The 57,671-nt window shown below is 63.0% G+C and carries 48 protein-coding genes and 1 tRNA gene (2 of these 49 cut by a window edge); 31 read left to right on the top strand and 18 right to left on the bottom strand.

Annotated features, from left to right (window positions below; all coding sequences use genetic code 11):
- From F0185_RS25755 to F0185_RS25725, 7 genes are all read left to right on the top strand, one after another.
- On the top strand, window positions 1-1,038 hold the 3' portion of the coding sequence (locus F0185_RS25755) for a putative Na+/H+ antiporter (RefSeq protein ID WP_167229318.1). Its footprint begins 207 nt before the window's first position; the window shows 1,038 of its 1,245 coding nt (coding positions 208-1,245); its start codon lies beyond the left edge, outside the window; the stop codon is at window positions 1,036-1,038.
- A 255-nt stretch (window positions 1,039-1,293) separates the two neighbouring features.
- Window positions 1,294-1,617: a ferredoxin FdxA gene (gene fdxA, locus F0185_RS25750; protein ID WP_166879954.1), complete on the top strand. Its 324-nt coding sequence runs from the start codon at window positions 1,294-1,296 to the stop codon at window positions 1,615-1,617.
- Between the two features lie 159 nt (window positions 1,618-1,776).
- Window positions 1,777-2,874: an NAD(P)/FAD-dependent oxidoreductase gene (locus F0185_RS25745; protein ID WP_187362653.1), complete on the top strand. Its 1,098-nt coding sequence runs from the start codon at window positions 1,777-1,779 to the stop codon at window positions 2,872-2,874.
- A 356-nt stretch (window positions 2,875-3,230) separates the two neighbouring features.
- A complete protein-coding gene (locus F0185_RS25740) occupies window positions 3,231-4,466 on the top strand; it encodes a polyhydroxyalkanoate depolymerase (RefSeq protein WP_167229316.1) in 1,236 nt (411 codons plus the stop codon).
- A gap of 154 nt (window positions 4,467-4,620) precedes the next feature.
- A complete protein-coding gene (rsxB, locus tag F0185_RS25735) occupies window positions 4,621-5,295 on the top strand; it encodes an electron transport complex subunit RsxB (protein ID WP_167229315.1) in 675 nt (224 codons plus the stop codon).
- A gap of 1 nt (window position 5,296) precedes the next feature.
- Entirely contained in the window at window positions 5,297-5,944 is a 648-nt protein-coding gene (gene nth, locus F0185_RS25730) for an endonuclease III (protein WP_167229313.1), read from the top strand.
- 34 nt (window positions 5,945-5,978) lie between these two features.
- On the top strand, window positions 5,979-6,515 hold the full coding sequence (locus F0185_RS25725; RefSeq protein ID WP_167229311.1) for an O-acetyl-ADP-ribose deacetylase: 537 nt from the start codon (window positions 5,979-5,981) through the stop codon (window positions 6,513-6,515).
- An 8-nt stretch (window positions 6,516-6,523) separates the two neighbouring features.
- Here F0185_RS25725 and F0185_RS25720 read toward each other — a convergent pair whose 3' ends face one another.
- The 7 genes from F0185_RS25720 to rplU all read right to left on the bottom strand — a co-directional run bounded on the left by F0185_RS25720 (window position 6,524) and on the right by rplU (window position 12,050).
- Window positions 6,524-7,600 (bottom strand): DUF4272 domain-containing protein, encoded by a 1,077-nt coding sequence (locus F0185_RS25720; protein WP_167229309.1) that lies wholly within the window; start codon window positions 7,598-7,600, stop codon window positions 6,524-6,526.
- A 78-nt stretch (window positions 7,601-7,678) separates the two neighbouring features.
- Complete coding sequence (locus tag F0185_RS25715) at window positions 7,679-8,608, bottom strand: hypothetical protein (RefSeq protein WP_167229307.1); 930 nt, start codon at window positions 8,606-8,608, stop codon at window positions 7,679-7,681.
- A gap of 36 nt (window positions 8,609-8,644) precedes the next feature.
- A complete protein-coding gene (proB, locus tag F0185_RS25710) occupies window positions 8,645-9,763 on the bottom strand; it encodes a glutamate 5-kinase (protein ID WP_167229305.1) in 1,119 nt (372 codons plus the stop codon).
- 16 nt (window positions 9,764-9,779) lie between these two features.
- Window positions 9,780-10,157 (bottom strand): hypothetical protein, encoded by a 378-nt coding sequence (locus F0185_RS25705; protein ID WP_370664063.1) that lies wholly within the window; start codon window positions 10,155-10,157, stop codon window positions 9,780-9,782.
- A 13-nt stretch (window positions 10,158-10,170) separates the two neighbouring features.
- On the bottom strand, window positions 10,171-11,280 hold the full coding sequence (gene obgE, locus F0185_RS25700; protein ID WP_167229301.1) for a GTPase ObgE: 1,110 nt from the start codon (window positions 11,278-11,280) through the stop codon (window positions 10,171-10,173).
- Between the two features lie 102 nt (window positions 11,281-11,382).
- Window positions 11,383-11,667: a 50S ribosomal protein L27 gene (gene rpmA, locus F0185_RS25695; protein WP_166879937.1), complete on the bottom strand. Its 285-nt coding sequence runs from the start codon at window positions 11,665-11,667 to the stop codon at window positions 11,383-11,385.
- Between the two features lie 71 nt (window positions 11,668-11,738).
- On the bottom strand, window positions 11,739-12,050 hold the full coding sequence (rplU, locus tag F0185_RS25690) for a 50S ribosomal protein L21 (RefSeq protein ID WP_054268134.1): 312 nt from the start codon (window positions 12,048-12,050) through the stop codon (window positions 11,739-11,741).
- 251 nt (window positions 12,051-12,301) lie between these two features.
- Here rplU and ispB point away from each other — a divergent pair, with 251 nt between their 5' ends.
- From ispB to F0185_RS25675, 3 genes are all read left to right on the top strand, one after another.
- Window positions 12,302-13,291 (top strand): octaprenyl diphosphate synthase, encoded by a 990-nt coding sequence (ispB, locus tag F0185_RS25685; RefSeq protein ID WP_167229299.1) that lies wholly within the window; start codon window positions 12,302-12,304, stop codon window positions 13,289-13,291.
- A gap of 38 nt (window positions 13,292-13,329) precedes the next feature.
- Window positions 13,330-13,406, top strand: a tRNA-Pro gene (locus F0185_RS25680).
- A gap of 244 nt (window positions 13,407-13,650) precedes the next feature.
- On the top strand, window positions 13,651-14,220 hold the full coding sequence (locus F0185_RS25675; RefSeq protein WP_167229297.1) for a PEP-CTERM sorting domain-containing protein: 570 nt from the start codon (window positions 13,651-13,653) through the stop codon (window positions 14,218-14,220).
- 103 nt (window positions 14,221-14,323) lie between these two features.
- Here the strand turns inward: F0185_RS25675 and F0185_RS25670 are convergent, their stop codons facing one another.
- Together F0185_RS25670 and F0185_RS25665 are read right to left on the bottom strand one after the other, a co-directional pair.
- Window positions 14,324-16,951 carry a molybdopterin-containing oxidoreductase family protein gene (locus F0185_RS25670; RefSeq protein WP_167229295.1) on the bottom strand — a complete coding sequence of 876 codons (2,628 nt, stop codon included), beginning with the start codon at window positions 16,949-16,951 and terminating at the stop codon, window positions 14,324-14,326.
- Window positions 16,952-16,955: 4 nt separating this feature from the next.
- The gene (locus F0185_RS25665) at window positions 16,956-17,672 is read right to left on the bottom strand and encodes a 4Fe-4S dicluster domain-containing protein (RefSeq protein ID WP_167229293.1); all 717 of its coding nucleotides are present in this window, start codon (window positions 17,670-17,672) and stop codon (window positions 16,956-16,958) included.
- A 427-nt stretch (window positions 17,673-18,099) separates the two neighbouring features.
- Here F0185_RS25665 and F0185_RS25660 point away from each other — a divergent pair, with 427 nt between their 5' ends.
- Together F0185_RS25660 and F0185_RS25655 are read left to right on the top strand one after the other, a co-directional pair.
- The gene (locus tag F0185_RS25660; RefSeq protein ID WP_223164578.1) at window positions 18,100-19,047 is read left to right on the top strand and encodes an alpha/beta hydrolase family protein; all 948 of its coding nucleotides are present in this window, start codon (window positions 18,100-18,102) and stop codon (window positions 19,045-19,047) included.
- A 148-nt stretch (window positions 19,048-19,195) separates the two neighbouring features.
- On the top strand, window positions 19,196-20,764 hold the full coding sequence (locus tag F0185_RS25655; RefSeq protein ID WP_187362651.1) for a GH39 family glycosyl hydrolase: 1,569 nt from the start codon (window positions 19,196-19,198) through the stop codon (window positions 20,762-20,764).
- A 135-nt stretch (window positions 20,765-20,899) separates the two neighbouring features.
- Here the strand turns inward: F0185_RS25655 and F0185_RS25650 are convergent, their stop codons facing one another.
- A complete protein-coding gene (locus F0185_RS25650) occupies window positions 20,900-22,372 on the bottom strand; it encodes a hypothetical protein (RefSeq protein WP_167229291.1) in 1,473 nt (490 codons plus the stop codon).
- Between the two features lie 390 nt (window positions 22,373-22,762).
- On the opposite strand from F0185_RS25650, the gene F0185_RS25645 reads away from it, so the two are divergent.
- The 3 genes from F0185_RS25645 (at window position 22,763) to F0185_RS25635 (ending at window position 24,723) form a co-directional block, all read left to right on the top strand.
- Window positions 22,763-22,939, top strand: a complete 177-nt coding sequence (locus F0185_RS25645; protein WP_167229289.1) for a hypothetical protein — start codon at window positions 22,763-22,765, stop codon at window positions 22,937-22,939.
- Window positions 22,940-23,075: 136 nt separating this feature from the next.
- Window positions 23,076-24,362: a DUF445 domain-containing protein gene (locus tag F0185_RS25640; RefSeq protein WP_167229287.1), complete on the top strand. Its 1,287-nt coding sequence runs from the start codon at window positions 23,076-23,078 to the stop codon at window positions 24,360-24,362.
- A gap of 55 nt (window positions 24,363-24,417) precedes the next feature.
- A complete protein-coding gene (locus F0185_RS25635; RefSeq protein WP_167229285.1) occupies window positions 24,418-24,723 on the top strand; it encodes a hypothetical protein in 306 nt (101 codons plus the stop codon).
- 62 nt (window positions 24,724-24,785) lie between these two features.
- On the opposite strand, the gene F0185_RS25630 is transcribed toward F0185_RS25635, so the two are convergent.
- A complete protein-coding gene (locus F0185_RS25630) occupies window positions 24,786-26,528 on the bottom strand; it encodes a DnaJ-like cysteine-rich domain-containing protein (protein WP_167229283.1) in 1,743 nt (580 codons plus the stop codon).
- Between the two features lie 335 nt (window positions 26,529-26,863).
- Here F0185_RS25630 and F0185_RS25625 point away from each other — a divergent pair, with 335 nt between their 5' ends.
- From F0185_RS25625 to F0185_RS25565, 13 genes are all read left to right on the top strand, one after another.
- On the top strand, window positions 26,864-27,700 hold the full coding sequence (locus F0185_RS25625) for an ankyrin repeat domain-containing protein (protein ID WP_167229281.1): 837 nt from the start codon (window positions 26,864-26,866) through the stop codon (window positions 27,698-27,700).
- A 70-nt stretch (window positions 27,701-27,770) separates the two neighbouring features.
- Entirely contained in the window at window positions 27,771-28,286 is a 516-nt protein-coding gene (locus tag F0185_RS25620; protein WP_167229279.1) for a DUF1795 domain-containing protein, read from the top strand.
- Window positions 28,287-28,316: 30 nt separating this feature from the next.
- Window positions 28,317-32,564, top strand: coding sequence for an RHS repeat-associated core domain-containing protein (locus F0185_RS25615; RefSeq protein WP_167229277.1), 4,248 nt, complete (start codon window positions 28,317-28,319; stop codon window positions 32,562-32,564).
- Complete coding sequence (locus F0185_RS25610) at window positions 32,548-33,273, top strand: Imm26 family immunity protein (RefSeq protein ID WP_223164577.1); 726 nt, start codon at window positions 32,548-32,550, stop codon at window positions 33,271-33,273. The genes F0185_RS25615 and F0185_RS25610 overlap by 17 nt, the downstream gene beginning before the upstream one ends.
- An 18-nt stretch (window positions 33,274-33,291) precedes the next feature.
- Entirely contained in the window at window positions 33,292-33,981 is a 690-nt protein-coding gene (locus F0185_RS25605; protein WP_167229273.1) for an immunity 26/phosphotriesterase HocA family protein, read from the top strand.
- Window positions 33,982-34,022: 41 nt separating this feature from the next.
- Window positions 34,023-34,724 (top strand): Imm26 family immunity protein, encoded by a 702-nt coding sequence (locus F0185_RS25600; protein WP_167229271.1) that lies wholly within the window; start codon window positions 34,023-34,025, stop codon window positions 34,722-34,724.
- 43 nt (window positions 34,725-34,767) lie between these two features.
- Window positions 34,768-35,469 carry an Imm26 family immunity protein gene (locus tag F0185_RS25595; protein ID WP_167229269.1) on the top strand — a complete coding sequence of 234 codons (702 nt, stop codon included), beginning with the start codon at window positions 34,768-34,770 and terminating at the stop codon, window positions 35,467-35,469.
- A gap of 68 nt (window positions 35,470-35,537) precedes the next feature.
- Window positions 35,538-36,236, top strand: a complete 699-nt coding sequence (locus tag F0185_RS25590) for an Imm26 family immunity protein (protein ID WP_167229267.1) — start codon at window positions 35,538-35,540, stop codon at window positions 36,234-36,236.
- Window positions 36,236-36,940: an Imm26 family immunity protein gene (locus F0185_RS25585; protein ID WP_167229265.1), complete on the top strand. Its 705-nt coding sequence runs from the start codon at window positions 36,236-36,238 to the stop codon at window positions 36,938-36,940. Before F0185_RS25590 ends, F0185_RS25585 begins: the two co-directional genes overlap by 1 nt.
- Before the next feature lie 260 nt (window positions 36,941-37,200).
- On the top strand, window positions 37,201-37,467 hold the full coding sequence (locus F0185_RS25580) for a hypothetical protein (RefSeq protein WP_166893013.1): 267 nt from the start codon (window positions 37,201-37,203) through the stop codon (window positions 37,465-37,467).
- A gap of 353 nt (window positions 37,468-37,820) precedes the next feature.
- Window positions 37,821-38,168: an ArsR/SmtB family transcription factor gene (locus F0185_RS25575; protein ID WP_167229263.1), complete on the top strand. Its 348-nt coding sequence runs from the start codon at window positions 37,821-37,823 to the stop codon at window positions 38,166-38,168.
- Window positions 38,146-38,586, top strand: a complete 441-nt coding sequence (locus F0185_RS25570) for a YeeE/YedE family protein (protein ID WP_167229261.1) — start codon at window positions 38,146-38,148, stop codon at window positions 38,584-38,586. Before F0185_RS25575 ends, F0185_RS25570 begins: the two co-directional genes overlap by 23 nt.
- Window positions 38,583-39,002 (top strand): DUF6691 family protein, encoded by a 420-nt coding sequence (locus tag F0185_RS25565; RefSeq protein ID WP_167229260.1) that lies wholly within the window; start codon window positions 38,583-38,585, stop codon window positions 39,000-39,002. The genes F0185_RS25570 and F0185_RS25565 overlap by 4 nt, the downstream gene beginning before the upstream one ends.
- Before the next feature lie 30 nt (window positions 39,003-39,032).
- Here F0185_RS25565 and F0185_RS25560 read toward each other — a convergent pair whose 3' ends face one another.
- The gene (locus F0185_RS25560) at window positions 39,033-44,252 is read right to left on the bottom strand and encodes an Ig-like domain-containing protein (protein WP_167229258.1); all 5,220 of its coding nucleotides are present in this window, start codon (window positions 44,250-44,252) and stop codon (window positions 39,033-39,035) included.
- 589 nt (window positions 44,253-44,841) lie between these two features.
- Between F0185_RS25560 and F0185_RS25555 the strand changes: the two genes are divergently transcribed.
- Window positions 44,842-47,193 (top strand): prolyl oligopeptidase family serine peptidase, encoded by a 2,352-nt coding sequence (locus tag F0185_RS25555; RefSeq protein WP_167229256.1) that lies wholly within the window; start codon window positions 44,842-44,844, stop codon window positions 47,191-47,193.
- 123 nt (window positions 47,194-47,316) lie between these two features.
- Here F0185_RS25555 and F0185_RS25550 read toward each other — a convergent pair whose 3' ends face one another.
- Window positions 47,317-48,546, bottom strand: coding sequence for a M20/M25/M40 family metallo-hydrolase (locus F0185_RS25550; RefSeq protein WP_187362650.1), 1,230 nt, complete (start codon window positions 48,544-48,546; stop codon window positions 47,317-47,319).
- A gap of 18 nt (window positions 48,547-48,564) precedes the next feature.
- Window positions 48,565-49,782: a urate hydroxylase PuuD gene (locus F0185_RS25545; RefSeq protein WP_167229254.1), complete on the bottom strand. Its 1,218-nt coding sequence runs from the start codon at window positions 49,780-49,782 to the stop codon at window positions 48,565-48,567.
- A gap of 122 nt (window positions 49,783-49,904) precedes the next feature.
- On the opposite strand from F0185_RS25545, the gene F0185_RS25540 reads away from it, so the two are divergent.
- Window positions 49,905-50,843: a LysR substrate-binding domain-containing protein gene (locus tag F0185_RS25540; protein ID WP_166892993.1), complete on the top strand. Its 939-nt coding sequence runs from the start codon at window positions 49,905-49,907 to the stop codon at window positions 50,841-50,843.
- A gap of 77 nt (window positions 50,844-50,920) precedes the next feature.
- A complete protein-coding gene (locus tag F0185_RS25535) occupies window positions 50,921-52,678 on the top strand; it encodes an allantoate amidohydrolase (RefSeq protein ID WP_167229252.1) in 1,758 nt (585 codons plus the stop codon).
- Between the two features lie 134 nt (window positions 52,679-52,812).
- On the opposite strand, the gene F0185_RS25530 is transcribed toward F0185_RS25535, so the two are convergent.
- The 4 genes from F0185_RS25530 to F0185_RS25515 form a co-directional block, all read right to left on the bottom strand.
- Window positions 52,813-53,973 carry a zinc-dependent alcohol dehydrogenase gene (locus tag F0185_RS25530; protein WP_167229250.1) on the bottom strand — a complete coding sequence of 387 codons (1,161 nt, stop codon included), beginning with the start codon at window positions 53,971-53,973 and terminating at the stop codon, window positions 52,813-52,815.
- Between the two features lie 121 nt (window positions 53,974-54,094).
- On the bottom strand, window positions 54,095-55,333 hold the full coding sequence (locus F0185_RS25525; RefSeq protein WP_167229248.1) for a Zn-dependent hydrolase: 1,239 nt from the start codon (window positions 55,331-55,333) through the stop codon (window positions 54,095-54,097).
- A 35-nt stretch (window positions 55,334-55,368) separates the two neighbouring features.
- On the bottom strand, window positions 55,369-56,760 hold the full coding sequence (hydA, locus tag F0185_RS25520; RefSeq protein WP_167229246.1) for a dihydropyrimidinase: 1,392 nt from the start codon (window positions 56,758-56,760) through the stop codon (window positions 55,369-55,371).
- A 28-nt stretch (window positions 56,761-56,788) separates the two neighbouring features.
- Window positions 56,789-57,671, bottom strand: the 3' portion of a protein-coding gene (locus F0185_RS25515; protein WP_167229244.1) for an NCS1 family nucleobase:cation symporter-1. 599 nt of this gene lie beyond the right edge of the window; 883 of the gene's 1,482 nt are visible here — the last part of the coding sequence; its start codon lies beyond the right edge, outside the window — the gene reads right to left on this strand; it ends in the stop codon at window positions 56,789-56,791.

Below are 57,671 nucleotides of genomic sequence, written 5' to 3'. Positions count from 1 at the left end.
ATCGCCTATGCCGAATCGCGCACCTACACCGAACCGCTGTTCGTGTTCGTGATCATGGTGGTGGCGGCGTCCAGGCCGGTGCTCGAAGCGATCCGCGCCGTCATCGCCACCCTGGCGCGCCTGGCGCCGCTGCGCACCCCGATGGTCAATGTGTGGCTGTGCCTGTCCCTGGTGCCCCTGCTCGGCTCGCTCATCACGGAACCGGCCGCCATGACCCTGGCCGCGCTGATGCTCGCGCCCCAGATTTTTCGCAAGGACATGCCCGAGTGGCTCAAGTACGCCGCCCTGGGCGTGCTGTTCGTCAATGTGTCGATCGGCGGCACGCTCACCTCCTTCGCCGCGCCGCCGGTGCTGATGGTGGCCTCCACCTGGCACTGGGACAGCGCCTTCATGGCCTCGACCTTCGGCTGGCGCGCCGCCATCGCCGTGCTGATCAACGCGACCGTGGTGACCGTCATGCTGCGCCGCCACATCGTCGAGGCGCCCGCGCCGGCGCCGGATGAAGTCAAGGTGCCGCTGCTGGTGAGCGCGATCCACCTGGCCTTCCTGGCGGCCGTGGTCGGCTTTGCGCACCATCCGGTCATCTTCATGGGCCTGTTCATGTTCTTCATCGGCTTCACCCATGCCTATGAAAAATACCAGAATCCCCTGATCCTGAAGGAAGGCTTGCTGGTCGGCTTCTTCCTGGCCGGGCTGGTGGTGCTGGGCGGCATGCAGCAGTGGTGGCTGCAACCGATCGTGTCAAGCATGGGGCCGACCGCCCTGTTTTTCGGCGCCACCGCGCTGACCGCGATCACCGACAACGCCGCCCTCACCTACCTCGGCTCGCTGATCGGCGGCTTGTCCGACCAGGCCAAGTACATGCTGGTGGCCGGGGCGGTGGCCGGCGGCGGGCTGACCATCATCGCCAACGCCCCCAATCCGGCCGGCGCGGCGCTGGTGCGCGATGGCTTCGAGGACGAATCGATTGGCGTGGCCGGGCTGCTGGCGGGCGCGCTGCCGCCAACCATCGTGGCGATGATCATGTTCCTGCTGTAGCCCGATTTGGCGGCTCGCTTGCGCTGCGTCAAACCCGCGCAGCGTTATCAGGGCGACCATTTCTGTTCAGTTCGCTTGAATTGGCAGGAAAACAAGTCTTGGTTTTTGAGCAAGCAAGAGCGCATTTGCTTATGTGGATTGTGTATAAGCCTCAATTGTGGGAACAAGCGAATTGCCTTAAAATACAGTGCTTTGCTATGGTTGGCGTTAGCCCTGCCACCGGCCCGCAGCACCCTTTTCACTGATAGGACTGTTATGACCCACGTTGTCACCGAATCGTGCATCAGCTGTCGTTACACCGATTGCGTCGATGTATGCCCGGTAGATTGTTTCCGGGAAGGCCCGAATTTTCTGACGATCGATCCGGACGAGTGCATCGATTGCGCTGTGTGCGTGGCCGAATGTCCCGTCAACGCCATCTTTGCGGAAGAAGATGTGCCGGCCGACCAGCAGCAGTTCATCAAGATCAACGTTGAACTGGCGCGCGCCTGGCCGTCCATCACCAAGACCAAGCCGGCCCTGCCCGACGCGGAACAGTGGAAAGACGTCCAGAACAAGATCGATCAGCTGATCCGTTAAGCCAGCCAGCAGCCCCGCCGGACCGCCCTCGCGGCCCGGCGCCAGGGTTCGCGCCAGCAAGATCGTCTCCATCGTGGCACACTGTCGGCCATTCGCAGCAACGCCCGATGCAGCGCTGCAAGCTGCAACCCCACCCCAAAATCAACAGGAAGTAAGCGCATGACTATCATCGCCAACCACGAAGCAGGCAGCGTCGCTGCCAATAGTTCCTTTGCCGGCGCCATCGAGTCCGATGCCGTGATCATCGGCGCAGGCCCGGTCGGATTGTTCCAGGTGTTCGAGCTCGGCTTGCTGGAAATTAAGGCCCATGTGATCGATTCGCTGCCGGCCGTGGGCGGGCAGTGCGTGGAACTGTATCCCGACAAGCCGATCTACGATATTCCCGCCGTGCCAGTGTGCACCGGCCAGGAACTGACCGACAACCTGCTCAAGCAGATCGAGCCGTTCGAGCCAACCTTCCACCTGAACCAGGAAGTGACCGTGGTGCAGCGCCGTGAAGACGGCCGCTTCAACGTTGAAACCTCGACCGGCACCCAGTTCATCACCAAGACCATCTTCATCGCGGCCGGCGTCGGTTCGTTCCAGGCGCGCACGATCAAGGTCGACGGCATCGAAGCGTTCGACGGCACCCAGGTGCACTACCGGGTCAAGGATCCAAGCCAGTTCGAAGGCAAGAACCTGATCATCTGCGGCGGCGGCGACTCGGCGCTGGACTGGGCCCTCAATTTCGTGGGCAAGGCCGAATCGGTCGTGCTGCTGCACCGCCGCGAAGACTTCCGCGCCGCGCCGGCGTCGGTGGCGAAGATGAAGGCGCTGTGCGAAGCGTACGAAATGCAGTTGATCATCGGCCAGGTGACCGGTTTCGATGAAAAGGACGGCAAGCTGAGCGAAGTCAAAGTGACCGGCGCCGACGGCGTGACCCGCCGCGTACCGCTCGACATGCTGCTGGTGTTCTTCGGCCTGTCGCCGAAACTCGGCCCGATCGCCGAATGGGGCCTGGACATCGAGCGCCGCCAGCTCAAGGTGCAGAACACCGAGAAGTTCGAAACCAATGTGCCGGGCATTTTCGCGGTGGGCGACATCAACACCTATCCGGGCAAGAAGAAGCTGATCTTGTCGGGCTTCCACGAAGCGGCGCTGGCTGCCTTCGGCGCTGCGCCGTACATCTTCCCGGACAAAAAAATCCACATGCAGTACACGACGACCTCGCCGAAACTGCACAAGATTTTGGGTGTCGAGACGCCGACGTTCGACTAAGCGCTACCCTTGTCGTTCCCGCGAAGGCGGGAACCCAAGTTCGTGCCAAAGCCCAAGGCTGCACTGCCAACTTGGGTTCCCGCCTGCGCGGGAACGACGGCGCTTAAGTCTTACCGCCACAACAATGCCCCGCTCAGCCGGGGCATTTTTCATGCTGCGTTAGGTAGCTCATAAACGAAACGCGCCGTTGTGTGATAAAACGGTGTATCGAACACGCTTGGCTTGCCTGAAACTGACAGCCGCGTAATTTCCAACAAGAATTGCAAATTGCAGACCGGCCTTTCAAATGGCCTATAATTAATCAGCACACCTTACGCAAACGATTGCAAGGCAACGATTACAACGAAGGAATATGTATGCTTTACCAATTGCACGAGATGCAACGCTCATTCCTGACACCACTGATGCAGTGGGCCGACGCCTCATCCAAACTCTTTTCGAATCCGGTGTCCCCGTTCGCGCACACGCCGTTCGCGCAGCGTATCGCCGCTGGCTACGAGCTGATGTACCGACTCGGCAAGGATTACGAAAAACCGGCTTTCGACATCACATCAACCGTCATCGACGGCGAAACGGTCGGCATCGTGGAGCAGGTCGTCCAGACCCGCCCGTTCTGCCGCCTGCTGCACTTCAAAAAAGACTTGAACGACAAGGCGATTGAAAAGCTGGCCCAGCCGAAAGTGCTGCTGGTCGCGCCGCTGTCGGGCCACCATTCGACCCTGCTGCGCGATACCGTGCGCGGGCTGCTGACCGGCCACGACGTGTACATCACCGACTGGACCGATGCGCGCATGGTGCCGCTGACCGAAGGCGCGTTCCACCTGGACGACTATATCTACTACGTGCAGGATTTCATCCGCCTGCTGGCACCCGATCTGCATGTCATTTCGGTGTGCCAGCCGACCGTGCCGGTGCTGGCGGCGATCTCGCTGATGGCCACGGCCAAGGATCCGCTGCTGCCGAAAACCATGACCATGATGGGCGGCCCGATCGACCCGAGCAAGTCGCCGACCGCGGTCAACGACCTGGCCATCGAAAAGCCGTTCTCGTGGTTCGAAAACACCGTGATCTACGCGGTGCCGGCCAACTATCCGGGCTTCGGGCGCAAGGTATATCCGGGCTTCCTGCAGCACGCCGGCTTCATCGCCATGAACCCCGGCCGCCATGCGCAGAGCCACCGCGAGTTCTACAACCACCTGGTGGCGGGCGACGACGAACCGGCCGAAGGCCATCGCCAGTTCTACAACGAGTACAACGCGGTGCTCGACATGCCGGCCGAGTACTACCTCGACACCATCAAGACGGTGTTCCAGGAACACCGCCTGCCAAAAGGCACGTGGACCGTCGGCGGCAACCTGGTGCGTCCGCAGGACATCACCACGGTGGCGCTGTTTACGGTCGAAGGCGAGTTGGACGACATCTCCGGCGCCGGTCAGACCCAGGCCGCGCATGATCTGTGCAGCGGCATCCCGGCCGACATGCAGCAGGACTTCGTGGCGCCGAAATGCGGCCACTACGGCATCTTCTCGGGCCGTCGCTGGCGCGAGGTGATTTGCCCGAAGATCGGCGAATTCATCCTGAAGCACGGCTGATTTTCCGCTCCCTCCCAAAAATGCCGCACGCGGGTTACGTCCCGTGTGCGGCATTTTTTTCGTCCCTGGCGGCGCGCCGCGTGGCTCCGCGCGCGCTGAGGATGGCGGGCGGCGACTATAATGTCGCTTTCCCACCCGCTTGCCGCCCGCCGCCGTGACCAAGACCCTGGCCGACCACATCGAAGACCTGCTGCCGCAGACCCAGTGCACCAAATGCGGCTACCCCGCCTGCCGCCCGTACGCCGAAGCGATCGCCGACGGCACGGCCGACATCAACCAGTGCCCTCCGGGCGGCATCGAGGGCGTGGCGCGCCTGGCCGCGCTGTTGGGACGCAAGGTCATCCCGATCAATCCGGCCAACGGCGTGGAACGTCCGCGCCCGGTGGCGTTTATCGATGAAGCGCTGTGCATCGGCTGCACCCTGTGCATCCAGGCCTGCCCGGTGGACGCGATCATGGGTGCGGCCAAGCAGATGCACACGATCCTGCCGAGCCTGTGCACCGGCTGCGACCTGTGCGTGGCGCCCTGCCCGGTCGACTGCATCAGCATGATGCCGGTGACGGGCGAGCGCACCGGCTGGGCCGCGTGGTCGCAGGAGCAGGCCGACGCGGCGCGCGAGCGGCACGACTTGCGCAGCGCGCGCCTGCAGCGCGAACGCGAGGAAAACGATGCGCGCCTGGCCGCCAAGGCCGTCGCCAAGATGCAGGAAGTGACGGCGCAGCCGACCAACACGCCCGACGAAGTCGCCGAGAAGGAGCGCAAGCGCGCCATCATCGCCGCCGCCATGGAGCGCGCACGCCAGAAGGCCGCGCCGCCCGCAGAAAAATGACATGAATCCAGCTAAACGTTTTGAAATTTTCAGCCGCCTGCGCGCGGCCAATCCGCACCCGACCACGGAACTGAACTACACCACACCGTTCGAACTGTTGATCGCGGTGCTGCTGTCAGCCCAGGCGACCGACGTGGGCGTGAACAAGGCTACGCGCCTGTTGTACCCGGTGGCCAATACGCCGGCGGCCATCCTGGCGCTGGGGATCGACGAACTTAAATCCTACATCCAGACCATCGGCCTGTATCACACCAAGGCCAGGAACGTCATGGCCACCTGCCAGATGCTGATCGACCTGCACGGCGGCGAAGTGCCGCATTCGCGCGAGGCGCTCGAAGCGCTGCCGGGAGTGGGACGCAAGACCGCCAACGTGGTGCTCAATACAGCCTTTGGCGACCCGACGATTGCGGTCGACACGCATATTTTCCGGGTGTCGAACCGGACCGGCATTGCGCCGGGCAAGGATGTGGTGGTGGTCGAGCAAAAGCTGCTCAAATTCGTGCCCAAGGAGTTTTTGCAGGATGCGCACCACTGGCTGATTTTGCACGGGCGCTACACCTGCATCGCCAGGAAACCCCTGTGCTGGAACTGCATGATCGCCGACTTGTGCGAGTACAAGGCAAAGACGCCGGCGCCGGCGGTGAAGTAGGCTCGTGATCGGGCTCGCTTTTTTGGAGAATCGTATGACAGGTGAAGTGCTTCATCAGAATGGCGCGCTGCTGCGCGCGGTACGCGCCGACATCACCACCTTGCAGGTCGATGCCATCGTCAACGCCGCCAACTCGTCCCTGCTGGGCGGCGGCGGGGTCGATGGCGCGATCCACCGCGCGGCCGGACCGGAACTGGTGCACGAATGCCGCCTGCTCGGTGGCTGCAAAACCGGCGAGGCCAAAGCCACCAAGGCGTATCGCCTGCCGGCCAAATGCATCATCCACACGGTCGGCCCGGTCTGGCGCGGAGGCGGCAACGATGAAGCGGCGCTGCTGGCGAGCTGCTACCGGCGCGCGATCGGCATCGCCGCCACGCGCGAGCTGGCGTCGATCGCCTTCCCGGCGATCCGCACCGGCATCTACGGCTACCCGCCGGCACTGGCCGCCAACGTGGCGCTGACCACCGTGCGCGAGGCGCTGCTGGCCGCACCAGGCATCCGCGAGGTCGTGTTCTGCTGTTTTTCGGCCGCCGACCTGGCGCTGTATGAGGCGGAACTGATCAAGCGCTAAGCGTCAGGTCAGGTCGGTGTATCGACGAAGTCCCAGTCGGCGTGCTGGAAGCGCACCAGCCAGTTGAGGGCGTGGTGGCGTTCCATGACCACGTCCGGGTCCGCCCCGAACTCGGCGTCGGTCTTTTTCAGGCGGATCTGGCGGATATTCCAGTGCAGGCGGTAGGTCTGGTCGAGCGCGTCGACAATCTGGCCCGCATCGCGCAGTTGCGGCCCGCGCATCTCGATCTGGCGCGCCACCGCGGCGGCAGTGTCGCACGGCGCATCCGGATACGGCAGCTGGTCGACCATGCCCAGCGCCCACTGCAGCACGTACAAGCTCTCGTAACGCCACAGGAACTGCGCGCATTCTTGCTCGGACGGCGCCTCCAGCGCCAGGAAGGCGCGTTCGGCCGCCGACAGGCTGTCGTCCGCCAGCGGCATTTTATCGAGCAGGGTGGCGACCGGCATCGGCTCGCCGGCAGCGACCGATTCGGCGCGCAGGGCGACCAGCAACAAGGCGCGCGCGCGGCCGATGACCTCGTCGCGGTCGCGCAGGGTCAGTTCCTCTTCGCACACCAGCGGCGGCAGGCTGTCGGGCACCGTGATGCCGCGCGCGGCCAGCAGCGCTTCGGTGGCGCTCTTGCGCGTCCATGCCTGGGCCGGATACGGCACGCTGGCGTCGCTGGCGGCCAGGCCGTCGGCGACGTTGATCAGCACATGGCCATCCGGATCGCGCACGTGGCCGTCGGGCGTAAACAGCAGCGCGTTCGCATCGCGCGCCCACGCGTGCAGTTCGGGCAGCGCGTCATCGGCCACCTCCATGCTCAGGTGATGCTGGACCCGTTGCATGTGCAGGATGACGTGGTATTTATCGCGCGTCATCGCTTCCGTGCCGCGACTGAACACATAGCCGCAGAAGCTGTGCAGGTGAACCAGCAGTTCGCCGTCGGACAGGTCGCGCCGTCCTTGCAGTTGGTGGGCGAAGGCCGGCTGCGCGATCGTGTGGCGCGTGCAGTAGACGTTGTACAACGTGGTCGCGCCGGTCGGCGCGGCCGGAACCACGGCTTGCGGGCGGGCGAAGAGACGCTTGAGTGAATTGATCATGGGGCTCGGTAAATCGGTGGCAAGAATGGCATGATACCGGGAGCGCGCCGTTTTCGGCAGGCGCACTTCAAACCATGCCTAATCCGTGATGGTCAGCACGTTACCGCTGTCGTCCACAGTCGCGGCGATGATGTTCTCGGCCATCTCGCCGGCCGCGTTCTTGCTGCGGATCGTCGATCGCAAGCTCATGCCCCTGCCGGTATCGAGGAAGGTGGTTTCCACGTGCTCGTAGCTGGCCGGGTTGATCATGACGCGCTTGATTTCCGCCTGCAGCTTCAGGTGCGCGCCGCTGCGCTGGTCGAACTGGCGCGCCAGCATGGCCTCGCGACCGTTGGCGGCGCTGGCGCGCCCGGTCTCGGCCTGTTCGCGCGCACCGGTTTCCTTCAGTTCGGCGTCGAGCGTGGCCACCCTGGCGGCGTAGCGCGCACTCGACGGATCGAGCGTCGCCAGGCGCTTGTACAGGGCCAGGCGCTGGCGCAGCGGTATTCCCTCTTCGTCCTTGAGGCCCGCTTCGGTGTCGACGACGTCAATCGATACGCGCAGTTTGTCGAGGTCCGGGTCGGGGGTGCGGGCGGCGTGCTTGTCGATCAGCGCCAGCGCCTCGGTCAGCGCGCCTCGATCGCGCCTGGCCGCAATGTCGGCCAGGATAGCCGGTTTCGCGGCCAAAAAGCGCGCATGTTCGTCGGCACGCGCCTTGGCCAGGGCCTGGACCTTGTCGCGCTCCTGCCGGGCGTCGCGCGCCAGCAGTACTTCCACATTTTCGGAAATGCCGACCCACGCTTGTGCGATGAACAGCACGACGAACGCGATGCCCATGGCGCGCCCGTACAGGTTCAAGCCGGTGCGTTCGATGATCCAGCGGCGCGATGGCGGCGCACACACCAGCATGCCGGCCACGGTCACGAAAAACAGCACGACGCTGTAGGTAATGGCGTAGTAGAGGATCCCGAAAAGCAGGAACACCAGCACCCCTACCCAGCCCAGGAACTTGAAGAAAAACGCTTTCATGGCGACTCCGGCGCAATCAGTCGAAGGTGGCCAGGATCAGAGCAGGACCATGTTGTCACGGTGGATCAGCTCCGGGCCTTCGAGGAAACCGAGCAGCTTTTCGATCTCGGACGAGGGCTTGCGCAGGATGCGGCGCGCTTCGCCGCTGGTGTAGTTCGACAGCCCGCGCGCCACCTCGGCGCCGTCTTCGGACAGGCAGGTGATGACGGCGCCGCGTCCGAACTCGCCGCGCACTTCGATCACGCCGATCGGCAGCAGCGACTTGCCCTCTTTCGAGAGCTTTTGCACCGCGCCGGCGTCGAGCACCACCTTGCCGGCGGTGTGCAGATGGTCCGACATCCACTGCTTGCGCGCGGTCAGGCGCCCGGTCTGGGCGCGCAGCTCGGTGCCGATCGCTTCGCCGGCGGCCAGGCGCGTGAGCACGTCGCTGTCGCGGCCCCAGGCGATGATGGTGTGCGCGCCCGAACCGGCGGCGCGCCTGGCGGCCAGGATCTTGGTCAGCATGCCGCCGCGCCCGATGCTGCTGCCGGCGCCGCCGGCCATCGCTTCGAGCGCCGGGTCGCCTGCCTCGCCATGGGCGATCAGCACCGCTTGCGGGTCCTTGCGCGGGTCGGCGCTGTACAGGCCCTGCTGGTCGGTGAGGATGACCAGGGCGTCCGCTTCGATCAGGTTGGCCACCAGCGCGCCCAGGGTGTCGTTGTCGCCGAACTTGATCTCGTCGGTGACGACGGTATCGTTCTCGTTGATGATCGGGACCACGCCCAGGCGCAGCAAGGTGGTGAGCGTGGAGCGCGCGTTCAGGTAGCGTTCGCGGTCGGCCAGGTCGGCGTGGGTGAGCAACACCTGGGCCGTGCCCAGGCCGTGCGCGCGAAAGCTGGTTTCGTAGATCTGCGCCAGGCCCATCTGGCCGACGGCGGCGCAGGCCTGCAGTTCGTGGATGTCGGTCGGGCGCTTCTCGAAGCCGAGGCGCAGCATGCCTTCGGCGATGGCGCCGGAGCTGACCATCACGACTTCTTTGCCGAGGGCGCGCAAGGCGGCGATTTGCGCGGCCCAGCGCGCGATGGCGGCGTGATCGAGCCCGCGCCCGTCGTTGGTGACGAGCGAGGAGCCGACTTTGATGATGATGCGGGTGGCGGTCTGGATAACGGAATTCATGGGGCAGCGGCTCTTATCAGCGCGGGCGCAAGGCAAGCAGCAGGAGGCCTGCCGCCAGTTCGATCCCGCAAACGACTAACAATAATCCCTGGGGCAGGCCGATGGCGAAGGCCGCTGCAAAGCGGCCGGCCGGCTGCGCCAGGAGGAACAATGCGGTGATGTCGCCGAGGACAGGCTGGTCGGCCCGCCTTGCTGCCAGCAGCGCCAGGAACGCTTGTGCGAACCTGAGCCCGACATAGACGGCGAAAAACTGGCTGTAGCCGTTCACGCCGACGAGAAACACGCCCATGGCGGTCGCCACCCGGTCCGGGTTCATCATGGCCGCCAATGCGGACAGTGAACTGGCGAGTGCGACCAGGCTCAGAAGCTGCGCGCGCAGCCTCTGTTTGAGCACGGGTGCTAACAACTTAGTCGAGGATCTTGAAGCGCGGATCGTCCGGATCGATCGACGCAATGCCGCGTGCTTCTTCGGTCATCTGCGTTTCTTCGGCGCGGTGCTCGCTCTTCTTGATGGTCTCGAGGTGCAGGTAGATGGCGTTGACCAGCTCCGGGCAGCCTTCGTGGCTCAGCGCCGAGATTTCGAACACAGGACCCTTCCAGGCCATGCGCTTGACGAAATCCTTGACCAGCTTCTTGCGGTCTTCCTGCGGCACCACATCGAGCTTGTTCAAGACGAACCAGCGCGGCTTGTCGACCAGCGACTCGTCGTACTTTTCGAGTTCCTTGATCAGGGCCTTGGCTTCCTTGACCGGATCGACATTGGTCTCGAACGGAGCCATGTCGACGATGTGCAGCAACAGGCCGGTACGCTGCAGGTGGCGCAGGAACTGGTGGCCGAGGCCCGCGCCTTCGGAAGCGCCTTCGATCAAGCCGGGAATGTCGGCGATCACAAAGCTCTTCTCGTGCGACACGCGCACCACGCCCAGGTTCGGGTGCAAGGTGGTGAACGGGTAGTCGGCGATCTTCGGCTTGGCGTTCGAGACGGCCGTGATAAAGGTCGACTTGCCGGCGTTCGGCATGCCCAACAGGCCCACGTCGGCCAGCACCTTCAGTTCCAGGCGCAGCTCGCGCCGCTCGCCTTCCTTGCCCTCGGTCTTTTGACGCGGAGCGCGGTTGGTGGAGGACTTGAAGTGGATATTGCCCCAGCCGCCCTCGCCGCCCTTGGCCAGCAGTTCGGTCTGGCCGTGTTCGGTCAGGTCGGCGATGATCTCGCCGTTGTTGTTATCGACGATCAAGGTGCCGACCGGCATGCGCATATGGATGTCTTCCGCGCCCTTGCCATAGCAATCGGCGCCGCGGCCTGGTTCGCCGTCCCGGCCCTTGTGCATTTTGGAGTAACGGAAGTCGACCAGGGTGTTGATGTTGCGGTCCGCAACGGCCCAGATAGAGCCACCCTTGCCGCCGTCGCCGCCGTCCGGGCCGCCGAAAGGCCGGAATTTCTCGCGACAGAACGATGCGCAGCCATTGCCGCCGTCGCCGGCGATGACCTCGATTTTTGCTTCGTCGATAAACTTCATATTTTGTGCCGCCCTAAAACTAAAAAGGCTCTACCTTGGGCAGAGCCTTTCAATGGAAGGCTTGCGCCTTACAAATGTGCGCCATGACAGCGCGGATACAACTTACGCTGCGACTGCTGCTGGAGCTGCGTCGTTAGCAACAACGGTAACGAACTGCTTCGAGCCTGCGCCCTTGACCACGAACTTCACCTTGCCGTCGACCAGCGCGAACAAGGTGTGATCCTTGCCGGTGCCGACGTTTTCGCCTGCGCGCACTGGGGTGCCGCGCTGACGGATGATGATGCCGCCGGCATTGATGGTCTGGCCGCCGTAGACTTTAACGCCGAGGCGTTTTGATTCTGAGTCACGGCCGTTGCGCGTTGTGCCGCCGCCTTTTTTGTGTGCCATTTAAATACTCCTGGATAGCTGGTTAACTTTGGACTGATCTAGCCGGGCTCTTGCGAGCCTGGCACACGGAATTAACCGTTGATCGAAACGATTTGAATTTCGGTGAAATTCTGGCGATGGCCCTGATGCTTTTGGTAGTGCTTACGACGACGCATCTTGAAAATCTTCACTTTATCGTGACGACCGTGTGCCACAACAGTTACCAGTACCGTTGCACCTTCGACCAATGGCGCACCAAACTTAATGGTGTCGCCCGCGCCTACTGCGAGAACTTGATCGATGGTGAGTTCGGAACCAATGTCTGCCGGTATCTGTTCTACTTTAAGTTTTTCGCCAGCGACAACTTTGTATTGTTTGCCACCGGTTTTTATGACCGCGTACATGATAGGAAACCTCATCAAATGTTAAAAAATTCCCTGGCCGGAGCCGGGGGAACCGCAGATTATACATGGATTGGTTTTTTTCGTCAAAAGACATGCACAGGGCCACATGTTCGTGGTATGTCGGCAACGACACGGTGCGGCGCGGACGCGCGCCCGGCGCTGCCGGCTGGCGGGCTTAACCGTAGAGCATAGGGCGGAAACAGGCGGCTTGTCGTATAATCGCCGCACCTAATGTCCATTGCAGGTTCGCCTTGTCCGCCGCCATCTTACACGCACAACAAAATTCCATCGCCCAATCGATCGCTCCGGACATGGAGGCAGTCAACACGGTGATCCGCGCGCGCCTGCATTCCGAGGTCAGCCTGGTCAACCAGATCGCCGAATACATCATCAGCGCCGGGGGCAAGCGCATCCGGCCCGTGCTGGTGTTGCTGGTGGCTAACGCCTATGGTTACCAGGGCACGGCCCACCATGAGCTGGCCGCCGTGGTCGAATTCATCCACACCGCCACCCTGCTGCACGACGACGTGGTCGACGAATCGTCGATGCGGCGCGGGCGCCAGACCGCCAACGCGCTGTTCGGCAATGCCGCTTCGGTGCTGGTAGGCGACTTCTTGTACTCGCGCTCGTTCCAGATGATGGTTGGCCTGAACAATATGCGCGTGATGCAGATCTTGTCGGACGCGACCAATGTGATCGCCGAAGGCGAAGTGCTGCAACTGCTTAATATGCACGATCCGGATGTGACGCAGGAAAGCTATCTGAAAGTCATCCGCTCCAAGACAGCCAAGCTGTTCGAGGCGGCGGCGGAACTGGGCGCGCTCATTTCCGGCGCCAACGATGACCAGATCAGCGCGGCCGGCGAATACGGCCGCTCGCTGGGCACGGCCTTCCAGTTGATCGACGACGTGCTCGACTACGCGGGCGACGCCAGCGAAATCGGCAAGAACGTCGGCGACGACCTACGCGAAGGCAAGCCGACCCTGCCGCTGATCTGGCTGATGGAAAACGGCACGCCGGAGCAGCGCGAGCTGGTGCGCAACTGCATCGAGCAAGGCGACGAGCAGCATTTCGATGCGATCCTGGCGGCGGTGACCAGCAGCGGCGCGCTCGACTTCACGCGGCGCGAGGCGGACATTGCGGCCAAGCGGGCGGCGGACGCCATCGCCGGCCTGCCGGACAGCCTGTACAAACAAAGCTTGCTGCAACTGTGTACCTTCGCAGTTGACAGGAACCACTGACGCTATTAATTTATCAGGTGTGAGATCTGTCCACCCGTCGGGGTGTGGCTCAGCCTGGTAGAGCGCTGCGTTCGGGACGCAGAGGCCGGAGGTTCGAATCCTCTCACCCCGACCAACGTTTGTCTTGAGAATCACCACCAGAAAAGCCCCAGACAGTGGGGCTTTGTCATTTCCGCCCTGTGCGTCGGCATGGCTGGTACGTCATCGCTTTTCGCGCTCCCGGGCGCGTCGCAAGATCACGCCGCCCACCCGCACACGAACAGGGCAACAACAAGATTGCATTCAAACGAGACATCAAAGTTTCCATTTGGATAAATTTCTTATATGATGCTACTTCGTCAATACCTCCAGAGATCTTAATGAATTTGCTTCGCCTTAGCGCTACCCTGCTGTTGACTGCAGCGAGTGCGTTGTCCGCCCAAGCGGCCACCTACAACTATACTGGCAACGAATTTGCCTTCGATGGCATCAACCCGACCAACAGCCGGGTGCTGGCGAGCTTCACGTTCAATGTGGCCGACGATTATTCCGGGTCGTTGGACGGCTTTCGGGGCTCGCATACGAATCAAATTACCTGGAGCGGTAGTGCTGGCGCACTCGAGCTCAGTTCAAGCGCGTCCAATTACTTGAACCGGTATTACTTCCAAATTGAAAACGGCATCGTGAAAGCATGGTATTTCTCCATGTCGAATGACCTGGGAGAGATCATGTCACTGTCCGCGAACCACGTCCGTTACGCCCCGAATGAAGCAATAGATCGCGCGACGGTATGGGCGTCGGGGGTCAAAGGTGCGGTGCTGATCGGCGACCAGGGCACCTGGACCACGTCGCCAGTTCCTGAACCGGCAAGCTACCTGATGTTCGGTGCCGGGCTGGCGGTCTTGCTCGCCGCGCGCCGCAAGCAAAAGCAGTCCATCGCCACACAATAAAATCCTGGCAAGCCGCCCATGCGCCGACACCCGTCGCGCATGGGCAGCAACTAGCCTGAGCCTGCCCGACTGGCACTGCGCCATGTGGTATTGTTTCGCGCCGTCAGACCACCTTCCGGATCGAACAAACCGTATCGAACCACGCCTGCATCCCCACCAAAGGCTGCGGATTGATCGGCAAAATCGCATTGATATTGACCCCGCTCCCGCGTCCGCCATTCTTCTCGTCCCACCATAAGCCGAACTCCAGGTCGTCGACCGCCGGCGCCGGCCCGAACGCTTGCGCCGCATCGGGCGCCAGCCCCTTGGCCGCCACTTCCACCCGCCGCCCGCGCTCGCCCTCGCAAGAACGTCCACCGGTGATCCAGCCCAGCGAATTGGACACCGCCACCACGCGTGGATGAATGCCCCTGGTCACAAATGCCTTCACCGTTGCCGAGCCCACTACCTCACCCGTGCCCTTGTAGGCTTTGTCCCCCGCCGCGCCGCTGAGCGGCCGGTACGTGGTCAGCTCCACCGTGTCGCCAGTCTTGATGCCCAGTTTTTTCGCGGTCGCCGCATGAATCCACATCGGATTGTCATGCACGATTTCGGCCAGGTACTTCTGCGACGCGGTCCTGCCCTGCGTGTGCACGTTCCATTTGAACGTGGTCAGGATCAAGCGATCGGCCGCCAGGTCCACGTGCGACGGGACCTGATGGAACGTCGGCAGCCCGTCATCACGCATGCCGATCGTGCTGGCCACCTTTGCCACTTCGGGCGCATAGATCTCGAACTTGCGCGACGGCGTCGTAAAGCCGCGCACCGGCACCTCGCCCACCATCAGCCCGACCGCTTTTTCCTTGCCCTTGTCATCGGCCTTGTAGATCACGCGTGTCTGCTCGTCCACGCGGCTGCCTTGCACCAGCGCCGCGTCAAGCGGCTTGCGGTACACCTCGTACGGTTTGGGCGCCGCGCTATCGACGTACACGCCGTAGTGCTTCATATACTCGAAGCCATCCTTGAATATCTTGCCGTCCGCGCCTTTGGTCGGCAGCTTCGAACACTGGTGCCGCACAAAGTCTTCGTGCTTGCCGAACTTGAAGTACTTCGCCTGCCCGGGACCGAGCCGCTTGCCGATTTCGAACAGCACGTCGGCAAAGCTGGTCGCGCTTCCGGGCGGGGTCACCATCGGCTGGCGCAGCGTCACAAAATGCTGCAGCTCCATATTGTTGCGGATGTCCATGCCCCAGCGTTCCAGGTAGGTGGCATCGGGCAAAATCATGTCGGCGTAATGCGCCATTTCGGAGTACACCACATCCGAACAGGCGTGGAAGGGAATCAGCTTTTCATCCTTGAGTACCTCGACGGTCGTGCTTCGGCCTTCCGGCCAGGTCATCGGCGCGGCGATCGTATAGCTGAGGTAGACGTCCAGCTTCGCGCGACCCTGGCGTAAATAGTCGAACACGACCTGGCCGACCTTCATCTTTTGCCAGCGGTTGGCCAGCGGCCACTCCGGCGGGTCTTCCAGGTCGGTCCTGATGGTCGGCTTGGGCGGCCTTGGCTCGGGCGCCGGGTAGCGCGCCGGCGAGAGCTTTTCATCGAGGCCGTAGCAATAGCCGCCTTCCTTGGCCACCGACCCCACCAGGGCATTGAGCATGACGACCGCGCGCTCGGCATTGAAACCGTTGTAGTGCGCGCCCGTGCCACGATTGGTAAAGGCAGCCACTGCCGGCCGCTTGCGCGCGAATTCCAGCGCCAGCCGGGTGATGTCGGCCGCCGCCACGCCCGACAGCTTCGCCGCCCACGCCGGCGTACATGGCGCCAGCCAGGTGCGGATGGTGTCGAGTCCCGGCTGCACGAATTTATCCAGAAAATCCCGATCGACTTCGTTCTCGCGCACGATCACGTGCGCCATTGCCAGGGCAATCGCGCCTTCCGTGCCGGGAAACGGCTGATGCCATTCGTCGCTGCGCCCGGCGGTGTTGGACAGCCTCACATCGAACGTGACCAGCTTGGCCCCATGGTCGTAGCGTGCCTTGACCACGCGCGACACCAGATGCAGCCCGCCCTGGTGCGCCTCATAGAAATTGGCGCCGAAGTTCAGGAAGTAGGTGCAGCGCTCGGCATCGATCGATTCCCAGTCGGTTTCGCCGAGCGACACATAATTGGCCGCGCGCTTGTTCGACGAACAGACCGCGCGGTGATTGAGCAAGACCGGCGTGCCGATGGCGTCGAGGAAGCGGCCAATCTCGGCCTCGATGCGCGAGCGGCCCTGGTGGATGCACACGCGTTCCGGGTGGCCGGCATCGATACTGGCGCGAATGCGGCGGGCAATCTCTTCGTACGCTTCTTCCCAGGTGATACGCTTCCACAGGCCCGAACCACGCTCGCCGGCGCGCTTGAGGGGATACAGCAAGCGCTCCGGATAATCGTTGACGGTGGGGCCGGACTGGCCCTTGGCGCACGTCATGTGGCTGCCCATGTTCGGGTCGAGCGGATTGCCACGGATCTTGATCACCTTGTTATCCTGCACAAAGCCTTCAATGCCGCACACGGTGGAGCAGTTCAGGCATACGCTGGTGATGCGCGTGGCCGTCTTGTAGTTGTTCTTGATCTTGCGCTGTTGGCCGTTGGCCAGCGGCCGGTACGACATCGCCTGCGCGGTAGACGGATTGAGGAGAATAAGCTCGCCAACGCCGAGCGTGGCCATCGATCCGATGCCGTTCCTGATGAATGATCTGCGGTCCATGTTCTCAGCCTTTCTTCACGGTGGAGCGGGCAAACGTCGATTGCAACTGGCTCCAGGTATCGATCTCATAAGAAAAAGGATCGTGGTTGCGGCCCTTGGGGATTTTCTTTTCCATCGCGCGCGGAACGGCCGTGCCGATGCCGCGGTATTTGACGGCGGGCCTGGTCTTCTCTTCGGGCTTGAGCACCGACAGGTCCTTGCCGTGCCGTTGCTTGAACGCGTTGATGCGGCTGGCCGGGTCGTTCAGGTCGCCGAAGGCGAATACATCGGCCGGGCACACTTCAACGCAGGCCGGCAGCAGGTCCGCTTCCAGCCGGTGCGAGCAGAAGTCGCATTTGTCGGCCAGCTTGGTGACCGGGTCCTGGTGGATCGCGCCGTAAGGGCAGGCTTTGATGCAGGCGCGGTCGCCGTCGCACTTGTCGTCGTTGATGCGCACAATGCCGTCGGCGTCGCGGGTGATCGCGTCCTGTTCGCAGGCGCTCAGGCAGGGCGCGTCCTCGCACTGCATGCACAGTGTCGGCAAAAAGGCACGCTTCATGGTTTCCTTCTTGTTGAAGGGATTGATGGCGGCAAAGTCGTAGTAATACACCTTGGTGCGGAAGTTTCCGAGCGGGACCGAGTTTTCGACTTTGCATGCCACCGAGCAGGCATGACATCCGATGCAGCGTTCCAGGTCCAGCGCCATGCCCCATTTGGGGGCCATTGCGGTATGTGCGGTCATCCTCGCTCCAATCAAAAAGGATTTCATTTAAACACAACATCGCACAGGCAACGCAGTCGAAGCCACCGAAGCAGGATGCTAAGTAAGTGTGCAGAAATTATTGTCACTTATAGCGAACAGAAGCGGATGCCTTGCAAGGCGCACGCCGCGACGCAGTGCGAGCACTGCTAGCGGTGGGCAACACAGCAAGGCGCCGCTTATGGAAGCTAGAAATGACAAGAATTTATGCGCACTTACTTAGCCCCCTCCGCACAAAACCCTTGCCAGACCATTAAAGTTTTTCTATATTGCAATCGTTGCTGCACTGCAGAAAACACGCGTCTTCGCATCTGCCGCCGCACAACGCTCCCGAGCCTGCCCGATGCTCCATGGCACGCTTGCCCGCTTTACCTGCCGACGCCATTGTGTCGCTACGAGAGGATGGTCCATGAATTTCCCCCGCTTACCCGCGCTGTTACTGCTGGTGTCGACCGCTGTTGGCGCCCACTCGCACGCGCTCGCGCAGACCCCATCCGCGCGCGCGGCCAACGCCGCCGACACATCCATGCTGGCCGACGCCCGCAAAGGTTTTCGCACCACAACGATCCGCAAGCCGCGCGCGCAAGAACCAATCCCCGCGCCGCCCGCCGATATCTTCAAGCTCGTGCGTTACGATGCCGCCCCCGGCAAACTCGGCGCTTACCTGACACCCGATCCAAAAGATGGGAAAAAGCATCCGGCCATCGTCTGGATGACGGGCGGCGATTCCAGCAGCATTGGCGACGTCTGGTCGCCGAGCCCGGCCGACAACGACCAGAGCGCGAGCGCTTTCCGCAAGGCGGGTATCGTGATGATGTTTCCGTCTCTACGCGGCGGCAACAATAATCCCGGCGAGCCCGAAGGTTTTCTCGGTGAAGTCGACGACGTGCTCGCCGCCGCAGCCTACCTGGCCAAACAACCCTACGTCGACCCGGACCGGATTTACCTGGGCGGGCACAGTACCGGCGGCACCCTGGCGCTGCTCACCGCCGAGATCTCGCCGCGCTTTCGCGCTGTCTTCGCTTTCGGCCCGGTAGGCGAGATCGGTGGCTACGGTGGCCGCTTTACCAGCTTCAATCCCGCCGATCCGCGCGAAGCCTTGCTGCGCTCGCCAGCGCGCTGGCTGGCATCGGTGCGCTCGCCTGTGTTTGTCATCGAAGGTGCGGCCGGCAACATCGATTCGCTGCTCGCCATGCGAAGCGCGACGAGCAACCCGCACATCCGTTTCGTTCCGGTCAAGGGCGCGAATCACTTCAGCGTGCTGGCGCCTGCGAACCGCGTGATTGCGCAGAAAATCCTGCACGACAGCGGTGCGGTCACCAACATCACGCTGTCGGCGCCGGAAATGACGCCCTGAGCGTCCTGCCGCGCCTGCGCGGGTGCGTCCACCGACACCGCCGCTGGCGAATTTCATAACGCGACAACGCTCTTTTCGACATTGCCGCGCCACCGGGTCTCTCGCAGAATGGCAGATTGCTAATGACTGCCTGCCTCGGAGCGCGACCATGATTATTCGGAAAACCGGCCTCTTTCTGCTCATCGCCATGTTGGCGCTGCCCCTGGCGGGGCGCGCGCAAACCCGCGTGATCGAACTCGATGCCAATGCGGTCGATGGCACGCTGGCACCGGCATTCAATATGTCCATCGGCGCCGGGCGCGCCAACGAAGGTCTGCGCGCCGACTGGCAGCAGCAGCTCGCGCAGATCAAGCGCGACGCCGGTTTCAGATACATCCGCATGCACGGACTGCTGTCCGACGACATGGCCGTGTACCGGATCGATGCGCAGGGCAAGGAACAATACAACTTTCAATATATCGACGCCCTGTACGATTATCTGCTGAGCATCGGCGTCAAACCATTCGTGGAACTGGGCTTCATGCCGTCGCAAATGGCCAGCGGCGATAAAACCATCTTCTGGTGGCGCGGTAACGTCACCCCACCCAAAGACTATGCGGCATGGGAGCGCCTGATCAAGGCCCTGGCCGAGCACTTTACCGAACGTTATGGGACAGATGAGGTGGCAAGCTGGTATTTCGAAGTCTGGAACGAGCCGAACCTGGACGGCTTCTGGGCAGGTTCGCAGGAAGATTATTTCAAGCTGTACCGCCATGCCGCGCGCGCGATCAAAAGCGTCAACGCCAAATACAAGGTGGGCGGCCCGGCTACGGCCGGCGCAGCGTGGATACCGGAAATGATCGCTTACTGCACCCGCCATGGCGTACCGCTCGATTTCGTCAGCACCCATACCTACGGTGTCGATCAAGGCTTCCTGGACGAATATGGCAGCATGGGCACGGTGTTGAGCAAGGACGACGCTGCGATCAGCGGCGATGTGATCGGCAACCGCAAGCAAATCGCGGCATCAGCCATGCCCGGCCTGGAGCTGCATTACACCGAATGGAGTTCCTCATACACGCCGGCCGACCCGAGCCACGACAGTTATCACCAAGCCGCCTATATCCTGCAAAAGCTCAAGCAGGTCGGCGCTGCGGCCCAGTCGATGTCGTACTGGGTGTTTACCGATATTTTCGAAGAAGCGGGACCGCGCATGGAGGCATTTCACGGCGGCTTTGGCCTGATGAATACCCAGGGAATCAAAAAGCCGGCCTATTTCGCCTATCAGTTCCTCAACCAGCTGGCCCCAGCCGCACTGAAAAACAGCGACAGCCAGTCGTTCGCCAGCACCGATCGACAGGGCAGCGTCCAGCTGCTGCTGTGGGATTACACGCGCACCCTGCCCGACGCGGTGAATAACCAGCAGTACTTCATCAAGGACCTACCGCCGAAGGACAAAGGCAAGGTCGATATCCGGCTGCGCGGCCTGGCGCGCGGCAGCTACACGGTGGACATTTCCACGGTCGGCTACCGGCGCAACGACGCCTTTACCGCCTACATTGGCATGGGGTCGCCAAAGCAGTTGGCGAAAAACCAGGTCGCCGCCCTGAAATCGCTGGCGAGCGGCAAGCCGGACGAGCAAAGAACGGTGCGGGTGGGCGCCGACGGCCGCTTTGCCCTTACCCTGCCGCTGCGCGAAAATGATGTCTACCTGCTTCAACTACGCGCCAGGAAATAGACCCACAACAGATTGACTGTACTGTTGGCATATTCACATTCAGGCATGCCGATGGGCGCAACCTGCGGCGTTCCGGAAGACGCGGCTGCGATGAACGACGCCGGTAGCAGCGCTCCTGCGTCGTTGAACGTCAGATCAATCAGACTCATCGTTGCCGCGAGCAGGGGTCGGATTTTCGTCGTGACGGATATACATTCCTCCGCTCGTGAAGACCCCAGTGTGCTCGGCAGCCAAAACCGCCTGTACTTTATCAACCTCCGTGACCCACAACGGTCGCCAATATTGAGTCATTTGCAGGCGTGCAGCACACCGTTCTCTGAAGCTACGGTTCCCTTCGTCAAAAAAAATCCGGAAGATGTCGTTAACAATGGAAGAGTAATCCATCTCCCTTTCGGCGTTATCGTTTTGCAGATGCGGTGGGAGCGCAAGGTCCAGCGATTCCATCTTTTCCCAAACCAGGCTCCAGAAGCTTTGACGATTTCCTTTGGAAGGGTAGTCGGAGGCCGCTTCATCGGCAGCAAGATAGATGGCAACGCGCGCGCGAACACCATATTCATGTCTCAAATACCTTGTAGGAATACCGACTACAAGCTCGCCGAAACGCTTTGTTCTTTCAAAAGTCCAGTCCTGGTCAGACTCGGCGAACGTATCCGCAATACCGGTTAAAGCGCGAAACTGGTCAATCGTCTTCAGGATAAGCAAAAGCTTGCATACGCCTTCGATCAGCGCGAGCGACTGGCGTGGCCTGTCTTTTTCAATGAGATCATTTTCTGGTGGGTCAACCGCCATGATTTCAAGCCGTCTATTAGCATCCACACGCGTGTGTACGCACACAGAGGTCGTTGCTGGCTTTAGGCGAGAAGGTCGCCATCCGACCGCAAATTGGCAATCAAGTTGCTCTAACCCTTCGAGAATCCGCTGACCCCGGTCATCGCTGCGCCCTCCCTTGCTTTCGAAGACATGCCAATGTTTCTTTTTCGACTGGATTAAATAGTCCGGCGACTTGTTTTTCGCTGAATCGAATTGGATGAGAGCTTTGGTGTAAATGCTTTTGTGAAGGCACAATCCCAGTTGTTGACCTCCGGCTGCAAGCCAGTTTTGAGCCGTCAGGAAAGTCCCGATTCCTCCGAGAGTGAAAGACAACAGGTTTTTATCCGAAGCTTCGACATGTCGCAAGAAGGGAAGTATCGTCCATGCGTCGTTGATATCTTTTTGAACGCAGCAGATGACTGATTCGAGTCGAGAGAAAAGAAATCGTTGAAGTTCCGCCGCTTCAGCAGGACTCATCGCCAGATGCGACGTCCACATACTTTGAGGTCCATACCCGCCTTCAATCGCGGCGCGCCTTACATCCTGCTTGTCGATCACGGGGTGAACGGCAAGCGTCGTCTTCGCCCCAAATGGCGCAACCGACGTCGTTTTGAAGTTAGCATGGATGAACCCCAACGGCTTTTTGTAAGCAGCGCTACCCGTCGGTTTGGTCGCAACAGTTAACGATGTCGCTGACTTGGGGACGTAGTATGTAAAGGGATTGCCTTGGGGCGGCGGCGGCGGCGGCGGCGGTAGCGCCTTTTTAGGCTTTGACGCAGGCTTTTTTGGCTTTAACATAGAGTCAAGTTGAGTAGATTTTGGAAGACAGTATCAGGCTCATAAGTCAGCAATATTTCCGGTTGTAGCGCTGAAAGTGGCAGATCCCAACGATGTCGGCATCGGCTCGCCCCTGCCACCGGCTGCGTGGTGTAGTGCTCCCCTCTTGCGCGTCAACCCGGCAATCTCCTCGCGCAGCGCGGCCGGCCGGAGCCACCCCAACCGCAAGTTTATTGCCTAATTGGAAAGATAGAAAGCGTTTATCGCTATTTTCTTTTGGCAATGTATTTTGCTAAGATGGATGACTGGCGCAATGTGCCATTCAGTTCTGTCGGCAATGCCGCACCCGAGCCACTTTTTACCTCTCCGCCGGCGCACGCAAGGCCCGGCCTTCCACGACAGGATGCATTGATGCACAAACAACATCGCAGTCTGAGCGAACAAATCGGCGAGCTGCCCGCCGAATCCCGACGCAAGCACCGCATCCGTTTCCGCCAGGGCTGGTGGCGTGCTTTCGTGCTCGCCGAGGCCGCCGGCCCCCATCCGCTGCGCGCCGGCGCTTACGACGCCAACCCGGCCCGCGCGTGACTGGCCAGGCGCCGCGCCGCTCGCCCGCCCGGTGCGGCACATCCTGGCGCCTGACCCCATAGCCTCACCTTCCCGGCCATGCCCACGATAATCCATCGTGGCAGCCTTTTCACAACAAGCAACTACGATTCGAGACATGACACACGATTCCAACCTTGTCGGCCAGCTCGACGCCGCCGAAGATACCTACAAGCGCAGCCGCCTGCGCACCATGCAGCGCGTGGCGCTCGGCCTGCTGCTGGCCGCCGCCGTGCTGTTTGCCATCGCCCGCTCGCAGCACGGGCAACATCCAGCCTGGGCTTACCTGGAAGCATTCGCCGAAGCCGCGATGATCGGCGCGATCGCCGACTGGTTTGCCGTCGTCGCCCTGTTCCGCCACCCGCTCGGCATTCCGCTGTGGCATACCGCAATCATCCCCAACAGCAAGGCGAGCATCGGCGCCAACCTGGGTAGCTTCGTGGAAAACCACTTCGTGACCGAGGAAGGCGTGGCCGAACGCATCCGGCAAGCCGACCTGGCCGGCCGCGCGGGCGCATGGCTGCGCGACCCGCTCAATGCCGGACAAGTGAGCCAGGCGCTGGCCGGCGTGCTGGTGCAAGTTCTCGACAAGGTGGACGACGAGAAGATGCGCACCCGTATCCGCGACCTTGCCAGCGCCGAGCTGGGCAAGCTCGATCTGTCGGGCATGGCCGGCGGCTTTCTCGACACCATGATCGGCAAAGGCGCGCCACAGGCCCTGCTCGATCCGCTGCTGGAAAAGCTGATCACCTGGCTGGGCGACGACGCCAACCACGAAACCGTCGGCGAATTCATGCTGCGTTGCTTCGCGATCGAGAACGCGATGGTCAAGTCGATGGTGATCGGTTATGCGCCCAAAGTCATCGGCTCGCTGCGCGAACAGGCCATCGACGTGCGCATGAATCGCGAGCATCCGCTGCGCGGCCGGATCGACAGCTGGCTGGCCGACAGCGCCCTGCGGCTCAAGGCCGATCCCGAGTGGAAGGAATCGGTGGCGCGTTACCAGGCCGATGCCCTGCGCAGCGCGGAACTGCAGGCCATGCTGGGCGGAATCTGGGATACGCTGCGGCAGCGGGTGAAAGCCGACCTGCAGGGCGCCGATCCCGCGATCGCCGCAACGATGCGTCAAATCGTGCAGGAATGCGGGCGCGTGCTGGGTGCCGACCCAGCCGTGCGCAGCTGGCTCAACAGCGCGATCGAGACGGGCAGCGCGGCCCTGGTGCAGCGCTATCGCGGCGACGTGGGCAAGTTCATCGAGCAGCAACTGGCCAAGTGGTCGAAAGAGGAAATGAGCACGCGCATCGAGCTGGCCATCGGGCGCGACCTGCAATTCATCCGGATTAACGGAACGCTGGTGGGCGGGCTGGTGGGGCTGCTGATCCACGCCGTCGCGGGCGCGGTGTAAGCGCATCCCCACGACTACGGAAAAATGCGACGAAACCTGCTACGAGGATAGAAAAATGATGCGCTGTTCGGGAATCGACGAGTTGCTGGCCCACCGGGACGCTTTCCCCGAGAGTGGATGGATCTTTGTGGAGAAGACCTTCGACACGGTATCCGAACTACATATCAGGGAAGAACCCTTCTTTATCGCCGAAAACGACGATGAAGAGTTCGATCTTGAGGAAACCCATCGCACCTGGCTGGAAGCGCCCATGTTCCTGGCGATCGTCCAAGCGCGACTGGAAAAAAATCATGCCGCGCCAACCGGGGAGCTTATCGCCGCAGCCATCCACTATCTTGAAAAAGACACGTTCATGCCATAAACCGGCTCCACGTGGTATCTACCCGGAAGCCGGTGATCGATGCATCGCCCTGGACCCGCGCGCTACGGTTTTTCGGCGTTTTCGCCCGCTGGTTTTTTTGCCGGCTTTAACCTGGCACGCTCGCGCCGTTTCTTTTCGATGTCCACCACCGATTCGAACTTGCGTCCCTCGCGCCGCATTTTTTCCATTTCCATCGCCGCTTCCTGCGCTTCGACCGGAATCCTCGGTTTATACAAGGGAATCAAGCCATAGCCCTTGCCATCATTATCAATCCACATCGGCCAGCGCTTGAAGAACGCGCCGGTGGTGCCGACCGCAGTCACGATGATCGTCAACGCAGTCCACTTCCCCATCAACAGTCCCTGGCGCTGCGCCCACAAGACGGTCCTTTCGCCGCCGGCCTTTTTCAACCAGCGCGTACTGAGCCACTTCGCAAGGAACCATCCGAGCACGGTGAACGGAATCGTCATCAGCCCCATTTCCCACAAAATCCCGGAGTTGCCCGGCGGGTAAATCAAGCGCTGCGTATCGGCCGACAAAAGGTCGATGCGCTTGTCGCGCTCAATGTAGGCAATGGCCGCAAACGAAAACGGTATCGACAAGAGGATCAACGCAATGAGGGACCGGAAACGCGACCAGTTCAACGCGACTGACACCGTTGTCTTGAGGTTTTCCAAGGTCTGCTGGACGTAGGCTTCGGAAACCGAGCGGCTCACGCGTTCCACAATCGCGTTGGGAGCGAGCCCTTCCGACGTGGCATCGATCACCATCTGGTTCACTTCCGACTCCATGAATGGCGCGATCGCTTTGCCGGCTGAACGATAAAACCACGGCGACCAGCGCGAGCGACCGGCGCTCACGGCCGCGAGGGCTTTAAAGTCGCTTTCCAGCAATGCTTCCAACACCCCGCCGGCGTCGAATATCTGTGGATCGGCGCCGAACATCACCCAATGCGATGTGACGCCGCGCACATCGATCGACAGCTCGCAAAATGGCATGGTGCATTGATACACAAACTCGACCGCCGACTTTTCGCGGAATTCATTCACGTGTTCCAGGGCGATATCGCCGTGACTGGCCAGGCTGGCAAATCCGACTTTGCACAGGGCCGCATGCACATAATCGGGCGTGCCTTCGGGATAGCGGCCCGAGAAACCCGGATTGGTATAAGTCACTGTCGAGGTGACTTTGGTCAGGTAGCCATGCCCGGAACAGCCGGTGCAGGTAACTTCGCCCGACCCACCGCAGTTGCCGCACCGGTTCTGCCCGGACCCGCCGCAGTGAAAGCACGTGACCCGGCCGCCCGAACAGGAACCGCACGAGCGATGCTGCGTTTCGGAGCGGCTATGGCCGTTGTAATCGGTCACGGTTCGATGCTGGACGACTGTGCCGGAACCGCCGCAGCTCGAGCAGCTGACGCGCCCGGAACCCGAGCAGCCCCCGCACCGGACCTGGCCCGAGCCGGAGCAGCGGTCGCAACATACCCTGCCCCGGCCATTGCATCCATTACAGGTATACGTATGGAACAGGCGCCGCGGGTGGGTGCGAAGGCGGGTTCTGGCGGAAATTGCCGCGTAGGCCTGGTTCCTGACCGAATGCACCAGGCTATCCATGGTTTCGGGACGCGAAAATTCCGCGCGCCCCTGCACTGCGGCTTCCTCCTGGTACCACTTCCAATCGGCCGTGCCAAAATCGCCCTGGCCCGGGTGGTGGACACCATGATGGTCGATGGACTCGGAACAGACCTCCAGTTCGTGCCGGATCGTGATTGTGAATTGACGCACGACAGGGCGCGCGTCGCGCACCACCAGGTCGGTGACGTTAAACCGGGTTGCGCGCTCGATATACCCGGCAGCCGTGGCTTTGCAGCTGTCCAGATAACGCTGCAAGAAACTATCGTCAGCCTCCATGCGCCTCGCTCCTTCGATACAAGATGGCCGGGCTCAACGAAAGCGGCAGCAAGATGCGCTGTGGGGACATGATCGACTCTTCGAATGACATTAAAAAGTTGATCTTAACACAATAGTCATTGCCATCGACACTGGCAGGCGCCCACACCGCTGCGTTCCAATACAAATTGTCTTGCATGAAATGGTTTGATAGAATTCATCTTGCTCTTTTTATATTGCACGCATACCTGATGGATCATCCCAGCATGGGCAATGGCAAGCACTCACCTCACCCGCACACCATGGCGCGCCGCCAGCGCGGCGGCGTCACGCGCCTGCTGTGGCTGCTCGCCTGCCTGCTGGCCGCGCCGATGAGCCCTGCCGCGCCGCTGCCGGACCAGCCCTCCGCGCGCCAGCGCTGTTCCGCCGCCGATGCCGCCCAAGCCCCGCGCATCTTCGCCGCCCTCGGCAAGGAACGTCACGCCGCGCTGAAAAAAGTGCTGGCCGCCGGCGACAATCCGAACCCGTGCCATGGCGGGCGCACGCCGCTGATGATCGCGGCCGCCGGCGGCGACGCCGACGCGCTGCACATGCTGCACCAGGCCGGCGCCGTCATCGATGCACCGCTCGATGCGCAAGGCGGCACGGCGCTGCACGCGGCCCTCGCCGCCGGCCAGTGGCGCGCCGCCGCCACCCTGCTCGAACGCGGGGCCGATACCCGCCTGCGCGACGACTATGGCAACACCGGCTTGCACCAGTTGGCCAACAGCGCCCACAGCGCCGACCCGGGCGCGCAGGACGCGCTGGCCGACAGCATGCTCAAACTCGGCGCCGCGCTCGACGCGCCCGGACCGCAGGCCAGCACGCCGCTGATGCTGGCCATCGACGCCGGCAAGCGCGAACTGGCCGCCTTCCTGATCGACCAGGGCGCCGATCCGTTTCTTCGCAACGCGCGCGGCGAGAACGCGCAGGCCATCGCGCGCCGGCGCGCCCTGCCCGCCATGATCGACATGCTGGAACGCTGCATCGGCCAACGGGCGCCGCGCTGCGCCGGCAACGCCACGGCGGCGCGCTACTCGACCAGATAGCGCCGCCACGCACCCACGCCACCTCCCATCGCCGAATACTTTTTGAACCTCACAAAACGGAAAGCAGCGCATGAGCGACACCACAGCAGCGAGCAGTACGGACGGCAACGCCAGGATCGGCATCCACGAAGGCAGCATCGGCCTGCCGGCCGGCTACGAGGACCGCACCAGTAACATCTTCACGCCGGCCAACCTGCAGAACCAGCCCAACCTGAGCATCGCGCGCGACTGGCTGGCCGAGGGCGAAGACCTGGCCGCCTATGTCGACCGCCAGATCGCCCTGCTCAAGGCGCGCCTGGCCAGCCACAAGCTGCTCGCGCGCGCGCCCGAACGCCTTGGCCGGCACGACCCGGCCCTGGCCGGCGAACGGATCGAAGCCCAGTACAAGAACGGCGCCCAGACCATCCGCCAGCGCCAGGCCGCGTTTTTGATCGGACCGCGGCGCGCCCTGATCCTCTCGGCCGCCACCGCGCGCCCGTTCGACCAGGATTTCGACACGCTCTGGCGCGGCTGGCTCGATAGTTTTGCGCCGCCCGCCGACAATGCCGCCAGCGCCGCAGGAGGCGCTGGCTTGAGCACCCCGTAACGCCCCGTAACGCCCAACGGAAGGCCCGCCATGCTCGAAGCTGCCCGCATTACCGACCCGATCGCCCACACCAGCGCACTGACCGGTTTCCTGGTCGGCGCGGTCATCGGGATCGCACTGATCGCCGCCGTCGCCTTTGCCACCTTCACCTGCGGCTTCGGCGTGGCCCTGCTGGCCGGGATGGCCGCCGGCCTGGGAGCGAGCGGCATCCTCGCGCTCGGGGAGGGCATCGGCAAGATGTTCTCCTCGCCGGCCGGCACCATCCTCACCGGTTCGATGAACGTGTTCACCAACAACCTGGCGGCGGCGTACGCCACCATCAGCACGGTCGCCTGCAGCAACCATCCGCCGGCGCCGGTGGTGGCCGACGGCTCGGGTAACGTCTTCATCAACGGCCTGCCGGCGGCGCGCAAGACCGACGCCATTGTCTGCGGCGCCAAGATCGACGGCGGCTCGAACAATGTCTTTATCGGCGGCGGCACCGTGCGTTACAAGGAAGTGGCCGACGAAGTACCGCCCGGGCTGCGCACCGCGGTCGACTGGGCCTTCGCGCTGGCCGGGCTGGCGGGCGGCCTGGGAGGACTGGTCAAGGCTTCCGGCGGGCTGTCGAAAGCGGTGCTGCCGTGCGCCGCCAAATTCATCGGCGGCTTTGTGATCGGCGAAGCGGTCAGCCGCTACGTGGTGGCGCCGGTGATCGGGCGCGTCATGGGCGGCTTGTTCGGCAAGCCGGTCGACGTGGCGACCGGCCGCAAGCTGCTGCTGGCGCAGGACGAAATCGACTTTATCGTGCAAAGCCCGCTCAAGCTGGTCTGCTCGCGCTTCTATGCCAGCAACCTGACGCACGAGAGTAGCCTGGGACGCGGCTGGGTGCTGCCCTGGGACCTGCGCCTGCAGCAGCGCGACGGCAAGATCTGGTACAGCGACGCACAAGGGCGCGAAACCGGTTTTCCGCTGGTGCAGCCGGGGCACACCGCCTTCAGCGAAGAAGAACAATGCTACCTGGCCTGCAGCGCCGACGGCCGCTTCATCCTGTACACACTCAACGAAACCTACTTCGATTTCGGCCACCTCGACCTGGCGACAGAAAAGATCGCCTGGGTGCGCCGGGTCGAGGACCGCAGCGCGCAGTCGATCAGCTACGAACGCGACGACGACGACCGGGTGAGCACGATCCGCACCAGCGGCGGCCAGCAACTGCAACTGCACTACAGCGCCCTGCCGGCGCGCCTGACGATGATCGAATGCACCCACGGCGGCGCCCCCGGGCCACTGGTGCGCTACGACTACGACGGCGCCGGCCAGCTGGCGTCGGTCCTTGACGCGAACGGCGACGTGGCGCGCCGCTTCACCTGGGCCGGCCCGCTGATGGCCAGCCACACCAACGCCCTGGGACTGGTGGCCAGCTACACCTGGGGCGAGGTGGACGGCCAGCCACGCGTGCTGGCCTGCCGTTCCAGCGAAGGCGAACACACCACCTTCCGCTACGACGTGGCCGCGCGCCAGAGCTGGGCCACCGATGAACAGGGCCGCACCGCGCACTGGGTCTACGATGCCAATTTCCAGATCGTCGAATGCACCGACCTCGATGGCGGCGTTTACCGCATGCATTACAACGGCGCCGGCCAGCCGACCCTGATCGAACTGCCCGGCGAGCGCACCGTCGCCTTCGAATTTGACGCCGCCGGCCGCATCGTCAGCGAAACCGACCCGCTGGGGAGGGTGACCCGCACCGCCTACGACGGCAACAGCCTGCGCGTGAGCCAGCTGGTGCTGGCGGACGGGGGCCGCTGGAGCGCCGCCTACGACTACCTGGGCCGCCTGCTGCACAGCACCGATCCGCTCGGGCGCCGCCACGCTTACGAATATGGCGACGGCCTCGATCCCCTGCCGCTGGCCAGCATCGACCCGCGCGGCGGGCGGCGCAGCATGGCCTGGAACGGGCGCGGCCTGCTCGCCACCTACACCGATTGCTCGGGCAAGACCACGCGCTACGACTACAACGCCGACGGGCGCCTGGAAGTGGCCACCAACGCGCTCGGCGACGTGACCCGCTTCGAGCGCCTGCGCACCGGCGAAGCGGTGCGGGTCACGCTGCCCGACGGCAGCAGCGAGCAGTTCGCGTACGATGCCGGCGGCAATATCGTCGAGTGGCGCAAGGGCACCGTGCAAACGCGCCAGTGGCTGCGCAATGCGCGCGGCCAGGTGATCGACGCCATCGACCCTGCCGGGCGCCACCTGCACTACCGCTACGACGCGCAAGGCCGGCTGGTCGAGATGGCGAGCGACGCCCACAGCCGTTACCTGTTCGAGTACACGGCGGGCGACCGCGTGGCGCGCGAGGTGCGGCCCGACGGCGTGGAGCGCCACATGCGCTACGACGCCGCCGGCAACCTGCTGGCGATCGACAGCGTGGGGGTGGCGGCCGGCGGCGAGCGGCCGCGCCGCACCATGGCGTTCGAACACGACAAGATGCGGCGCATGCTGGCGCAGGTCACCGCCACCGCGGCGACCCGCTTCGCCTGGGACGATGGCGACCGCCTGCTGGGCGGCGTGCGGGTACCGAGCGACGAAGGCGTGGCGCTCGGCATGGCAGCCAGCGAAGTGCGCTTCGACTACGACAAGGGCGGACGCCTGCTCACGGAGCACGGCGACCAGGGCGCGCTCGGCTACACGCTCGACGAACTCGATAACCTGACGGCGTTGAACCTGCCGCACGGGCAGCGCATCGACATCCTCAGCTACGGCGCCGGCCATGTGCACCAGATTCGCAGCGCCGGGCACCTGATCAGCGACTTCGAACGCGACGACCTGCATCGCGAAATCGGCCGCACCCAGGGGCTCCTCACGCAGCGCATCGGCTACGACCAGCTGGGGCGGCGCGCCTGGCAATCGAGCGGGGGCCAGAGCGAGGCGCTGGCGCCGGGCCAGGGACGCCTGTGGCGCAGTTACCGCTATGCCGCCTCGGGCGACCTGGCCGAACAGCGCGACAATCTGCGCGGCGGCATCGAGTTCCAGTACGATCCGGCCGGCCACCTGCAACGCCAGACGCGCCCGGGCGCGCACGAGCAGGAGCAGTTCGCGTGGGATGCGGCCGGCAATCTGCTCGACGACGTCAAGCGCGCCAGCCGCGGCGCGGTCGAGGGCAACCGGCTCAAGGTATGGCAGGATATCCGGCTCGAATACGACGCCTGGGGCAACCTGCTCACCAAGCGCAAGGGCGCGCACCAGGTCCAGCACTTCACCTTCGACGCCGAGGACCGCCTGGTCAAGGTGCGCACCGAGAACCTGCGCGGCATCATGGAAATGCAGTTCGATTACGATCCGATCGGGCGCCGCATCGCCACCCGCGAGCGGCGCATCGAAGCGGGCGGCAGCGCGCGCAGCGAGACCCGTCGCTTCGTCTGGCAAGGCTTGCGCATGGTGCAGGAGGTACGCGACAGTGGCGTGAGCAGCTACGTGTACAACCCCGACGCCCGCTACACGCCGCTGGCGCGCATCGACGCGGCGCTCGATGCGTCCATCGGCGCGGCGGCCGCCGCCGCAGTCATCGAGCGGGCGCGCGTGTATCACTTCCACACCGACCTGGTGGGCACGCCACTGGAGGTGACCGACGAGGCGGGCGAACTGGCGTGGGCCGGCAAATACAGCGCCTGGGGCAAGCTCGACAAGGGCGACGACGCCGCGCTGGCGGCGCGCATCGAGCAGCCCCTGCGCATGCCGGGACAGTACGCCGACCACGGCACCGGATTGCACTACAATACTTTCCGCTTCTACGATCCGGACATCGGCCGCTTCATCAGCCAGGATCCGATCGGGCTCGAGGGCGGGGAGAACCTGTATGCGTACGCCCCCAACCCGACCGGACGCATGGACCCGCTGGGCTGGATTGCCGAAACGGCGCCGGGCTACCATGTGTACGGGCTGTACGAGCCGGGTGCGACCAAGCCATACTATGTCGGCATTACGGATGACCTGGACCGGCGCGCCGGCGAGCACCGGACAGCGAGTCGGATGACTCCTGAAGCGCAAATGAGACCGATCGCGGAAAACGTGACGTATGGCGAGGCGCGCGGCATCGAGCAAGCGCGGATCGAGCATCATGGCACCAAGACGGGCACGATCGGGTCCGACCTGGCGGACGCCGCGACCTACGCGGAACGCGGCAACAAGGTCGCCTCGTTCGACCACGCCAACACCACACGTCCGGCAGCGCGCCAGACGTATTTTGAAGATGCCTACAAGGCTGAAAAAACCAAACTCAGTGGCGGCTGCGGCTGAACTGATACAAGGAGAAGTTATGGGATGGTGGAACGCGCCGGAAAATCCGGATCTGACCGTGGGCGATACCGTGCTCGATTTGACACGGCGTTTTTTGATCGACTTCAGCCGCGAGTACCAGGAAGACTTGTCGCGCAAACCGACCTTGCAGGAACTGGAATATGCGCTGAACCTCGGATTCAAGGTCAACCTCGACGACGAGATCGTATCCGGCTTCGAAGAGCTCGAAGTCAAGCAAGTGACGATCAAGACCGCCAAGCGCGCCAAGCGGCAAAAGGCGAAGCCGGGCGATATTTTCGCCTACAAACTCGACGACGGGCGCTGGGGTTTTGGCCGCATCGTGATCAAAATGTCGATCGGGGCGCTGGCCGAGTTCTTCGACTACACGGCCAACCAGCCGGCGTTCGATTACAGCAAAATCGACACCTGGCTGGTTCCACCGATCACGATCAGTCCGTACACCCTGTTCGAAGGTCAGGTGGAAGGCGATTGGCGGATCATCGGTCATACGCCCGACTTCACGCCGGATGAGCGATATAAAGATCTGCGCTTCGTGTATGGGGACCCGGTTTGGATGGCGGTCGATATTTTCGGCAAGTCGGAATCGGTCAGTGCGGCTGTCGCGCAAAAATATCCCTCCTATTCCGCACGCGGGGACAGGAATGTAAAGGATGACATTGCGGCCTATTTGGCTGGCAAGCCAATCTAAGTAAGCCAGGAGCACGTCATGGGATGGTGGAATGCACCGGGCAACCCGGAGGTAGCTGCGGGTGACGCCGTGGTCGATACGGTGCGCCATTTCCTCCACGATGTGAGCCGCGCCTATCAGGACGGCCTGTTACGCAAACCGACATTGCAGGAACTGGAGTATGCGCTAAGCCTCGCAATGAAGGTCGACGTCGATAACGATATCGTCTCTGGTTTAGAAGAGCTTGAAGTCAGGCAGGTCAGCATCAGGAGCGCGAAGCGTGGGAAGCGGCAAAAGGCGAAACCGGGCGATATTTTCGCCTTCAAGCTTGACGATGGTCGCTGGGGATTTGGCCGCATCGTGATCAAGATGACGGCTGGTGCGCTGGCCGAGTTCTTCGACTACACGGCCAGCCAGCCGATATTCGATTACAGCAAAATCGACACTTGGCTGATTCCTCCACTGACGATCAGCGCCCATATGCTGTTCGAAGCTAAAGTTGAAGGCGACTGGCGGGTCATTGGCCACACGCCGGAGTTCACGCCGGACGAACGATACAAGGATCTGCGTTTCGTTTACGGCGCGCCAGACTGGACTGCCGTCGATATTTACGACAACGAAGAACCTGTCAGTGCGGAGGTGGCAAAACGATATCCATCTTACTCGTTGCGAGGCGACGCAAACGTGAAGGCTGACATTCAAGCCTATCTGGCCGCCAAGCGACGATGAGACTGCTCCGACAATGCTGGCCCGGATGAAAGGACGACGCAATGGGATGGTGGAATGCACCGGAAAAGCCCGATATGATGATCGGCGATGCCGTATTGGACTCGGTGCGGCAGTTCCTGCGCGCTGTCAGTCACGAATACCAGAAAGGCCTGGCGCGCAAACCGACGCTGCCGGAACTGGAATATGCGCTGAACCTGGCCTTCAAAATCAATGTCGACAGCGCGGTGCTGGACGGCGTCGACGAACTGGACATGAAGCAGGTCGTGCTGAAAACCGCCAGGCGCCCAAAGAGGCATAAGGTAACACCCGGCGATATGTTTGCCTACAAGCTGGAAGATGGCCGCTTCGGATTCGGCCGGGTCATCGCGGACGCCTCGGTCGGTGCGTTTGCCGAAATCTTCGACTATTTCGCCGCGCAGCCAGTCTTCGATTACACCAGGATCGATACCTGGCTGGTGCCGCCGGTGCCGATCGAGAGCTATTCGTTGCTCGAAACACGTTCGATCGGCGACTGGCGCATTATCGGCCATACCCCGGACTTTGTGCTCGGTCCCAAATACAGCGCTTTGCGTTACGTGTACGGCTCCAACCCGCACACGCAGATGTGGTGCGATATGGAAGGTAACAAGGGGCCGATCACCCCCGCCGAGGCGCAGGGACTGCCGCGCTACGTCGGCCTGGATGATTACCTGTTTGAGCAGCATATCGCCAGCCATGTTCATGCGCGCAAAGCAGCCCGATAAGCGCACCTGACGCCACCGCCGGCGCAATCAACAAGGAGACAAGATGGGTTGGTGGAACGCGCCGGAAGCGGCCGGTGTGACAACAGGGGACGCCGTACTCGACTCGGTGCGGCATTTCCTGCGTGATGTCAGCCGCGAATATCAGGACCAGCTGGCGCGCAAACCGACCTTGCGGGAACTCGAATATGCCCTGACCCTGGCGTTGAAGGCCAACGCCGGCAGCGCTCTGCTGGACGGGATAGACGAACTCGATATCAAGCAGGTGGCGCTCAAGACATCCAAACGACCGAAAAGGCAAAAAGTCAGCCCGGGCGATATTTTTGCATATAGATTAGCGGATGGGCGTTTTGGATTCGGACGCATCGTCAGCGATGCGTCGCTGGGCGCGTTTGCCGAAATTTTCGATTACTTCGCCGCTCAGCCGGTGTTCGACTATTCCCGGCTGGACAAATGGCTGATACCGCCGGTGCCGATCGAAAGCTATTCACTGCTGGAAGTACGTTCGATGGGCGATTGGCGCATTATCGGACAGTCGCCCGGTTTCGTTCCAGGTGCGCAGTTCAATAGCCTGCGTTACGTCTATGGTTCCTCGCCCAATACGCTTGTCGCCACCGATGTATTCGGAAACAAAGAACCCATCAGTGCCGCCGATGCGGTCAATTTGCCGGAGTATTGCGCGTACGACGATCTGAGATTCGGCAAACTGGTCGCACCGCATGTGCCGCCCTTGAAGAACGAAAAATGAGTACTGGCGTCGAGCTGTGCGGGGCCAGACAGGCAACGTCCGGTACGCAATCACATTAAGGGGAAACCATGGGTTGGTGGAAGGTGCCGGAAGTGGCGGATGCAACAACAGGCGATGCGGTGCTCGATTCGGTCCGGCATTTTCTGCGTGCTGTCAGCCGCGAATACCAGCAAGATCTGTCGCGCAAACCAACCTTGCGGGAACTGGAATATGCGCTGACCTTGGCTTTCAAGGTCAATGTCGGCTGCGATATTCTCGATGGTGTTGACCAACTCGACGTGCGGCAGGTCGTGATGAAAACCGCCAGGCGTCCGAAAAGACACACAGTGGCTCCTGGAGATATTTTTGCGTACCGGCTTGAAGACGGTCGTTTCGGGTTTGGCCGCGTCGTCAGTCTTGCTTCCGTCGGCGCGTTTGCCGAGATCTTTGACTATTTTTCCGATCAACCGGTGTTTGATTACAGCAAGCTCGATACATGGCTGGTGCCTCCGGTGCCGATCGAGAGTTACGCGCTGCTGGAGACCGGTTCGATTGGCGATTGGCGCACCATCGGCCACACGCCCGATTTCGTGCCCGGCCCACGATTCGCTTGCCTGCGTTACCGCTACGGGTCCACCCCGAACACGCTGATGGCGATCGATATCTACGGCAACAAGGCGCCGGTCAGCGCCGCCGAAGCCGACGGCTTGCAGGAATACGCGTCCTACGATGATTTCACCTTGAATGAATTCATCGCCAGCCACCTTCTGCAGAAGCGGGAGAAATAATGGGATGGTGGACTGCGCCGGACAAGCCTGACGTTATTGTAGGCGATGCCGTGCTGGACTCGGTGCGGCACTTGCTGCGCGATGTGAGCCGCGAATATCAGGACGATGTGTCGCGCAAGCCGACCTTGCAGGAACTGCAATACGTCTTGACTCTCGCATTCAAGGCCAACGTTGACGACCAAGTCGTTTCCGGTGTCGACGAACTCGACGTCAAGCAGGTGACGATCAACACCACCAAACGTCCAAAGCGGCAAAAGGCCAGGCCGGGCGATGTCTTCGCCTTCCAACTTGACGATGGACGGTGGGGCTTCGGTCGTATCGTCAGTGACTGTACGATCGGTGCGGTTGCCGAGTTTTTCGACTACACGGCCGGCCAGCCGGTATTTGACTACGGCAAGATCAACACCTGGCTGATTCCGCCGATCTCCATCAGTTCCCATCGCCTGTTCGAAGCGCGCATCGAAGGCGACTGGCGCATCATCGGCCACACACCCGACTTCGCGCCGGACGAGCGCTACCGGGATCTGCGCTTTGTCTACGGCGATCCGCACTGGATTGCCGTTGGTGTTTTCGGTATCAGCGAATCGGTCAGCGCGGAAGCGGCGGGACGCCATTCCCTGTTTGCCTCACGCGGCGACCGTAATGTAAAAAATGAAATCAAACGCTACCTGGCCGGCAAGCCCTTGTATTGGACGGGAAATTGAACATATCGCCTGCCAGCCGCGCTTGCACACAAGCCGCGTCGACACGCCACACCGCGCCGATGTGTCGCTTTCATCATCTTAACATCCAAACATTTCATATTGCCCAGCAACATCACTGGCGCGAATAATGCATATAGCTAAGAAATAGCCTGATATTGACGATGGTGATATGGGGCATCATAAATCAAAATTTTCTTTATAGCTGCGACTCTCTTATACTGCACTGCAACAACACACCGTTTAATCCAGGAGAGTTCCAAATGAGCAGCGCCACCTACACCCAACCGACGAACCAAGGCTTCCGCCATTACCTGACCGATGTCAGCAATGCGGCACGTGCCTTTGCCGCTGCGCTGTTTGCCGCGCAAGAGCGCCAGTTCATCGCGCAGGAAGTAGCGGTCAAGCCGACCCAGAACGAGCGTGCGCGCATGCGCAGCCACCGCAAGCTGATCGTCATGGCAAATGCCTACCAGAGCATGCATCCGAGCCTGGCTGCCGAACTGCGCAACCTGGCATCGCGGGGTTGATCATGGAAGTCATCGAATATCTCCCGGGCGCCCTGGCAGCGATTGCCTTTGCCGTACGCATTGCCATTTTCTTCCGCGACGGCCCTGAGCCGGAGCAAGACCAGCAAGACGCTTGATTTTCTCACCGGCCGCGTTCGTGGCCGGACGCATGACCGCGCTGCCACTGCTGCAGCGCACAAAGCCCTCCGATGTCGGGCCTGGCATTCCCCCTCAATGCCAGGTCTGACATCCCTCCCTCTTCCCCCCATCTGACTTCTGACACGGCCTCGGCAATCGCCGCCAAGACAATCCACGTCATCATATTCTATATTGTGATATATTATAGTGATTGATAATGACTTCCCGTGCCTGCCATGCCAGAACACCAACTCGATCTTGAACGCTTCGCCGCCGGGGCCGACAAGGCCTGCGCGCTGCTGAAAGTGCTGGTCAACCGCGACCGCCTGTTCCTGCTGTGCCAATTGTCACACCAGGAGCGCAACGTCGGCGAACTTGAACAGTTGACCGGCATCCGCCAGCCGACCCTGTCGCAACAGCTCACCGTGCTGCGCAACGAGCAACTGGTCAGCACCCGGCGCGAGGGCAAGCAAATCTTCTACTCGCTCAGCAGCGCCCAGGCCACCGCCGTCATGGGCGTGCTGTACCAGCAGTTCTGTTCGCCCACCCCGGAGAAGCAAGATGATGCCACCGCTCAACCCTGACCTTGTTCGCGCGCTGGCGGGCGGCGCCGTGATCGGCTTGGCCGCAGCCATGTTCCTGTTGCTAAATGGCCGCATCGCCGGCATCAGCGGCATTCTCGGCGGCTTGTTGCGTCCGGTTCGTAGCGAACTCGGCTGGCGCATCGCCTTTGTCCTTGGACTGGTGCTCTCGCCATGCGTGTTCATCCTGTTCGCTCCCTTGCCAGCGGTACACGTCGAAGCCGGCAAGGCGAGCCTGATCGTGGGCGGCCTGCTGGTCGGACTCGGCACCCGCTACGGTTCCGGCTGCACCAGCGGACACGGCGTGTGCGGCGTCGCCCGCCTGTCGCCCCGCTCGCTGGCCGCCACCGCCGCTTTCATGCTGGCCGGTTTCATCACGGTGTTCGTACTGCGCCATCTGTTGAACGGAGCAAGCGCATGAAAACCGTGATCACAGCCTTCGCCAGCGGCCTGGTCTTCGGCCTGGGACTGATCCTGTCGGGCATGACCGATCCGTCCAAGGTGATCGGCTTCCTGGACCTGGCCGGCAACTTCAATCCCGCGCTGGCCTTGGTGATGATCGGGGCCATTCCGGTAGCGGCGCTCGCTTTCCGTATCGCGGCGCGGCGTTCGACCGCGCTGCATCTGCCCGATGCGCGCCAGATCGACCGGCGCCTGCTGCTCGGCGCGCTGACCTTCGGCGCCGGCTGGGGGGTGGCTGGCTACTGCCCGGGTCCGGCGCTGGCGTCGCTGACCACCGGCGGCGGCGACGCGCTGGTGTTCGTGGCGGCGATGCTGGGTGGAATGATGCTGTTCGAACTGGCCGAGGCCGCACGCAAGCGCTGGCAAACCCGCTAGCGGCCGCATCTCCTTAACCTGCTGGCGCCGTCACACCAGCCATAAGCCGTTGCCGCCGAACTGCCCCTGTGCCGCGCCGCTGGCATCGATCCAGACCGCGACCAGCTCGGCGCGCGTATGCGTGCCCAGGTAATCGACCCACGCGCCCTCTTGCGCGGCAGTGGCGCCCACGCCCGCGTTGCCGTATAGCGCATGGACGAATTGCGCATCGGCGGCGGCCTCATAGCGCGCCTTGAATTCATCCGACGCGGTGACGACCTGCGCCTGCTGCAAGCCGTTCAAGCCGCGGCCCACCAGGTCGTTGATGCCGTGCAGATCGGCGGGGCGGTCCAGCACGCTCTGATACAGCAAGCCCACGCTGCGCAAGGTCGCGCTGTCCGCCTGCGTGAATGCCAGGTCGACCGTCACGCCGCCGAATTCGCCCAGCTCGATCCCGCTGATGGTATCGATATCGCCACTGGCCTTGTCCGCGATGCGCACCTTGCCGTCCGTGCCCAGCAGGATGGCGTAGTCGCCCAGCTTGCCGCTGTACACCACGGTATCGCTGCCGTCCCCGCCCACCAGCAGGTCGCTGCCGCTGCCACCGTCGAGCCGGTCGTTGCCGCCAGCGCCGAACCAGTTGCCTTCCGCACCCGCCAGGCCGCTGCCGACGGCCACGCCGGCCGGGGTGTCGATGCGGGTCTGCAGCTCCGTGCCGAGCGCGAAACCGAGCAGCACATCGGCCCGGCTGTGCATGCCTGTAGCGCCGCTGCCGTCGAGCTGCGCCAGCCAGAATGCCAGGCCGTCCGCGTCCGGCGCACGGCCCAGGCCCTGGCAGTACAGCGTGGTCAGGAACGCCAGGTCGTTCAGCGCGCCATTGCCGGCATCGCCCCATTCCTTCGATGTCAGGAGGGAAGCGGCGGTGGTATGCAGGTCGCCGCTGTCGGTGGCCCAGAACGACAGGCCCGGCAAGTCCGCCACGCGGCCAAAGACTGCCTGGTACATGCCGGCCAGTTGCAGCAGCTTTTGCTGCGGCGCGTTCAGGAAGGCCAGTTCCGGGACCGCCGCGTTCAGTTCGGTGCGCGCCACCGTTTCGCTCTGCTCCGGCGCGAACAGCGCCGTCTGGTGGCGCCCCGTCAGCGCACCGCTACGCTCGATCCGGAATTGCCAGGCGCCGCTGTCGCTCCGCCCGCCCTGCAGCAGGTCGTTGCCGCTCCCGCCTTGCAGGCTATCGTTGCCGATGCCGCCGGCCAGCTTGTCGTTGCCGCTGCCGCCGTCCAGCCAGTCCTTGCCGCCGGCGCTGCCGATGGTGTCGTCGCCGGCCCCGCCGAAGAGCAGGTCGTCATCGGCGCCCAGCAAGATGTTTTGCGAGGCGCCGTCGCCGATGACAAAGTTCTGGCCATCGCCGCCGCGCAAGGTGGCATTGCCGACAATGGCGGCGAAATCGACGTTATTGAGCTGCAGCACGGTATTTGCCGGCAAGCCGCTGGCGTCGATCACGAGTCCAATGGCGCCCGGGTTATGGCTGCCCTCGGCCGGCGCGGTCGAGCTGCCGCTGATGAGAATGGTCGGTGCTGCGCTGCTGCCGGGCGCCACTTGCGGCGTGATGGTCATGCTTTCCAGCAGCACGTCGCCGAACAGCGAACCGAGAAAGTCCCGGCCCAAGCCTGTCATGGCGTTTTGCCCCTCGGTGCCGGCCGTGGTTTTCTGTTCGATGCGCCGGATCAGGTCGAGCAAGGCTTGCTGATTGTTCAGCAAGCTGTTGGTGCCATCCACCAACAGGCCGACCCCGTCGGGCAGGCTGACCGTCAGCTTGACCGCCACGCCGCCCGCGCCGTTGTCCAGGCCGAGCGGAATGTCGGCCAGGGACGCGTTGGGCGTACCCGGATCGTCAGGCCGGCTTGTTTGGATCGGCGATATGGCGATCATGGAACTGCTCAGGCCGGTGGCCGCGTTGTAGGTGACGGTGGTATCGAGCACCACGCCGTCTGCCGTGCTGCGCCCGGCCGCCACGGGCAAGGCCGGCACCGGGGGTACGACCGGAGGCGGCACGACCGGAGGCGGCACGACCGGAGGTGGCACGACCACGGTGTTGATGGCATACGCAGGCGAGGCGGACGCGCCCGTGCCCGCATTGCCGGCCAGGTCGGTGACACCGCTGGCGGCCAGCGTGATGGTGTTGGCCGCGGCAGTGGTATTGGCGGTCGGCGTGAAGATCGCCGTCCAGGTGATGTTGTCGATGCTGGCCAAGTTGCTCAGCGTGCCGCCGCCGGCAGCCAGGTCGCCCAGGTCGAGCCCGACGACCGCTTCGGAGAACGCAATCGTCAGCAGCGCGCTCTGCCCCGCGCCCAGGTTCAGGTTCGACATGGCCAGGGTGGCGCCCGGCGCCGTATGGTCGCTGGTATAGCCCTGCCCCGTCAGGCCGGCCAGGATCGGATTGCCGGCCGTGTCGGCAATGCCTGTGAGGCTGGCGTTCAGATTCAATTGCAGCAGGCCGTCGCCAGTGACCGTGTCGACCGTGACCGTGTAGGTGTTGCCGCTGCCGCTGAGCGACGCAATCGTGCCGGCGGCGCTGCCTGAGGTGGCCAGCGCAAAGTCGGCGACGTCGACGCCGCTGACGTTTTCCGAGAACGTGACCGTGTAATCGACGCTGCCCGCATTGGTCTGCGCCGGGCCGGCCGGTACGATGGACGACGCCACCGGCGCCAGCGCATCGACCTTCACGCCGCCCAGGGCGGCCACGCCGTTCAGGGCCAGCGTGGCGTTGTTGCCGAGCGCGTCTTTCAAGCTACCGCCATTGAGCGCGATGGCGCCGGCCAGGACCACGCCGGTGCTGTCGCTCTGACCACTGGCAACCAGGTAGCGGAACGTCAGCACGCTGCCGCCGCTGCCGCTGACGTAGTGCGCCTGCGCGGCGCCGCCGGTGTCGAGCGTGATACTGATCGATGGCGTGCCGCCGCTCATGTCGACGCTGGTCGCTTCGCTGAACTGCACCACAAAATCGAGGGCGGCGCCGGCCAGATAGGTGGTGTCGGCCGGCGCCGTCACGCACGCCACCAGCGGCGCCGTGTGGTCGAAGGTATACGCCTGGCCGGCCGTGAAGCCGGTCGCGATCGGGCTGCTGGCGCCGTCGATGATGCCGGTGCCGGAACTGTTCAGGTCCAGGCGCAGGGTGCCGTCGCCGGCGATGTTGTTCACCGTGACGGTGTAGGTGGCGCCGCTGCCCGACACCGACGCGATGTTGCCGCTCACCCCGCTGCCGGCCAGGCTGAAGTCGCTGGCATCGACGTTGCTGACGGCGCTGGAGAACAGCACCGTGTAGTCCACGCTGGTCAGATTGTTGCTGGCGGCCTGCACCCGGCTGATCGAGGTGACGGTGGGCGCCAGGCCGTTGACCAGCACGCCCGTCAGCGCGCCGACGCTGTTGAGCGCCAGCGCGGCATCGTTGCCGGCCACGTCTTTCAGGGTCGCGCCATTGAGATCGAGCGCGGCGCCGAGCGCGATGCCATCGTTGTCGGCGGTGCCGCTGACAACGATGTGGCGAAACAGCAGCGCGCTCCCGCCGCTACCGCTGACGTAGTTCGCATACACCGTGCCGCCGGTGGCGAGCGTGACGGCGATGCGCGGCGTGCCGCCGCCGCTCGCCACCGTGACCGCCTCGCCAAAATTGACGCTGAAATCGAGCGCCTGGCCGACGCCATAGGTGGCATTCGACGGCACCGCCACGCTCGCGACCGCCGGCGCCGTGTGGTCCAGCACGTAGTTCTGGTTGCCGAGGCGCGGCCCGTTCGGGATGGGATTGCCGGCCAGGTCGATGATGTCGGTGCCGGAGCCCTTCATGTCCAGGCGCAGTTCGCCGTCGCCGGTCAGGCCGCTGATGGTGACCACATGGTCGGTGCCGCCGCCGGAAACCGAGGCGATGGTGCCGGCGACGGTGCCGGTCGTGTACAACGAGAAATCGCCAATGTCGACGCCGCTCACGCTTTCGCTGAACTTGATGTTGTAGTGGACCGTGCTGCCATTAATGTTGCGCGGATCGAGGCGCAGGATCTGCTGCATGTACGGCGCCTCGGTATCGACCAGCACGCCGGTCAGGGCGGGCACGCCATTGAGCGCAAGCGTGGCATCGTTGCCCGCCGCATCTTTCAGGGTACCGCCGTTGAGCGCGATGGCCGGGCCCAGGGCCGGACCGTTGGCGTCGTTCTGCCCGCCGCCGACGGTGTAGCGGAACACCAGCGCACTGCCGCCGCTGCCGCTGAGGTACTGGGCGTCGACCGTGCCGCCGGTGTCGAGCGTGACGGCCAGGGTGGGCGTGCCGCCATTGCTGTCGACCGTGACCGCTTCGCTGAAATTGACGGTGAAGTCGAGCTCGCTGCCGGCCTTGTAGCTGCTGCTGGCCGGTCCCGTGACCGCGCTGCTGGCCGGGCTGGTCGTGTCGATGGTGTAAGCGGCGCCGGCGCTGTAGCCGCCTGCGATGGGAGTGCTGGCGCCGTCGATGATGCCGGTGCCGGAACTGTTCAGGTCCAGGCGCAGTGTGCCGTTGCCGGCCACCGTGTCCACGGTCACCGTGTAGGTGGTGCCGCTGCCGGAAATGGCGGCGATGTTGCCGCTGGCGCCGCCGCCGTTCAGGGCGAAGTCGCCGATATCGACGTTGGTCACGGCGCTGGAAAAAACCACCGTGTAGTCGACGCTGGCCAGGTTGTTGGTGGCCGCGTTGACCAGTGAGATGGACGACACCTCGGGCGCCGCGCCGTTGACCAGCACGCCGCCCAGGGCGCCGACGCTGTTCAGGGTCAGCGTGGCGTTGTTGCCGGCCGCATCCTTGAGCGTACCGCCGTTCAGGTCGATGGCGCCGCCCAGCGCCACGCCATCGCCATCGACATTGCCGTTGGCGACCGTATAACTGAACGTCAATGCATTGGTCCCGCTGCCGCTGAGGTACTGCGCATACACCGTGGCCGGGCCGTCGATGGTGAGGACCAGGCGCGGGGTGCCGCCAGCGCTGTTGACCAGCACCACTTCGTTGAAGTTGACGGTGAAGGTGAGCGCGGCGCCGCTGAGATAGGTGCTGCCGGCCGGGACGCCGACGCTGCCGACGATCGGGCCGACATTGTCCACAATGAACGATCGACCGCTGGCATAGCCGATGCCGGTTTCCAGGTTCGCGCCGTGGTCGACGAAAACCGTTCCACTATGCCGCGCTTCCCGGGTTTGCTGGTCGATACCGCGGCTCGCCTTAGGGGAGGGAAACAACTCGGATGCGCTGATCATATTGAGGTTCCTGAATGGTTGGCGGGTTGCTGATGACGTCGGCGCAGCGAGCGCTGCGCTTGCCGCAGAAGGTCAGTGTGGCCTACGGATCGAACAGGCCGGACAGAAATGTCCTGGCGCCCGCCCCTGGCGCGCACCGCATGCAGGCGCGGGATACCCGCTTGCGCGTCGAGATCGGCGGCATGCTATGTCCACATGATTGAAGTCGTATTCGGAACCGGCGTCGCAATACACTCTGTACCGGCGGCATTGCCTGACCAGCAGGCTGGTTGACCTAGTTTAATGCATCCGGTTAACATAAAAACGATAAATCGGCTATTCCGCGTAAAACTGCGTAATCGGTACAGCGGCGTTGCCGGCTGCTCAATCAGGTTGACACGGATCGATTTTTCCTGGCTGTTTTTACTTGCTTTGCGGATGCCGCCGGAACGCGCATCGTCCGCACCCTAGCGACGGCGTTGCGCTCCTTTTCATCGAAACATGAACGATGGACGCCGGTTCGATGGGCCCACGCCGGCCCCGCCTGCGCTAGAATGCGATCCTGCAACTTCTCGCATTTCCTTTCATTTTCTGTCGAACTGTATTTACCATGCGCCTAATTGTCCTTCCCCTCCTGGCCGCGCTGTGGGCGATCCCCGCCGTCGCCGCCGACCCCATCAGCCTCGACCAGGCGATGGCCCATCCCGACTGGATCGGCACGCCGGCGGAAACCGCCTGGTGGAGCTGGGACGGCAAGCAGGTGTTCTACAAACAGAAACGCAGCGGTTCGCAGCTGCGCGACATTTACCAGGCCGCGCCCGGCAAAACGCGCCTGGTCGGCGACGCCGAACTGGCGAACCTCGACAGCGACAAGGTCATCTATAACCGCGAGCGCACGCGCTCCCTCATGCTGCGCAACGGCGACCTGTTCGAGCGCGACCTGAAAAGCGGCGCGCTGACCCAGATCACTCGCGGCAGCAACGGCATCATGGCGCCCCAATATTCCGCCGACGGGCGCGGCGTGCAATTTCGCGTCGGCCACGAGTGGCTCGGCTGGAATCGCGCCGACCGCCTGATTTCGCCATTGGCCGCCGTGCGCGCCACCAAAGACCCCGCCGCCGCGCCGGACGCCGACAACCTGCGCGACCTGCAACTGCGCCTGATCTCCACCCTCAAGCGCCAGAAGGAAGACCGCGACGCCGGTCGCGACCGCGCCGAACAGGAACGCCGCGCCGACGCCACGCGCGCGCCGGCGCCGATCTACCTGGGCGACAAAGTCGTCATCGACGGCAGCGCCCTGTCGCCGGACGGCCGCTGGCTGCTGCTGGTAACCGCGCCCAAGGTGACCGACAAAGGCCGCATCGGCAAGCTGCCGCGCTACGTGACCGAATCGGGCTACGAAGAATTCGACGACCAGCGTCCGCGCGTCGGACGCAACGCGCTTGTCGCGCACACGCTCAAGCTGGTCAACCTGGCCACGCGCGAGATGCGCGACCTGTCCTTCGACACCCTGCCCGGCATCACAGTCGATCCGCTGGCGGACCTGCGCAAGGCGCAAAAACTGCCCGAGCTGAAAGGCAACCGCGTGGTGCGCGTGGATGACGAGGGCGCGGCGCTCGAATGGAACCGCAGCGGCACCGGCCTGGCCGTGATGCTGCGCGCCGCCGACAACAAGGACCGCTGGATCGCCACCGTCGACCTGGCTGGCGCCACGCTCAAGCCGGCCCACCGCGTGACCGACAACGCCTGGGTCAATTCGGGCAATAACGAATTCGGCTGGCTGCCTGACAACAGCACGCTGTGGTACCTGTCGGAAGAAAGCGGCTATGCGCACCTGTATACGCGCACCAGCGACGGCAAGACGCGCGCGCTCACGCAGGGCAAGTGGGAAGCGACCCGCATCCAGTGGTCTTCCGACGGCGCCACCGCGTACATGATGTGCAATCCGAAGAACCCGGGCACGTACGAAGTGTGCGCGGTCTCGAGCGCCGACGCCAGGCTGCGCGAAGTGAGCGCGCTCGAAGGCGTCGAGCAGTTTGCGCTGTCGCCGGACGAGCGCAAGCTGCTGCTGCACTACTCGTCGAGCTATATGCCGACGCAGCTGGCGACGATGGCCGTCAGTGGCGGTGCACCGAGCAAGCTGACCGACACGCGCTCGCCGGAGTTCAAGGCGCGCAGCTGGATCGAGCCGCAGTACGTCGCCGTGCCCTCGACCAAAGGCGCGGGCCAGATCTGGGGCAAGCTGTATCGCCCGGCCACGCTGGAACCGGGCAAGAAATACCCGATCGTGATGTTCGTGCACGGCGCGGGCTACCTGCAGAATGTGAGCAAGCGCTATCCGGTGTACTTCCGCGAGCAGATGTTCCATAACCTGCTGGTCGAGAAGGGCTACATTGTGCTCGACCTGGATTACCGCGCTTCAAAAGGCTACGGCAGCGCATGGCGTACCGCGATTTATCGCCAGATGGGCTATCCGGAGCTGGAAGATTACGTCGATGGCGTGAACTTCATGGCGGCGAACCACCAGGGCGACCTGAAAAACGTGGGCGTGTACGGCGGCAGTTACGGCGGCTTCATGACCTTCATGGCGCTGATGCGCGAGCCGGACCTGTTCAAGGCCGGCGCCGCGCTGCGCCCGGTGACCGACTGGACGACCTACAACCACGAGTACACCGCGAACATCCTCAATACGCCGGAGCTCGATCCGGAAGCATACCGCAAGTCGTCGCCGATCGAGTATGCCGACAAGCTGCGCGGGCACCTCTTGATCTCGCACGGGATGGTGGACGACAACGTGTTCTACCAGGACTCGGTGCGCATCGCGCAGCGCCTGATCGAACTGAAAAAGGATCACTGGGAACTGGCCAGCTATCCGCTGGAACGGCACGCGTTCGTGCAGCCGGAAAGCTGGTACGACCAGTATCGGCGGATTTACCAGTTGTTTGAGCGGACGTTGAAGTAAGGGCAGCCGTACCGTCGTTCCCGCGAAGGCGGGAACCCAAGTTTGTTGATGCGCTTTAGGTATTAGCGCGAACTTGGGTTCCCGCCTTCGCGGGAACGACGGCTCTAAGTTATATCGGTGATTCTAAACCGCCAAAAAATCCAGCAACGTCAACGCCACCACCTTGGTCGCCTTGCGCAAATCCTCCAGCGCGAGGCGTTCATCGGCCTTCTTCGCATTCGACTCCGGCACCGTGCGCGGTCCTGCGCCATACAGCACCGCCGGAATCCCGTGCTCGCCATACAGGCGTGCATCCGCATACAGCGGCGTGCCCTGCGCCGTAATCTCCTCGCCGATCACCTGCCTGCCATTCTTCTGCAGACTCGCCACCAGCTTGTCCGACCCCGGCAAGGGCCGCAGCGCGTGCGACAGCAGCAAGCGCCTGATCTCGACCCGAATCCCCGGTTGATCGCGCACGGCATCCTCGATCAGCGCCCTCACCTGCGCCTCCACCGCCACCGGATCTTCTTCCGGAATCATGCGCCGGTCCATCTTCAGCACCACTTTCCCCGGCACCACGTTGGTATTGGTCCCGCCATCGATGCGGCCCACCAGCATGGTCGGCGAATCGATGCCCGCCACTTTCGACTTGATCTTTTTCAGTTCCGGCAGCTGCCCGTAAATCGCATTCAAAATGCGCGTGGCCGCCTGCAGCGCATCGTGCCCGGTTTCAGGCATGGCGCCATGCCCGGACTTGCCGTGCACGGTCACTTCCAGCTGCAGGCAGGCGTTATGCGCGGTGACGATGTTGTAGCTGAAGCCCGCCGCGATGACGAAGTCCGGCTTGGTCAGCTTTTGTTCGAGCAGCCAGCCCGGCCCCAGCAAACCGCCGAATTCCTCGTCATAAGTAAAGTGCAGTTCCAGGCCACCCTTGAGCGGCACGCCCAGCGCTTCCAGCGCGCGCACGGCAAAAATATAGGTCGAAAAATCGCTTTTTGAGACCGCCGCCGCGCGTCCGTAAATGAAGCCGTCTTCCACCACCGCGCCATACGGCGGATGCACCCAGCCATCGCCCGGCGGCACCACATCGCCATGCGCATTGAGCGCAATGGTCGGCCCGCCCGCCGCATACGGCCGGCGCACGATCAGGTTGGTGATGCTCTCCATGCCGTAGTCGCGCACCGTCTGCGCCGGCACCGCATGCTTCTCGGCGCTCCAGCCGAGTGCTTCCACCATGCTGGCCACGGCGTCCGCGTGCGGCGCGTTGTTCCCCGGCGGCGTGTCGGTCGGGATGCGAATCACCTCCTGCAAAAACGCCACCTGTTCGTCGAAGTGGGCGTCGATCCAGTCGACCAGTTTTTCTTGTGCGTTCATTGTTATCCTTTGTTGTCCTTATTTAGCGCCGGCTTCGAACCAGGCCGCGACCTGCGCGCGCTCGGCATCGGTCATGTTGGTCAGGTTCCCGATCGGCATAACCTTCAGTCGCACCGACTGCTCGTAAATTTTCGCTGCGTTCTGGTGAATCAGGTCCGCGTTGTGCAGCATGACGCCGGCCGGCGCGCTGGCAAACCCCGGTTGGGTCGGATGCTCGGAATGGCATGTGGCGCAGCGCTGCGTGATGATGGCCCGCACCTGCGCGAACTGCGCCGCCGTGTCACCACCCGCCACCGCGGCGACGGGCGCCTTGGGCGCGATGGCAATCGCCACCGCCAGCAACAGCGCAACGCCGGCTGCCGGATAGCGCCACTCCACGCGGCCACGATGGCGCAGGTTGAAGAAGTGGCGGATCAACACACCGGCCGCCATGATCCCGGCCAGCACCGCCCACGCATGCTCGTGACGGTAGGTCATCGCATAGTGATTGCTGATCATGATGAACAGGACCGGCAAGGTGAAGTAGTTGTTATGCACGCTGCGCTGCTTGGCCTTGAGGCCATGGATCGGGTCCGGCTGCTGGCCCGACGTCATCGCCGCGACCATCTTGCGCTGGCCCGGAATGATCAGCATGAGCACATTGGCCACCATCATGGTGCCGATCATCGCGCCCACATGAATGTAGGCGGCGCGCCCGCTCAGGTATTTGTTCAGCACATACGCGCTGGCCACCAGGAACAGGAACATCACGATTCCGAACGGCAGGTCGCGCTTGCCGAGCGGGGAGCGGCACAGCAGGTCGTACACGGTCCAGCCCACAACCAGGCTGCCGATGCCGATGCCGATCGCCTGCATTGACGTCAGGTCCGCCACGGCCTTATCGACCATCATCGCCTGCGCGTTGAAGTAGTACACAATGGTGAGCAGCGCAAAGCCCGACAGCCACGTGGAATAGGCTTCCCACTTAAACCAGTGCAGCTCCTTGGGCAGTTCGGCCGGCGCCACCAGGTATTTTTGCGGGTTGTAGAAGCCACCGCCATGCACCGCCCACAATTCGCCCGATACGCCCTTGTTGGCCAGCTCGGAACCCGGCGCGGGCGGACGGATGGTGTTGTCCAGCCAGACGAAGTAAAACGATGCGCCGATCCAGGCGATACCGGTAATCACGTGCAGCCAGCGCACGATGAGGTTGAGCCATTCGAGGCCGTAGGGGAGCAGGTATCCGTACACTTCCATGGGTTTCCTTGTTGCGTGGGCTGCGGCGATAGTAGCGCGAATTTACCCAAGATAAACTGATTCAAGTGTCACGACATGAAATATCGCGTATATTCCACATACTCGAATTCATATACATAACGATGTCCAGCCTTCCCCAACACCTCGACCTGCACCTGATTCGCATCTTGTACCTGCTGCTGGTCGAAAAAAACGTCTCGCGCGTGGCGCTCAAGCTCAATCAGCCGCAGCCCTCGATCTCGGCGTCGCTGCGCAAACTGCGCGAACTGACCGGCGACCCGCTGCTGGTGCGCGGCGCGCGCGGCATGGTGCCGACCCAGCATGGCGAGAGCCTGCTCAAACCCGCCAAGCGCATTCTCGACGAAACCGAGAGCCTGTTCGTCAAAAAATCGCCTTTCGTGCCGCAGGAAGAAGCGCGCACCTTCCACATCGCCGCGCCGGATTACCTCGACAGCCAGTTCCTGCCGAACGTGGTGGCGGCGCTGCGGCGCGGTTCGCCCAACAGCCGCGTGGTGATCCACAGCCTGGGGGGCGGGGTCGATTACGTGCGCATGCTCTCGGATGGCGACATGGACCTTGTCATCGCCAACTGGGACGAGCCTCCCGCGCACCTGCACATCTCCAAGCTGTTCGAAGACCCGATCATCTGCACCATGCGCGCCGACAGCCCGTACGCCAAGCGCACCGCCAGCGACGCCATGACGGTCGAGGACTACCTCACCCTGCCCCACGTGGCGCCGTCGCAGATGCTGCCCGGTTACCACGGCGTGATCGACGCCTTCCTCGAACGCCAAGGCATGCAGCGCAAGGTGGCGGTGGAATCGGCCTATTTCGGCCTGATTCCGTATATGCTGACGCAAACCGACCTGGTACTGACCACCGGGCGCCAGTTCATGCGCTTTTACGAAAAGACACTGCCGCTCAAGAGCTTCACGGTGCCGGTCAAGTTCCCGCCGATGCGCTTTTACCAGTTGTGGCACGAGCGCGTGCACCAGGCGCCCGAGCACAAATGGCTGCGCGACCAGGTCAGCGCGGCGGCCAAGGCGCTGGTGCAGCAGTAGCGATAGCGCTTATCAGCTGGCTCGTATGTTCGCAACGCGGCCAGCGCTTATGATCGGTCATCAAAGATGGAATACCCATGACTACATTAACGGATTTGAACAGCTGCGACGCGGCGGCCTTTGTCGACACCCTGCGCGGCATCTATGAACACTCGCCGTGGATTCCCGAACGCGCACTGACGGGTCGCCCTACGGGACGCCCGTTTGCCACCGTGGCGGCGCTCAAGTACGCGCTGCAAACGGCGGTGACCAAGGCCAGCGTGGACGAACAGCTTGGCCTGATCCGCGCCCACCCCGAACTGGCCGGCAAAGCCGCCATCGCCGGTGAACTGACGCAGGAGTCCACCAACGAACAGGCCAGGTCCGGCCTGAACCTGTGCAGCGCGGAAGAATACGCGACCCTGCACAAGCTCAATGCCGACTACAACGCCCGCTTCGGCTTTCCGTTCATCCTCGCGGTCAAGGGGCCGGACGGCAATGGCCTCACGCGCAGCGCGATCATCGACACCTTCACGCGGCGCCTGAAAAACCAGCGCCCCGACGAAATGGCAGAGAGCTTGCGCCAGATTCACCGCATCGCCGAACTGCGCATCAACGACCTGCTTGAACTCACGCCCGCATTCGGCCCCACCGTGATGCAATGGGCCGAGACCATCGGCGCATGGAGCGAAGCGGACGATGGCCTGACCTGTTCCTACATGACCAAGGTACACCAGCGCACCGCGGCGCAACTGGCCGAGTGGATGCGCGAAGCGGGCATGGAGACCACCATCGACGCCGTCGGCAATGTGGTCGGGCGCTATCTGTCGCTCGACCCGGACGCCAGGACGCTGATGACCGGCTCGCACTACGACACCGTGCGCGATGGCGGCAAGTACGACGGGCGCCTCGGCATCCTGCTGCCGATTGCGGTGGTGCGCCACCTGCACGAACGCGGCGAGCGCCTGCCCTATCACCTTGAGGTGGTCGGTTTTGCGGAAGAAGAAGGCGTGCGCTTTCGCAGCACCTTCCTGGGCAGTAACGCGGTGATCGGCCAGTTCGACATGGCGCTGCTGGAGCAGGTGGATGCCGCCGGCGTGACCATGCTGGAAGCGCTGACGGCCGCCGGCCACCATCCCGAGGCAATTGCGGACATCGCGCGCAATCCGGCCGATGTGCTGGGGTTCGTGGAAGTGCATATCGAACAGGGACCGGTGCTGCTGGAACGCGGCCTCGCGGTCGGCGTGGTGACCGCGATTGCCGGCAGCTCGCGTTACCTGGTCGAGCTGACCGGGCTGGCCAGCCACGCGGGCACCACGCCGATGAACATGCGCAAGGATGCGGCGACAGCGGCGGCGGAAATCGTGCTGCTGGTCGAGCGGCGCTGCAGCGGCGCCGGGTCGCTGGTCGGCACGGTGGGCCAGTTGCAGGTGCCGAACGGATCGGTGAATGTGATTCCTGGCCACTGCAAGCTGTCGCTCGATATCCGCGCTGCGGACGACGCCGTGCGCCACGCCGCGGTCAAGGATATATTGGACGGCATCGAAGCGATCTGCGGGCGCCGGCATGTGGACATGCAGATCGAGCAGATTGTATCGGCGCCGGCCGCGCCGTGTGCGCCGGCGTTGATGGAGCGACTCGGTGAGGCGATCGAACGCGCCGGCTTGCCGCGTCACGACCTCGCTTCAGGGGCCGGGCACGACGCGATGGCGATGGCCAAGATCACCGATGTGGCCATGTTGTTTGTCCGCTGCGGGAATGGCGGGATCAGCCACAACCGGCTCGAAACCATGACGGCGGACGATGCGGAGATGGCGGCGCAGGTTTTTCTTGATTTTCTCAAGGACATCGCATAGCTCAGTCGTTCCCGGCCTCGGCGGCTTCCTTGGCGGGAACCCAAGTTCGTAATGCAGCTTAGCGGCTCAACAAAATTGGGTTCCCGCCTGCGCGGGAACGACGACTGTGTTGGCAGTGGCATGAACGACCATTATCACGGCGTCAGCACGACCTTGCGGCACTCATCCTCTTTTTTATCGAACATCTTGTAGCCCTCCGCCGCCTGCGACAGATTCAGGCGGTGCGAGATAATCACATCCGGATGCAGCTTGCCTTCCTCGATGAACTTGAGCAGTTCCGGCATATGCTTCTGCACATGCGTCTGCCCCGCCTTGATCCCGATGCCCTTCTCGAAGATATCGCCGAACAGGAAGCCGTGAATAAACCCGGCATACACACCCGGTACGCTGACCATCCCGCCGCGCCGCACCGCCGCGATGCACTGGCGTAGCGCCTTGCCGCTGCTGCCTTCGAGCTTGAGATTGGTCATCACGGTTTCCACCGCACTGCCCTTGGCTTCGAAGCCGACCGCCTCCACCACGCCATCGACACCGCGCGCATCGGTGTGCTCGATGATGAACTCCGCGGCGTCGCAGTCCTCGAAATTGACCGGAATGACGCCATAGGTTTTCTGTGCAAAATCAAGCCGGAACTTGTGATGGTCGACCATGAAAATCTTCTCGATCCCCAGCATGCGCGCGCTGGCCGCAGCCATCTGCCCCACCGGCCCCGCGCCAAAAATCGCCAGGCTCCCGCCCTTGCCCACGCCCGTATTGAGCACCGCCTGATAACCGGTCGGCAGAATATCGCTCAGGAACAGCACCTGCTCGTCCGCCAGGTTAGTGGGAATCTTGATCGGCCCCACATTCGCCTTCGGCACGCGCACGTATTCGGCCTGCCCGCCCGGCACGCCGCCATACAAATGGCTGAAACCGAACAGCGCCGCGCCCGAGCGCAGGCTTTTCTTGTTCATGATCGAACCGCGATCGGGGTTGGTCGTCTCGCACGCCGAATACAGGTCCATATCGCAGAAAAAGCAGCTGCCGCATGCGATCACGAACGGCACCACCACGCGGTCGCCCTTGTGCAGCCTGGTGACGTTGGCGCCCGTCTCGACGACTTCGCCCATGAATTCATGGCCCAGGATATCGCCGCTTTTCATCGCCGGAATCTTCCCGCGATACATGTGCAGGTCCGATCCGCAGATCGCGGTGGCAGTCACTTTCAGGATGATGTCGTCCGGCTCCTGCAAAATCGGGTCGGGTACGTTGTCAACCTTGACGTCGTTGCTGCCGTGATAGGTTAAAGCGCGCATGGACTGTCCTCCTCATGGAAAATGGAAAAGGACAGCCTAACAAGCAAACTTCGACACACGAATCAGCACAATCCGTGCGTAGCGGTAGGAGAACGCCGACGTAATTTCTTAAGTGAAATTATCAGGCGACGATCTTGGCCCGTTCCAGCATCGCATGCAGCAGTACGTTACAGCCGGCTTCGAGGTGCTCCGACTTGGCGTCCTCGATTTCGTTGTGACTGATACCGTCCTTGCAGGGCACGAAGATCATCCCGGCCGGGGCCAGGCGGGCGGCGTAAATGGCGTCGTGGCCGGCGCCCGAGACCACGTCCATCGTCGAGTAGCCAAGTTTGGCGGTCGCCTCGCGCACCGCACCCACGCAGTCCGGATGGAACGGACAAGGCGGATAGTACGACACGCGCTCGATCGAAATGGCCAGCCCGGAGTCGCTGCGCGTCTTGTCGATAAACGCCAGCATCTCCTCGTGCATGGTGTTGAGCAGTTCATCGTTCACGTTGCGCAGGTCGATGCTGAATTTGACCTCGCCCGGAATCACGTTGCGGCTGTTCGGGAACAGCTGCACCATGCCCACCGTGCCACGCCCATAAGGCGGATAGCGGTTCGCGATCTTCACCACCTCCTGCATGATGTGGGTGGACACCTGCAGCGCATCCTTGCGCAGGCCCATGGGCGTGGGGCCGGCGTGCGCCTCCATGCCGGTCACCACGCAGTCGTACCACGACAATCCCATCACGGCCGGCACCACGCCGATCACCTTGTCGGCGTCTTCCAGCACCGGGCCTTGTTCGATATGGGTTTCGAAATAGGCGCCGATCGGGTGCTGGCCGGGGACCTGCTCGCCCATGTAGCCGATGCGCGCCAGTTCGTCGCGCACGCTTTTGCCTTCGGTGTCTTTGGCGGCGTAGGCCGTCTCCAGGCTGAAGGCGCCGCAGAAGACGCCGGAGCCCATCATCACCGGCACGAAACGCGAGCCTTCTTCATTGGTCCAGAAAGCCACTTCGACCGGTGCTTCGGTCTCGATGCCCCGGTCGTTCAGGGTGCGCACCACTTCCAGGCCAGCGAGCACACCGTAGTTGCCGTCGAATTTTCCGCCGGTCGGCTGGGTGTCGATATGGCTGCCGGTCATGATCGGCGGCAGCGCCGGATTGCGGCCTTCACGGCGCATGAAGACGTTGCCGATCTGGTCGACCGTGATCGACATGCCGGCTTCCTTGCCCCAGCCGACCACCAGGTCGCGGCCCTGCTTGTCGAGGTCCGTCAGGGCCAGGCGTTTGACGCCGCCTTTGGGGGTAGCGCCGATTTTGGCCAGTTCCATCAGCGAGGCCCACAGGCGCTCGCCGTTAATGCGCAGATCGTTCATTGATCACTCCAGGGTTGAAGACGTGCGACGGGATATCAGGCATGGGTCTTGGTGAATGCGGGCCGGTCCACATGCCGCCCCGCGCCTTCGACTGCGCGCAGCTCGCCCTTTGCAAACACCACTTGCCCCGCGTGCAGGGTATGCGAAGGAATGCCCCTCACGGTGCGCCCTTCGAAGACGTTGAAGCCGCCCCTGGCGAACTGCGTGCTGGCCGAAATGGTGCGCGTGCCTTCCGGGTCCCACACCACCAGGTCCGCATCCGCCCCCACCGCCACCACGCCCTTGCGCGGGTACATATTGAAAATCTGCGCCGCATTGGTCGACGTCACGCGCACGAATTCGGATGGCGTGAGCATGCCGGAGTTGACGCCCGCATCCCATACCACCGACATGCGGTCCTCGACGCCGCCGCAGCCGTTCGGAATCTTGGTAAAGTCGTCCTGCCCCGCCGCCTTTTGCTCGGCGCAGAAGGTGCAGTGATCGGTGGCCGTCGTATGCAGGTTACCGCCGCGCAGGCCCTGCCACAGCGCGGCCTGATGGTGCTTGCTGCGAAACGGAGGGCTCATCACATGCCCACGCGCGAATTCGAGATCCGCGCTCTGGTACACGCTGTCGTCGATCACCAGGTGCCCCGCCAGCGCCTCGCCGTACACGCGCTGGCCCTTGGCCCGCGCGCGCGAAATCGCATCGAGCGACTCGGCGCACGACACATGCACGATATACACCGGCGTGCCGAGCACATTGGCAATCGCAATGGCGCGGTTGGCCGCTTCCGCCTCCACCTCGGGAGGACGCGAGAGCGGATGCGCGCTCGGGCCGGTAATGCCCTTCTTGAGCAGGTCTTGCTGCAACTGGAAAACCAGTTCGCCATTTTCGGCGTGCACGGTCGGAATCGCGCCCAGTTCCAGCGCGCGCGTAAAGCTCTTCACCAGCGTTTCGTCGTCGGCCATGATGGCGTTCTTGTACGCCATGAAGTGCTTGAAACTGTTCACGCCATGATCGCGCACCAGCACACCCATCTCTTCGTGCACCTTGTCGCTCCACCACGTTACCGCCACGTGGAAGGTGTAGTCGCCGGCAGATTTGGCGGCCCAGCCGCGCCACGTGTGGTACGCCTCCAGCAAGGACTGCTGCGGGTTCGGAATGACGAAGTCCATGATGGTCGTGGTGCCGCCCGCGAGTCCGGCGGCGGTGCCGGTAAAGAAATCGTCGGCCGTCACGGTGCCCATGAACGGCAGTTGCATGTGGGTGTGCGTGTCGATCCCGCCGGGCATGACGTACTGGCCGCCGGCGTCGATCACGGTGGCATTGGCGGGCGCATCGAGCCGCTCGCCGATGGCGACGATCTTGTCGCCGTCGCAGAGCACATCGGCGCGGAAGGCGCGGTCTGCGTTGACGACCGTGCCGCCGCGGATAATCGTGGTCATAAATCTCTCCTGTAAGGCAAACGGATATTCAGGTACGGATGGTAGCGAGGGTCGATACTGCCTTCCCCTTCATCATCACGCCGTACACCACTGCGGAAATGGCGATGCCGACAAACCATGCATATGTATACAGTGTCTTGAACAAGGCGCCCACGCCGGGGAAAGAGGCCGGAAAGGCCGCGTTCAGGAAGCCGGGAATATTCGGCAGCACGCCGACCACGAAAGCGACGACCGCCGCCACGTTCCAGCCGTTCCCGTACGAGTAGGCGCCATCGTCGCGGTACAGGCTCGGGATATGCAGCTCGGTCTTGCGGATGAAGTAGTAGTCGATGATCATGATGCCGGCGATGGGGCCGAGCAGCGCCGAGTAGCCGATCAGCCATGTGAAGATATAGCCCTCGGTCGATTCGAGGATCTTCCACGGCATCATCACCAGCGCGATGCCAGCCGTGATGTAGCCACCGGTGCGGTAGGTAATGTGCCTGGGCGCCAGCGACGAAAAATCGTAGGCCGGGCCAACCAGGTTGGCGGCCAGGTTGACGCTGACGGTATCGACCAGCAGCACGATCAGCGCGATCAGCACGGCGATGCCGGTCATGCGGCTGGCCAGGTCGACCGGGTCCCAGATCGCCTTGCCGTACAAGACCACGGTGGCCGAGGTCACGATCACGGCCAGCGCCGCCAGCAGGCCCATTGGCAGCGGCAGGCCGACCGACTGGCCGATGACCTGGTCGCGCTGGGTCTTGGCGAAGCGCGTGAAGTCGGGGATGTTCAGCGCCAGCGTGGCCCAGAAACCCACCATGGCGGTGAGCGAGGGCCAGAAGGTGGACCAGAACTGGCCTGCCTTTTTGCCGCCTTCAACAAACTGGGAAGGTTGTTCGAGCAGCGGGCCGAAGCCGCCCGCCTTGTTA

Origin of the sequence: Massilia rubra (assembly GCF_011682065.1) — a bacterium.
GTDB classification, from domain to species: domain Bacteria; phylum Pseudomonadota; class Gammaproteobacteria; order Burkholderiales; family Burkholderiaceae_D; genus Telluria_A; species Telluria_A rubra.
The sequence above is the reverse complement of the archived record's forward strand: the minus strand, read 5'-3'. Positions and strand labels throughout refer to the sequence as shown.

Coding starts and splice junctions, on each gene's coding strand:
- fdxA (WP_166879954.1), top strand. CDS start 1,294: ATGACCCACGTTGTCACCGAATCGTGCATCAGCTGTCGTTACACCGAT.
- F0185_RS25745 (WP_187362653.1), top strand. CDS start 1,777: ATGACTATCATCGCCAACCACGAAGCAGGCAGCGTCGCTGCCAATAGT.
- F0185_RS25740 (WP_167229316.1), top strand. CDS start 3,231: ATGCTTTACCAATTGCACGAGATGCAACGCTCATTCCTGACACCACTG.
- nth (WP_167229313.1), top strand. CDS start 5,297: ATGAATCCAGCTAAACGTTTTGAAATTTTCAGCCGCCTGCGCGCGGCC.
- F0185_RS25725 (WP_167229311.1), top strand. CDS start 5,979: ATGACAGGTGAAGTGCTTCATCAGAATGGCGCGCTGCTGCGCGCGGTA.
- F0185_RS25720 (WP_167229309.1), bottom strand. CDS start 7,600: ATGATCAATTCACTCAAGCGTCTCTTCGCCCGCCCGCAAGCCGTGGTT.
- F0185_RS25715 (WP_167229307.1), bottom strand. CDS start 8,608: ATGAAAGCGTTTTTCTTCAAGTTCCTGGGCTGGGTAGGGGTGCTGGTG.
- proB (WP_167229305.1), bottom strand. CDS start 9,763: ATGAATTCCGTTATCCAGACCGCCACCCGCATCATCATCAAAGTCGGC.
- obgE (WP_167229301.1), bottom strand. CDS start 11,280: ATGAAGTTTATCGACGAAGCAAAAATCGAGGTCATCGCCGGCGACGGC.
- rpmA (WP_166879937.1), bottom strand. CDS start 11,667: ATGGCACACAAAAAAGGCGGCGGCACAACGCGCAACGGCCGTGACTCA.
- rplU (WP_054268134.1), bottom strand. CDS start 12,050: ATGTACGCGGTCATAAAAACCGGTGGCAAACAATACAAAGTTGTCGCT.
- F0185_RS25675 (WP_167229297.1), top strand. CDS start 13,651: ATGAATTTGCTTCGCCTTAGCGCTACCCTGCTGTTGACTGCAGCGAGT.
- F0185_RS25670 (WP_167229295.1), bottom strand. CDS start 16,951: ATGGACCGCAGATCATTCATCAGGAACGGCATCGGATCGATGGCCACG.
- F0185_RS25665 (WP_167229293.1), bottom strand. CDS start 17,672: ATGACCGCACATACCGCAATGGCCCCCAAATGGGGCATGGCGCTGGAC.
- F0185_RS25660 (WP_223164578.1), top strand. CDS start 18,100: ATGAATTTCCCCCGCTTACCCGCGCTGTTACTGCTGGTGTCGACCGCT.
- F0185_RS25655 (WP_187362651.1), top strand. CDS start 19,196: ATGATTATTCGGAAAACCGGCCTCTTTCTGCTCATCGCCATGTTGGCG.
- F0185_RS25650 (WP_167229291.1), bottom strand. CDS start 22,372: ATGTTAAAGCCAAAAAAGCCTGCGTCAAAGCCTAAAAAGGCGCTACCG.
- F0185_RS25645 (WP_167229289.1), top strand. CDS start 22,763: ATGCACAAACAACATCGCAGTCTGAGCGAACAAATCGGCGAGCTGCCC.
- F0185_RS25640 (WP_167229287.1), top strand. CDS start 23,076: ATGACACACGATTCCAACCTTGTCGGCCAGCTCGACGCCGCCGAAGAT.
- F0185_RS25635 (WP_167229285.1), top strand. CDS start 24,418: ATGATGCGCTGTTCGGGAATCGACGAGTTGCTGGCCCACCGGGACGCT.
- F0185_RS25625 (WP_167229281.1), top strand. CDS start 26,864: ATGGATCATCCCAGCATGGGCAATGGCAAGCACTCACCTCACCCGCAC.
- F0185_RS25620 (WP_167229279.1), top strand. CDS start 27,771: ATGAGCGACACCACAGCAGCGAGCAGTACGGACGGCAACGCCAGGATC.
- F0185_RS25615 (WP_167229277.1), top strand. CDS start 28,317: ATGCTCGAAGCTGCCCGCATTACCGACCCGATCGCCCACACCAGCGCA.
- F0185_RS25605 (WP_167229273.1), top strand. CDS start 33,292: ATGGGATGGTGGAATGCACCGGGCAACCCGGAGGTAGCTGCGGGTGAC.
- F0185_RS25600 (WP_167229271.1), top strand. CDS start 34,023: ATGGGATGGTGGAATGCACCGGAAAAGCCCGATATGATGATCGGCGAT.
- F0185_RS25595 (WP_167229269.1), top strand. CDS start 34,768: ATGGGTTGGTGGAACGCGCCGGAAGCGGCCGGTGTGACAACAGGGGAC.
- F0185_RS25590 (WP_167229267.1), top strand. CDS start 35,538: ATGGGTTGGTGGAAGGTGCCGGAAGTGGCGGATGCAACAACAGGCGAT.
- F0185_RS25585 (WP_167229265.1), top strand. CDS start 36,236: ATGGGATGGTGGACTGCGCCGGACAAGCCTGACGTTATTGTAGGCGAT.
- F0185_RS25580 (WP_166893013.1), top strand. CDS start 37,201: ATGAGCAGCGCCACCTACACCCAACCGACGAACCAAGGCTTCCGCCAT.
- F0185_RS25575 (WP_167229263.1), top strand. CDS start 37,821: ATGCCAGAACACCAACTCGATCTTGAACGCTTCGCCGCCGGGGCCGAC.
- F0185_RS25570 (WP_167229261.1), top strand. CDS start 38,146: ATGATGCCACCGCTCAACCCTGACCTTGTTCGCGCGCTGGCGGGCGGC.
- F0185_RS25565 (WP_167229260.1), top strand. CDS start 38,583: ATGAAAACCGTGATCACAGCCTTCGCCAGCGGCCTGGTCTTCGGCCTG.
- F0185_RS25560 (WP_167229258.1), bottom strand. CDS start 44,252: ATGATCAGCGCATCCGAGTTGTTTCCCTCCCCTAAGGCGAGCCGCGGT.
- F0185_RS25555 (WP_167229256.1), top strand. CDS start 44,842: ATGCGCCTAATTGTCCTTCCCCTCCTGGCCGCGCTGTGGGCGATCCCC.
- F0185_RS25550 (WP_187362650.1), bottom strand. CDS start 48,546: ATGAACGCACAAGAAAAACTGGTCGACTGGATCGACGCCCACTTCGAC.
- F0185_RS25545 (WP_167229254.1), bottom strand. CDS start 49,782: ATGGAAGTGTACGGATACCTGCTCCCCTACGGCCTCGAATGGCTCAAC.
- F0185_RS25540 (WP_166892993.1), top strand. CDS start 49,905: ATGTCCAGCCTTCCCCAACACCTCGACCTGCACCTGATTCGCATCTTG.
- F0185_RS25535 (WP_167229252.1), top strand. CDS start 50,921: ATGACTACATTAACGGATTTGAACAGCTGCGACGCGGCGGCCTTTGTC.
- F0185_RS25530 (WP_167229250.1), bottom strand. CDS start 53,973: ATGCGCGCTTTAACCTATCACGGCAGCAACGACGTCAAGGTTGACAAC.
- F0185_RS25525 (WP_167229248.1), bottom strand. CDS start 55,333: ATGAACGATCTGCGCATTAACGGCGAGCGCCTGTGGGCCTCGCTGATG.
- hydA (WP_167229246.1), bottom strand. CDS start 56,760: ATGACCACGATTATCCGCGGCGGCACGGTCGTCAACGCAGACCGCGCC.